The sequence below is a fragment of the Pseudescherichia vulneris NBRC 102420 genome (assembly GCF_000759795.1).
GTDB lineage: Bacteria > Pseudomonadota > Gammaproteobacteria > Enterobacterales > Enterobacteriaceae > Pseudescherichia > Pseudescherichia vulneris.
This window is the reverse complement of the sequence record NZ_BBMZ01000026.1, coordinates 1-56,709: the sequence shown is the minus strand read 5'-3', so window position 1 is coordinate 56,709 and position 56,709 is coordinate 1. Positions and strand designations below refer to the sequence as shown.

Sequence of the window (56,709 nt, the reverse complement as noted above, 5' to 3'; positions counted from 1 at the left end):
AAATTAGCCCTAACGCCGAGCCGCCCGTTTGCCGTATAATGGATTACGGCAAGTTCCTCTATGAAAAGAGCAAATCTTCTAAGGAACAGAAGAAGAAGCAAAAAGTTATCCAGGTTAAGGAAATCAAGTTCCGACCTGGTACAGATGAAGGCGACTATCAGGTAAAACTCCGCAGCCTGATTCGCTTTCTCGAAGAGGGCGACAAGGCCAAGATCACACTGCGTTTCCGCGGTCGTGAGATGGCCCACCAACAGATCGGTATGGAAGTGCTTAACCGCGTGAAAGAAGATCTGGTTGAACTGGCAGTGGTCGAATCCTTCCCTACGAAGATCGAAGGCCGCCAGATGATCATGGTGCTTGCTCCGAAGAAGAAACAGTAAGGCCATCAAGTAATCATACCTGTGGGCCACAAGCTCACGGGTCTGGTTCGCCTTTGTTTCGTTTATTAACAATGCGAAGTGGAAATTATTAAAATGCCAAAGATTAAGACCGTACGCGGTGCTGCTAAGCGCTTTAAAAAAACCGGTAAAGGTGGTTTTAAGCACAAGCACGCTAACCTGCGTCATATTCTGACCAAAAAAGCTACCAAGCGTAAACGTCACCTGCGTCCGAAAGCCATGGTTTCTAAAGGCGATCTGGGCCTGGTCATCGCGTGCCTGCCGTACGCATAAGTCGTTTACCTTTTAACCTTTTTAACGCCCAATAGATTTCGCATTGTCGCCAGGCGGCAACTGAATGAATCCCTGAGCTTACTGAAGTAAGTGACTGGGATGAATGAAGGCAGCCAACACCGCGAGAATGTGAAAGATGAAGGGCATAACAGAATAGATACAGGAGAGCACAATGGCTCGCGTAAAACGTGGTGTAATTGCACGTGCACGTCACAAGAAAATTTTGAAACAAGCTAAAGGCTACTACGGTGCGCGTTCACGCGTATACCGCGTTGCCTTCCAGGCTGTTATCAAAGCTGGTCAGTACGCTTATCGTGACCGTCGTCAGAAAAAGCGTCAGTTCCGTCAACTGTGGATTGCGCGTATCAACGCAGCAGCACGTCAGAACGGTATTTCTTACAGCAAATTCATCAACGGCCTGAAAAAAGCCTCTGTTGAAATCGACCGTAAGATCCTGGCTGACATCGCTGTATTCGACAAAGTGGCATTCGCTGCCCTGGTCGAAAAAGCGAAAGTAGCTCTGGCTTAAGCCAGTTAGAGAGAGGGAGCCTGGCTCCCTCTTTTTATTCCTTTCCACACAAGGTAACGCAAGCATGAATGCTGCTATTTTCCGCTTCTTTTTTTACTTTAGCACCTGATCCCAGGGGGCTTGCGCGTGAAAGAAGAAACGAAAAACAGCGCCAGAAAGCCTCCCCAGGGAGGCTTTTTTTATGCCTGTATGTAAAAAATATGAGATCACCATAACGGTGTCTGCACCGACATAATGAGGAAAACCATGTCACATCTCGCAGAGCTGGTTGCCAACGCCACGGCAGCCATTAACGAGGCTTCAGATATTGCCGCATTAGATAATGTGCGCGTTGAATATCTGGGCAAAAAAGGGCAGCTGACCCTTCAGATGACAACCCTGCGTGAGCTGCCGCCTGAAGAGCGTCCAGCCGCCGGTGCGGTGATTAACGAAGCGAAAGAGCAGGTACAGCAGGCGCTCAACGCCCGCAAAGAGTCCCTTGAGAGCGCCGCGCTGAACGCACGTCTGGCAGCAGAGACGATTGACATCTCTCTGCCGGGCCGCCGCATCGAGAACGGTGGTCTGCATCCGGTTACCCGCACCATTGACCGTATTGAGAACTTCTTTGGTGAGCTGGGCTTTACCGTGGCAACCGGTCCGGAAATCGAGGACGACTACCACAACTTTGACGCCCTGAACATTCCGGGACATCACCCGGCGCGCGCTGACCATGACACCTTCTGGTTTGATGCTACCCGTCTGCTGCGCACCCAGACCTCTGGCGTGCAGATCCGTACCATGGAAAACCAGCAGCCGCCCATCCGTATTATCGCTCCGGGCCGTGTCTATCGTAACGACTACGATCAGACCCACACCCCGATGTTCCACCAGATGGAAGGGCTGATCGTTGATAAAAACATTAGCTTTACCAATCTAAAGGGCACCCTGCACGACTTCCTGAACAACTTCTTTGAGGAAGATCTGCAGGTCCGTTTCCGTCCGTCCTACTTCCCGTTTACCGAGCCTTCCGCTGAGGTGGACGTAATGGGTAAAAATGGCAAATGGCTAGAGGTGCTGGGCTGCGGCATGGTGCACCCGAACGTGCTGCGCAACGTGGGCATCGATCCAGAAGTGTACTCTGGCTTCGCGTTTGGCATGGGCATGGAGCGTCTGACCATGCTGCGCTATGGCGTTACCGACTTACGCGCGTTCTTCGAAAACGATTTGCGTTTCCTTAAACAGTTTAAATAAAGGCAGGAAAAAATAATGAAATTCAGTGAACTGTGGTTACGCGAATGGGTTAACCCGGCGGTCGATAGCGAAGCGCTCTCCGATCAAATTACGATGGCAGGCCTGGAAGTTGACGGCGTTGACGCCGTGGCCGGCAGCTTTAACGGCGTTGTGGTGGGCGAAGTGGTCGAGTGCGGTCAGCACCCGAACGCCGACAAACTGCGCGTGACTAAGGTTAACGTTGGCGGCGAGCGCCTGCTCGATATCGTCTGTGGCGCGCCAAACTGCCGTCAGGGGCTGAAGGTTGCAGTAGCGACCATCGGCGCGGTGCTGCCGGGTGATTTCAAAATCAAAGCCGCCAAGCTGCGCGGCGAGCCGTCTGAAGGGATGCTCTGCTCCTTCTCCGAGCTGGGTATTTCCGACGATCACAGCGGGATCATCGAGCTGCCAGCGGATGCACCGATCGGCACCGATATTCGCGACTACCTGAAGCTTGATGATAATACCATTGAGATCAGCGTAACCCCGAACCGTGCCGACTGCTTAGGGATTATCGGCGTAGCGCGCGACGTGGCCGTGCTGAACGCGCTGCCGCTGACCGAGCCTGAGATTGCTCCGGTGGCCGCAACGATTAACGATACGCTGCCTATCCGCGTTGATGCCGCCGACGCCTGCCCGCGTTACCTGGGCCGCGTGGTGAAAGGTATCGACGTCACCGCGCCAACCCCGCTGTGGATGCGTGAGAAGCTGCGTCGCTGCGGCATCCGCTCTATCGACGCGGTGGTCGACGTCACTAACTTCGTCCTGCTGGAGCTGGGTCAGCCGATGCACGCCTTCGATCTGGGCCGCATTGAGGGTGGGATCGTTGTTCGTATGGCGCAAGAGAACGAGACGCTGGTACTGCTCGACGGTAGCGAAGCCAAGTTGCAGTCCGATACGCTGGTCATTGCTGACCACAACAAAGCCCTGGCCATGGGCGGTATCTTTGGTGGCGAGCACTCTGGCGTGAATGGCGAAACGCAGGACGTACTGCTGGAGTGCGCATTCTTCAGCCCGCTCTCTATTACCGGTCGCGCCCGTCGTCACGGTCTGCATACCGATGCCTCCCACCGCTATGAGCGTGGCGTTGACCCGGCGCTGCAGTACAAAGCGATGGAGCGTGCGACGCGCCTGCTGCTGGATATCTGCGGCGGTCAAGCCGGTCCGGTTATCGATGTGACCAACGAGGCCGCGCTGCCGAAGCGTGCCACCATCACTCTGCGCCGCAGCAAGCTGGATCGCCTGATTGGCCACCACATTGCTGACGAGCAGGTAGGCGACATTCTCCGCCGCCTGGGCTGTGAAGTGACTGAAGGTCAGGATGAGTGGCAGGCCGTGGCCCCAAGCTGGCGTTTCGATATGGAGATCGAAGAGGACCTGGTGGAAGAGGTGGCCCGCATCTACGGCTACAACAACATTCCTGATTCACCGGTGCAGGCAGGTCTGATTATGGGCAGCCACCGCGAAGCGGACCTGTCGATGAAGCGGGTGAAAACCATGCTGATCGACAAAGGCTACCAGGAGGTGATCACCTACAGCTTCGTGGATCCGAAACTGCAGCAGCTGATCCATCCAGGCGAAGAGGCGCTGATCCTGCCAAGCCCTATCTCCAGCGAAATGTCGGCCATGCGCCTGTCGCTGTGGACCGGCCTGCTGGGGACGGTGGTCTATAACCAGAACCGTCAGCAGAGCCGCGTACGTATCTTTGAGACCGGTCTGCGCTTTGTGCCCGATACTCAGGCCAACCTGGGGATCCGTCAGGATGTGATGCTGGCCGGTGTTATCACCGGTAGCCGCTACGAAGAGCATTGGAACCTGGCAAAAGAGAGCGTCGATTTCTATGATTTAAAAGGCGATCTGGAATCCGTTCTCGATCTCACCGGCAAGCTGGCCGACATTCAGTTTAAAGCGGAAGCCAATCCGGCTCTCCATCCGGGCCAGTCCGCCGCGATTTATCTGAAAGGCGAACGTATTGGTTTTATTGGGGTTGTGCATCCTGAGCTGGAACGTAAACTGGATCTGAACGGTCGGACGCTGGTGTTTGAGATCGAGTGGAACGCCATTGCAGACCGCGTTATATCGCAGGCGCGGGAGGTTTCACGCTTCCCGGCAAACCGTCGCGATATTGCGGTTGTGGTCACAGAAAACGTCCCCGCAGCAGATGTTTTGGCTGAGTGTAAGAAAGTTGGCGTAAATCAGGTAGTTGGCGTAAACTTGTTTGATGTGTACCGCGGCAAGGGCGTAGCGGAGGGCTATAAGAGCCTCGCTATCACCCTGATCCTTCAGGATACCGGCCGTACACTCGAAGAAGAGGAGATTGCCGCTACCGTTGCCAGATGTGTAGAGGCATTGAAAGAGCGATTCCAGGCATCATTGAGGGATTGAACCTATGGCGCTTACAAAAGCTGAAATGTCAGAATATCTGTTTGATAAGCTTGGGCTTAGCAAACGGGATGCCAAAGAGCTGGTAGAGCTATTTTTCGAAGAGATCCGTCGCGCTCTGGAAAATGGTGAGCAGGTAAAACTCTCCGGTTTTGGTAACTTTGATCTGCGTGATAAGAACCAACGCCCGGGACGTAACCCGAAAACGGGCGAGGATATTCCCATTACAGCCCGGCGCGTGGTGACCTTCAGACCCGGACAGAAATTGAAAAGCCGTGTCGAAAACGCTTCGCCCAAAGCAGAGTAATCTGAACTAACCAAAAAGGCCGCCCGTGCGGCCTTTTTTCTTTTCTCTGGCCGCGCTGCATCTTAAAATCACGTCCACGACGTTAAGCAGGATGGATCCTATGCTCGCACTTGCCCACCAACAGACCCAACGCCACGCCCGCTGGCTTGGCGGACTTATACTCCTTCTGCTGCTTGCTATCGTGGTAAGCCTCTGCGCAGGCGATCAATGGATTGCGCCTGGCGACTGGCTCAGCCCACGCGGGCAACTTTTTGTCTGGCAGATCCGTCTACCCAGAACCCTTGCGGTGGTGCTGGTCGGTGCGGCGCTGGCGCTGTGCGGCACGCTGATGCAGGCGCTGTTTGAAAATCCGCTGGCGGAGCCGGGGCTGCTCGGCGTCTCCAACGGCGCGGGCGTGGGCCTGATTGCCGCCGTGATGCTGGGGCAGGGGGCGTTACCTACCTGGGCGCTCGGCCTGTGCGCTATTGCCGGAGCGCTAATCATTACGCTGATCCTGCTGCACTTTGCCCGCCGTCACCTCTCCATTAGCCGCCTGCTGCTGGCGGGCGTTGCATTGGGCATCATCTGCAGTGCGCTAATGACGTGGGCCATCTACTTCTCGACCTCGTTCGATCTACGCCAGCTGATGTACTGGATGATGGGCGGATTTGGCGGCGTAGACTGGCAGCAGGGGTGGCTGATGCTGGCGCTGCTGCCAGTCATGGCCTGGGTTTGCCTGCAGTCGCAGCCGCTGAATATGCTGGCGCTGGGGGAAACCTCTGCTCGCCAGCTCGGCCTGCCGCTGTGGTTCTGGCGCAACGTGCTGGTGGTCGCCACCGGTTGGATGGTCGGGGTCAGCGTAGCGCTGGCGGGAGCGATCGGTTTTATCGGCCTGGTGATCCCCCATATCCTGCGTCTCTGCGGCCTGACCGACCATCGCGTGCTGCTGCCCGGCTGCGCGCTGGCAGGGGCAAGCGCGCTGCTGTTTGCGGATATCGTCGCCCGCCAGGCGCTTAATGCGGCAGAACTGCCTATTGGGGTGGTCACCGCCACGCTAGGCGCACCGGTGTTTATCTGGCTGCTGCTGAAGGCGGCGCGGTAATATCTCCACCGCACCGCACTTAACTCCCTATCGCGAAGAAACTTTTACGATAAAATTGCGCATGAGTAGACGTCGTCATATTGTCTATTATTAAAGGCCAGCGACTGAACCGCTGGCGCGTTTGATAACTAAGGGGATGCTATGCAACACGATATTCTGAACACTGATGTGACGACGATTGATGGCGAGAAGACCACGCTTGCAGATTATCAGGGCAAGGTGCTGCTGGTGGTCAACGTGGCGTCTAAATGCGGCCTGACGGCACAGTATGAGCAGCTGGAGAACATTCAAAAGGCCTGGGCGAAAGACGGTTTTGTGGTGCTCGGCTTCCCGTGCAACCAGTTTTTAGGCCAGGAGCCGGGCAGCGAAGAGGAGATCAAAACTTTCTGCAGCACCACCTATGGCGTTACCTTCCCGATGTTCAGCAAAATTGACGTTAACGGTGAGGATCGTCATCCGCTCTATCAGAAGCTGATCGCCGCTGCGCCCACTGCCGTTGCGCCGGAGAGCAGCGGATTTTACGAGCGTCTCGCCAGCAAAGGGCGTGCGCCGCTCTATCCCGACGATATCCTGTGGAACTTTGAAAAATTCCTGATTGGCCGTGATGGGCAGGTTGTCCAGCGCTTTGCGCCGGATATGACGCCGGAAGATCCTATCGTGATGGAAGCCATCAAGCTGGCATTAGCAAAATAGTGAAAGCATTAATGACGCTACAGGATGTAGCGGAATCCGGCAGGCTGGGGCCCGTTACGGCCACGGTCAATGCCGGAGAAATCCTGCATCTGGTGGGGCCAAACGGAGCCGGAAAAAGTACCCTGCTGGCACGGATGGCGGGCCTGGCGAGCGGGCCGGGCAGCATCACGCTTAACGGCACGCCGCTCGATGGCTGGCACGCTACCGCGCTGGCCCGGCGTCGCGCCTACCTTGCTCAGCAGCAAACGCCGCCCTTTGCCATGCCGGTGTGGCACTATCTGACCCTGCACCAGCCCGATCGCGGCCACACTGCGCTACTGCATGACGTCGCCGGTGCGCTGGGGCTCGATGATAAGCTCGGGCGCAAGGCAAACCAGCTGTCGGGAGGCGAGTGGCAGCGGGTGCGTCTGGCCGCAGTAATTTTGCAGATCCATCCGGCGGGTAATCCCGAGGGGCAATTGCTGCTGTTGGATGAGCCGATGAACAGTCTGGACGTGGCCCAGCAGGCGGGGCTCGACCGCCTGTTAAATGCGCTCTACCAGGCGGGAATTACCGTGGTGATGAGCAGCCACGATCTGAATCATACCCTGCGCCATGCTCACCAGGCCTGGCTGCTGCGCAACGGTAAGCTGATTGCCAGCGGCCCGCGCGATAGCGTGCTAACGCCGCCCAGGCTGGCTCAGGCTTACGGTATGCCTTTTCGCCGACTTGACGTTGAGGGGCATAGCGTACTTATTTCTACGCTGTAAACACAGAGCATATTGCGCGGCGCTTTCCCGCCACGCTACATTACTGGAAAAATAATAAAGCAGAGGATCCGCCCCGCATGCGCCTATGGTTTCTTTTCGCCGCCGTGCTTTTTTTAGCAGGATGTAGCCACCACCGGGCCCCACCGCCGAATCCACGGCTGGCAGACTCGATCACCGTTATCGCCAATCTTAACGATCAGCTTAGCCACTGGCGAGGCACACCGTACCGATACGGTGGTATGAGCCGGGGTGGCATTGATTGTTCTGGCTTTGTACTGATGACCTTCCGGGATCGGTTTGATCTGCGCCTGCCCCGGGAGACGCGCCAGCAGGCCAGGATCGGCACCGAGATAGACAAAGATGACCTCTTGCCGGGGGACCTGGTGTTCTTTAAAACTGGGTCAGGGGAGAGCGGCCTGCACGTGGGGATCTACGATACCGATAACCAGTTTATTCATGCCTCTACCAGTCGTGGGGTGATGCGTTCCTCGCTTGATAACGTCTACTGGCGTAAAAAGTTCTGGCAGGCGCGCCGAATTTAACCGGCAATAATCTGTGTTGGGCTAATAAAAAACGGAGCTATCAGGCTCCGTTTTTTATTAAATAATACTAATTAATGAGCCCACTAATAGTTATCAACTATTGTATTAATCCAGTTTTATCTGGTGGCGCTTATTGCCTTCCCAGGATAATCTTGAATGCTGGCTAAGGATAGTCTTATTCATTTCTGGATTAGGTATACGGATAATGATTATATCACTCGATAAAACCTGGCGCTCAGAGCTGCTTTTCAATCCGGCACGTAATGCCGAGGGCGAATTGCAGGGACTGGAGATCGTCGTTAACTTTGTAGGCGTCAACCGTGAGGCTCAGGCGTCCGCAGAGCTGATTTTGCCTCACTTAACACCACAGCAGTCCGAAATGCTATTTATTGAACAACTTCACTTGTTAAGCGTATGTCAGCATTTCTTTATTCAGCATCAGATTGCCGCATGGATTAATATTACACCAGCAGTTGTAGAAAGATTGTTAAGAGATGATGATTTAGCAGCATCTGTTAATCGGTATCCGTTTATTGAGCTTATGGTTAATGAGAATTATCTTAACTTAAATAATGAAAGTGAGAATAGTTCGCTGTCCCAATTAAGCAGTAGATATCCGCTTGTGCTGGCGAATTTCGGCGCAGGAGCGGCCTCTACCCGAGCCGTATTTGATGGTCTTTTTGCTCGCGTTAGGCTGGATAAACATTTTGTTTCCCAGCGCCTCAAATCGCCATCGTTTCAGCCTTTTATGCAGGCTATTATCACCCAGGTTGAACCCTACTGCCGTTCAGTCATGATTGCGGGGATAGATAGCGAGCAGACGCTGAAGAAGGTGATGCCGTTTGCCTTTAGCGCCATGCAGGGAGGCCTGTGGCCGCCGGTGCTCCCGGAGCAGATTACCGAGCTGGTGAGGTGATACCCGCGCACTCTGCCTGTGTTTATTCCTCCTGATACCTTCTACACTACAGTAAAAGGAGGATCCATGACCCTTACGTTTACCACACACTGGCGCGATGAGCTGCCGGGATTTTACACCTCGCTTTCCCCTACGCCGCTGCGCAACGCGCGCGTGCTATGGCATAACGCGGCGCTGGCCCAGGATCTGGGCGTACCCGATGCGCTCTTTACCCCTGCGGAAGGGGCGGGCGTCTGGGGCGGTGAAACGCTGCTGCCGGGTATGTCCCCGCTGGCTCAGGTCTACAGCGGCCATCAGTTTGGCGTCTGGGCGGGACAGCTGGGCGACGGCCGCGGCATTTTGCTTGGGGAGCAACTGTTGGCCGATGGCAAAACCGTCGACTGGCACCTTAAGGGGGCCGGACAGACGCCTTACTCCCGCATGGGTGATGGACGCGCCGTGCTGCGCTCGACCATTCGTGAAAGCCTGGCGTCGGAGGCGATGCACTACTTGGGGATCCCCACCACCCGGGCGCTGGCGATAGCGACCAGCGATACGCCCGTGGCGCGGGAAACCACCGAGCAGGGTGCCATGCTGATGCGCATTGCCGAAAGCCATCTGCGTTTCGGTCATTTCGAGCATTTCTACTACCGCCGCGAGCCGGAGAAGGTTCGCCAGCTGGCAGATTTCGCCATTCGTCACCACTGGCCGCATCTTGCTGATGAGAGCGACAAATATGTGCTCTGGCTGCGGGATGTGGTAGCGCGTACCGCGACGCTGATCGCACAGTGGCAGGCGGTCGGTTTTGCTCATGGCGTCATGAATACCGACAACATGTCGATTCTTGGCCTGACCATCGACTATGGCCCGTTCGGCTTCCTGGATGACTATCAGCCCGGTTTTATCTGTAACCACTCCGACTATCAAGGGCGCTACCGTTTTGATAATCAGCCTGCGGTCGGCCTGTGGAATCTCCAGCGCCTTGCCCAGACGCTATCGCCCTTTATTGATGTTGATACGCTGAACAGCGTGCTGGATGAGTATCAGCAGGTGCTGCTGGAGCAGTACGGGAAGCTCTTGCGCAGCAAGCTAGGGCTGTTCACCGAGCAGCGCGGCGATAACGAGCTGCTAAACACGCTTCTTGCTTTGATGGCGCGGGAGGGCAGCGACTATACCCGCACGTTCCGCATGCTGAGTACCACCGAGCAGCACAGCGCCAGCTCGCCGCTGCGTGACGAGTTTATCGATCGCGGGGGATTTGATGCCTGGTTTAGCACCTACCGTATACGGTTGCAGGGCGAACAGATTGACGATGCCGAGCGCCAGCGGCAGATGAAAAGCGTTAACCCGGCGCTGGTACTGCGTAACTGGCTGGCCCAGCGCGCTATCAGCGATGCCGAGAAGGGCGATACCCAGGAGCTAGAGCGGTTGCACCAGGCACTACGCGATCCCTTTAGCGATCGTAGCGATGACTATGTCAGCCGTCCGCCGGACTGGGGCAAACATCTGGAAGTGAGCTGTTCAAGCTAAAAGAGCGTGCCCGCCGCCGCGGTGGCGGGCAGAATGTCAGAAGCGCGAGGCCACCGCGGCGGAGAGCTTCTCCACCAGCACGGTCGTATCTTCCCAGTGGAGGCACGGGTCGGTAATAGATTGCCCATAGGTCAGCGGCTGGCCGGCAACAATCTTCTGCGTTCCTTCCTGCAGGAAACTTTCTGCCATGATCCCGGCAATGGCCGTCGAGCCGTTACGGATCTGCTGGCAAACGTCGTCACACACCTCTAGCTGGCGGCGATGCTGCTTCTGGCAGTTGCCGTGGCTGAAATCCACCACCAGATGCTCGGGCAGAGAGAACTCGCTCAGCGTATCGCAGGCTTCGGCAATCGCCTCGGCGTGGTAGTTAGGCGTTTTCCCGCCGCGCATAATAATATGTCCGTAGGGATTGCCGCTGGTCTGGTAGATTGTCATCTGGCCATTTTTATCCGGCGACAGGAACATATGGCTCGCCCGCGATGCACGAATAGCGTCAACCGCGATGCGGGTGTTGCCATCCGTACCGTTTTTGAAGCCTACCGGGCAGGAGAGCGCCGACGCCATCTCACGGTGGATCTGGCTCTCCGTGGTGCGCGCCCCGATGGCCCCCCAGCTGATAAGATCGGCAATAAACTGTCCGGTCACCATATCGAGAAACTCGGTGGCGGTGGGAACGCCCAGCTCATTCACTTGCAGCAGCAGCTTCCGCGCCAGCTCCATGCCGTGATTAACCCGGTAGCTGCCGTTGAGATCCGGATCGGAGATCAGACCCTTCCAGCCCACGACGGTGCGCGGTTTCTCAAAATAGGTACGCATGACAATCTCCAGCGTATCCTGATGCTTTTCGCGCAGCGCCTGTAACCGGCGAGCATACTCAAGCGCGGCATCAAGATCGTGGATGGAGCAGGGGCCGACGATCACCAGCAGACGGCGATCTTCACCATTTAAAATTTTCTCAATTCGCCGACGCGAAGCGTTAACATGTTCCGCAATCTGTCGCGAGACAGGATACCGCTCGGCCAGTTCGGCTGGCGTCACCAGGCTATCAATGCGCGCAGTGCGGAGTTCATCAGTTTTGTTCATGACTTATCTCAGAAATAGGCGGCTTCAACGGCAAAAGTGCCGGAAGTAATGGGCATCACGATAAACCAATCCTTGATGTTTTCAAGTATGAGGGTGATGCACATCACAATTCTGCGGGCAATGATAGCGGAAAATGACGCGCTGTACTAGCTGATTAGTACATGCTGCGATTCAGCTTCATGATATCGAGGATCTTGGTGGCAATCTCCTCAACCGAATAGTTGGTGCTATTCAGGTAGGGAATATTGTTTTTACGATACAGGGCCTCTACCTCGGCTAGCTCCAGCCGACACTGACGCATGGAGGCGTAGCGGCTGTTCTCTACGCGCTCCTCACGGATCGCCGCCAGACGTTCGGCGTTAATCGTCAGGCCAAATAGCTTATGCTGCAACGGCTTTAAGGCAGCGGGGAGCACCAGGTTATCCATATCATCGGCAATAAAGGGATAGTTAGCGGCGCGAATGCCAAACTGCATCGCCAGATAGAGGCTGGTAGGCGTTTTACCGCAGCGGGACACCCCCAGCAAGATGACCTGCGCCTGCTCCAGGTTACGCATTGAGATGCCATCATCATGAGCGAGGGTGTAATCAATGGCCGCGATTCGGGCATCGTACCGCGTCAGGTTTCCCGGATTGAGTCCGTGGGTGCGGTGGGTGATCGGAGTAGGATCGAGCTTAAGCTCCTGCTGGAGCGGGGCCACCAGCGCCTGAACGATATCCTGGCAGAAGCCCTGACTCTGGGTAATGATGCTGCGGATCTCCGGGGTCACAATAGAGTAAAAGACCAGCGGGCGCACACCTGTCTGCTGGAAAATGGCGTCAATCTGCTCCTTGACGGCATTGGCACGCTGGACGTTTTCCACGAACGGCAGCGTGATGCTGTGAACGGCGACGGGAAACTGCGACATAACCGCATGCCCGAGAACCTCTGCCGTAATGGCCGTGCCGTCAGAAATATAAAACACCTGGCGATCCACTGAATTTTCCATTTTTATCCCCCCATAGCATGATGGTGTTAGAGCCTGAATTAATTTATGTACCATACTACTGCGCCACTCGCATCTATAAAAAATGAAATGGTGTTTTTATTTTTACTGAAATGTGCATTTCACTTTTCTTTTTCGTATGTAGAACGGCTTTCAATAAGAGTGCAAACAAATCATGAGGTTACAAAATTGCGTGAAACTGTCCGAAAAATAGAAAAATAAATTTGCTTGAACGATTCACCGTTTTTTTAAGCGAGCCAGGTATGCCAGGATAAATAGGTACGTCAGGAGTTATTAACTCAATCATATATCAAAAAAGGATTGTCCGATGTCCAACAATGGCTCGTCACCGCTGGTGCTCTGGTATAACCAACTCGGGATGAATGATGTTGACCGCGTGGGAGGCAAAAATGCTTCCCTGGGTGAGATGATCACCAATCTGTCTGAAACGGGGGTATCGGTCCCTAACGGATTCGCCACCACGGCGGAGGCTTTTAATCAGTTTCTTGACCAAAGCGGCGTCAACCAGCGTATCTATGAGCTGCTGGATCACACGGACATTGATGACGTTGGCGAACTGGCGAAGGCCGGAACGCAGATCCGTCAGTGGATTATTGATACCCCTTTCACGCCAGAGCTGGAACAGGCGATCCATGACGCCTATAACCAGCTCTCGGAAGGCGATGCCGAAGCGTCGTTTGCCGTGCGCTCCTCCGCCACGGCAGAAGATATGCCGGATGCCTCCTTTGCCGGCCAGCAGGAAACCTTCCTCAACGTTCAGGGCTACGATGCGGTGCTGGTGGCGGTGAAACACGTTTTTGCCTCGCTGTTTAACGATCGCGCTATCTCTTATCGCGTGCATCAGGGCTATGACCACCGTGGCGTGGCGCTCTCCGCTGGCGTACAGCGCATGGTGCGCTCTGATTTAGCCTCCTCCGGCGTCATGTTCTCTATCGATACCGAATCCGGCTTCGATCAGGTGGTGTTTATCACCTCTGCCTGGGGCCTTGGCGAAATGGTGGTGCAGGGAGCCGTTAACCCGGACGAGTTTTACGTGCACAAGCCGACGCTGGCAAACGATCGCCCGGCCATCGTGCGTCGTACCATGGGATCGAAAAAGATCCGTATGGTCTATGCGCCAAGCCAGGAGCACGGCAAGCAGGTGCGCATTGAAGACGTGCCTGAGGCCGATCGTGACGTGTTCTCGTTGACCGATGATGAAGTTCAGGCGCTGGCGAAGCAGGCGGTGCTGATTGAGCAACACTATGGTCGCCCGATGGATATCGAGTGGGCCAAAGATGGCCATACCGGCAAACTGTATATTGTGCAGGCCCGCCCGGAAACCGTGCGTTCCCGTGGTCAGGTTATGGAGCGCTATACGCTTCATGACCAGGGTAAAGTGGTTGTTGAAGGCCGGGCTATCGGCCACCGCATTGGCGCAGGACCGGTGAAGGTCATCCACGACATTAGCGAAATGAACCGCATTCAGCCCGGCGACGTGCTGGTAACGGACATGACCGACCCGGACTGGGAACCGATCATGAAAAAAGCGGCGGCCATTGTCACCAACCGCGGCGGACGTACCTGCCATGCGGCGATCATCGCCCGCGAGCTTGGCATTCCGGCCGTCGTGGGCTGTGGTGACGCCACCGACCGCATTCGCGACGGCGAAAAGGTTACCGTCTCCTGTGCTGAAGGCGATACCGGCTATGTCTATGCCGAGATGCTCGACTTCAGTATAAAAAGCTCCAGCGTTGACACCATGCCTGATCTGCCGCTGAAGATCATGATGAACGTCGGCAACCCGGATCGCGCCTTTGACTTCGCCTGCCTGCCAAACGAAGGCGTAGGCCTGGCGCGTCTGGAGTTCATCATCAACCGCATGATCGGCGTCCATCCGCGGGCGCTGCTGGAGTTTGACGATCAGACGCCAGAGCTGCAAAAAGAGATCCGCGAGATGATGAAGGGCTACGACTCGCCGAAGGCGTTCTATGTCGGTCGCCTGAGCGAAGGGATTGCCACCCTTGGCGCGGCGTTCTGGCCGAAGCGTGTCATCGTGCGCCTCTCTGATTTTAAATCCAACGAATATGCCAACCTGGTGGGCGGGGAGCGCTACGAGCCGGAAGAGGAGAACCCGATGCTCGGCTTCCGTGGCGCGGGCCGCTATGTCTCTGACAGCTTCCGCGACTGCTTTGCGCTGGAGTGCGAGGCGGTGAAACACGTGCGTAACGATATGGGCCTGACTAACGTCGAAATTATGATCCCCTTCGTGCGCACCGTTGACCAGGCAAAAGCGGTAGTAGACGAGCTGGCGCGTCAGGGCCTGAAGCGCGGTGAAAACGGGCTGAAGGTGATCATGATGTGCGAGATCCCGTCCAACGCCCTGCTGGCGGAGCAGTTCCTGGAGCACTTTGACGGCTTCTCCATCGGCTCGAACGATATGACGCAGCTGACTCTGGGCCTCGATCGCGACTCCGGCGTGGTCTCAGAACTGTTTGACGAGCGCAACGAGGCGGTAAAAGCGCTGCTGTCGATGGCGATCCGCGCGGCGAAAAAAGAGGGCAAGTACGTAGGTATCTGTGGTCAGGGCCCCTCCGACCACGAGGACTTTGCCGCCTGGCTGATGGAAGAGGGGATCGACAGCCTGTCGTTGAACCCGGATACCGTGGTTCAGACCTGGCTGAGCCTCGCTGAAATCAAGTAAAACGTTATCGCTTTCTTAAAGCCTCCCCACCGGGGAGGCTTTTTTATTCGTTACAGATTTGTATTTGGTCGAAAGAATTTCTGCTGATGTGACGACACCTTGGTTTATTTATCCATCCCGAACTACCCTTACAGAGGCTAAAGCTGAAGCCATTCCAGCTCTATTTTTTTTAACCGTCGAAAATTGCGACATAAGCCGTAAGGTTATAAGGGAGAAGAAAAGATGGCCGATCAACATGTACATGTCCGAAACGATTACGATGACATATATACGCCGGGTAGAGGCGTTCCCCTAAAACGTATTTCATGGAGTGCAGTGTTTGCCGGCGTCATTATTTCAATGGTGCTCTACCTGATCCTTTCTATTCTCGGCACCGCGATTGGTGCCAGCACTATCGATCCTCTGGAAGAGCAAGATCCGCTGGGGGGTATCGGCATGGGCGCGGCCATCTGGACTGGCTTGAGCATGCTGATCGCCATTGCCGCAGGGGCCTATGCCAGCGGCAGGCTGGCACAGCGAGAAGGAGCCTTGCATGGTCTGCTGATGTTTGGCGTCAACACTATTATTAGCGCCTGGTTCGTCGTTATGCTGGCCAATAGCGCGGTCACCGGCGCCATGAATATATTAGGGGCGGGTTTACAGGCGGTAGGCAGTGGCGTCACGGCAGTTGCCCCGTCGGTTAAGGATATGGCGAAAGAGAAGCTCGCAGAGAACAATATTAATCTCGACAGCTTACAGGATGAGCTTGAAACAATGCTACGACAGACCGGGAAACCGGAACTGCAGCCAGAGGCGCTGCAAAATCAGGCGCAGAATGAAGCGAATAATGCCCAGAACCAAGCGGCAGCAACGGCTAACACGCCGCAGACGGCTGATACCGATGTCGCTGGTTTTATTAAAGGCTTAATCGACAGAAATCAGAGCACCTTCCAGGCAGCCGACCGTGAAGCGCTGAAAAATATTATTCAGGCGCGTACCGGTAAATCTGATGCCGAAGCGGAACAGATTGTTGCCCAGACGGAAAAAAGCTATCAGGAAGCGCGGGCGAAATTTGACGAGCTGAAAGCGCAGGCGGAGCAGAAAGCCCGTGAAGCAGGTGAGAAAGCGGCAGCCGCTACGGCTAAAGCGAGCTGGTTCACCTTCTTTATGCTGCTGATTGAAGCGGTACTGGCAGGTGCGATGGGTATGGTAGGACGTCGTACCCAGCCGCGTCAGGTAACGGCGAATGAGCGTCGCAGATAATATCGATGGTTAATTACGCATAAAGCCAGGCTTCGGTCTGGCTTTTTTTATGCTTATTTTCAGTACAGCTTTCGGCACGGGAATTTAGCTTAAAAAAAAGCCCATCGTGGGAGATGGGCAAAGACTACACACAGCAATTCGTTGTTTCACTCAGGGGATTTCCATGCTTATAAATCAAAGCCTTGATTTATAACCGTGCCTTAATAGTAGGCATCCCCTAATTTTGAGTCGATCAGATTCGTCTCAATAGTTAATAATAAGTAACGATTTTGCGACAGGGAAAATGAGAGATATAGCGTATATAACGGGTTGCGCGGTCTGACCAGAAAGGAAATATTAATAATTGATAAGCAGGGCTTAATAGTAAAGCGGGTTTCCCCGCTTTATTGATTATTTATTATGCACTTCGCGCGTGTTCACCTTTTCCAGCAGATTATCGTCAATGTTGCCAGGCGCAGGGACTTCTTGAACCCAGGCATCAAAAAGACGCCATGAGACGGCGAGCAGTACCGGACCGATAAACAGGCCAATCATGCCAAAGGCGATGAGCCCGCCAATGACGCCCGAGAGGATAAGAATCAACGGCAGATCGGCCCCCATGCGAATGAGCACCGGACGGATGACGTTATCCAGCGTACCGACTACGCAGCTCCAGACCAGCAGCACCGTGCCCCAGGTGGTATCTCCGCTCCAGTAAAGCCAGATAATGGCCGGAATCAGCACCGGCAGGGGACCAATCTGTACCAGACAGGAGAGGATCATCACCACCGTAAATAGCGTCGGATAGGGTACGCCGCTGATTGCCAGCCCAATGCCGCCCAGCACCGCCTGCACCAGCGCGGTAACGACCACGCCGAGTGCCACGGCGCGAATGGCCTGGGCTGCCAGCAGCACAGCGGTATCACCCCGCCTGCCCGCCAGACGCGTAGCGAAATGGCGGATACCCTGAGCGACCCGCTCACCGCGCCAGAACAGTAGGGCGCTGAACAGGAGCATCAGCGCACAGTGCATCATAAAGCGTCCAATGTGCGCCGCCTGGCCGACAAACCAGGTCGTGGTGGCACCTAAATAGGGCCGCACCTTGGCCATAATCGCGCTACCCCCCATATCCAGCAGATTATGCCAGCCGAGATAGAGGTTACTGCCTATCAGCGGAATGCTCTTAAGCCAGGCTAAATCCGGCGGCGTCAGGTCGCCGGAGCTAATCGCACGGATCACCGGGCCGCTGCCGTCAACAAGGCTGTTAACCAGCAGGGCAATAGGAATAACAAATACCAGGATTAAGATTAGCGTCATGCACAGCACCGCCAGGGAACGACGGCCCGCCAGCACGCGCTGGAAGCGTAAAAACAGCGGCCACGTGGCAATGACGATAGTACCCGCCCATGCAAAGCTAAGGATGAAGGGTTGCACTATCCATAAACACGCAACAATCATCACGGCTAAAAACAGCACCGAGAGCAGGATCTGAGCCACATCCCCGGACTGACGACTAGTGATCATAAGATCTATCCACCTTTTTTTATTCGCCGAACCGTCGGCGCAGCATTTGATTAATACAAGAATACGGCTGTGAATTTCAGCGCATTTTGCCTGCGCTATTTTGCCCGTAATTCACATGGGCGTAGCGTAAAAAAATGTGATACAACGATAAACCACAACGCAAACGATACACTTACAACATTAACAGTCAGGCAGGGTCAACGGTAATGATCCCACAGATTTCTCAAGCACCCGGCGTCGTTCAGCTGGTGCTCAATTTTTTGCAGGCACTGGAGCAACAGGGTTTTACAGGTGATACCGCCACGGATTACGCCGACCGGCTAACCATGGCCACCGATAACAGCATTTACCAGCTTCTCCCCGATGCGGTGGTGTTCCCCCGTTCTACCGCCGATGTCTCGCTGATCACCCGCCTTGCGGGTGAGGCCCGCTTCCAGTCGCTGGTCTTCACGCCGCGCGGCGGCGGTACGGGCACCAACGGCCAGGCGCTCAACCACGGCATTATTGTCGATCTCTCTCGCTATATGAACCGCATCCTTGAGATCAACCCTGAAGAGGGGTGGGTGCGGGTAGAAGCGGGCGTGATCAAGGATCAGCTGAACCAGTTTTTAAAACCGTACGGCTTCTTCTTTGCCCCGGAGCTTTCCACCAGCAACCGCGCCACGCTGGGCGGCATGATCAATACCGACGCCTCCGGGCAGGGATCGCTGGTCTACGGTAAAACCTCTGACCACGTGCTCGGCGTGCGAGCCGTGCTGCTGGGCGGCGATCTGCTGGATACGCAGCCGGTATCGCTGGAGCTGGCGCGTACGCTTGGGCAGGCGCAAACGGCACAGGGGCGGATCTACAAAACGGTTTATGACAGCTGCTTCGATAATCGTCAGCTTGTTATCGATAAGTTTCCCAAGCTCAACCGCTTCCTGACCGGCTACGATCTGCGCCACGTCTTCAATGATGAGATGACGACCTTCGATCTCACCCGCATTCTAACCGGATCGGAGGGCACGCTGGCTTTCATTACCGAGGCGCGGCTGGATATCACGCCGCTGCCGAAGGTGCGTCGGCTAGTCAACGTCAAGTATGACTCCTTTAACTCGGCGCTACGTAACGCGCCGTTTATGGTTGAGGCTCAAGCGCTGTCGGTTGAGACCGTTGACTCTACGGTGCTTAACCTGGCGCGGGAGGATATTGTCTGGCACTCCGTGCACGATTTAATTACCGATGTGCCGGATAAAACCATGCTGGGGCTGAACATCGTTGAGTTTGCTGGCGATGATGGCGAGCTGATTGACGCTCGGGTCAATGCGCTTTGCCAGCGTCTGGATGAGCTGATCGCTGTTCAGGAGGGCGGAGTGATTGGCTGGCAGGTATGCAGCGATCTGGCGGGAATTGAACGTATCTACGCGATGCGTAAAAAAGCGGTCGGCCTGCTGGGGAATGCCAAAGGCGCGGCGAAGCCGATACCCTTTGCAGAAGATACCTGCGTGCCACCGGAGCACCTGGCGGACTACATCGTTGAGTTTCGTGCCCTGCTCGACAGTCACGGACTCAACTACGGCATGTTTGGCCACGTGGATGCGGGAGTGCTGCACGTGCGTCCGGCGCTGGATATGTGCGACCCGCAGCAGGAGATGCTGATGAAAAGGATCTCCGACGAGGTGGTGGCCCTGACGGCGAAGTATGGCGGCCTGCTCTGGGGTGAGCACGGCAAGGGCTTCCGGGCGGAGTACAGTCCGGCATTCTTTGGCGAGCAGCTCTATGGCGAACTGCGCAAGGTGAAAGCCGCGTTCGATCCGCAGAACCGACTCAATCCGGGTAAAATCTGCCCGCCGGCGGGCCTTGATGCGCCGATGATGCAGGTCGATGCCGTAAAGCGCGGCACCTTTGACCGGCAGATCCCTATTAGCGTGCGCGCCTCATGGCGTGGCGCGATGGAGTGCAACGGCAACGGGCTGTGCTTTAACTTTGACGCCAAAAGCCCGATGTGCCCGTCGATGAAAATCACCAGCAACCGGATCCACTCTCCTAAAGGCCGGGCCACGCTGGTACGCGAATGGCTGCGGCTGCTGGCGGATCGCGGTATCGATCCCATCAAGTTAGAGAAGGAGCTGCCGGGAAAACGCGCCAGTCTGCGAGGGCTGATCGAACGGACCCGCAACAGCTGGCATGCCCGTCACGGCGAGTATGACTTCTCGCACGAGGTGAAAGAGGCGATGTCCGGCTGTCTGGCGTGCAAAGCCTGCTCTACCCAGTGCCCGATTAAAATTGACGTGCCGGAGTTTCGCTCGCGCTTCCTGCAGCTTTATCACACTCGCTATCTGCGTCCGCTCAGCGACCACGTTATCGCCAGCGTCGAGAGCTATGCGCCGCTGATGGCCCGAGCGCCGAAAACCTTTAACTTCTTTATGAGCCAGCCGTGGGTGCGTTCTCTGTCGGCTACCCATATTGGGATGGTGGATCTGCCTCTGCTGTCGGTGCCTTCTCTGCAACAGCAGATGGTGGGGCACCGTTCGGCAAACATGACCCTCGACGAGCTGGAGCAGCTTAGCGAGGAAGAGCGCGCGAAAACGGTGCTGGTGGTGCAGGATCCCTTTACCAGCTACTACGACGCGCAGGTAGTGAGCGATTTTGTCCGTCTCGTTGAGAAGCTGGGCTACCAGCCGGTGGTGTTGCCGTTTTCACCGAACGGTAAGGCGCAGCATATTAAAGGCTTCCTGACGCGCTTTGCCAAAACCGCGCAGAAAACCTCTGACTTCCTGACGCGCGTGGCGCAACTAGGTATGCCGATGGTGGGCGTCGATCCAGCGCTGGTGCTCTGCTATCGCGATGAGTACAAGCAGACGCTAGGGGACAAGCGCGGGGAGTTCAACGTTCAGCTGGTGCACGAGTGGCTGCCCGGTGCGCTGGCCTCTCATGAGGCTCAAGCGCCTGGCGGCGAGGCATGGTATCTGTTTGGCCACTGTACTGAGGTCACCGCGCTGCCGGGGGCGCCTGCACAGTGGGCAACTATTTTTGCTCGCTTTGGCGCTAAGCTTGAAAACGTCAGCGTTGGCTGCTGTGGGATGGCCGGAACCTATGGCCACGAGATGAAGAATCACGCTAACTCGCTGGGCATCTACGAGCTCTCCTGGCATCAGGCCATGCAGCGTCTGCCGCGCAATCGCTGCCTGGCGACGGGCTACTCCTGCCGCAGCCAGGTGAAACGCATCGAGGGTAGCGGCGTGCGCCATCCGCTACAGGCCCTGCTGGAGATAATGGGATGATCTGGAAACGTACGGCTACCCTCGACGCGCTAAACGCGATGGGCGAGGGCAATATGGTAGGACTGCTGGATATCCGTTTCGAGCGCATCGGTGACGATGTGCTTGAGGCCTCAATGCCCGTCGACGCCCGCACGCATCAGCCGTTTGGCCTGCTGCACGGCGGCGCGTCGGTGGTGCTGGCGGAAACCCTCGGTTCGGTGGCAGGTTATCTCTGCACCGAGGGCGAGCATAGGGTGGTAGGGATTGAGATCAACGCTAACCATATTCGCGCCGTACGCAGCGGCCGAGTACGCGGCGTTTGCGCCGCGCTGCATACCGGCGGGCGGCACCAGGTCTGGCAGATTGAGATCTTCGACGAGAAGAATCGGCTGTGCTGCTCATCGCGGCTGACCACCGCCGTGGTTTAAGAAAATGGGTAGATCAATGTTGTTAAGTCCGCAAGGTGATTATTTAAAATCGTGATACACTAGACGATATTGAATCTCCTGATAAAGACGTTGTCCAATCAGGAGATGTATCGCTGAATGACCTAATGAAGGGATTCGTTGTTTCCTTAAGCGCTACTTATTATAAGCTTACAAGGTAACAACGATATGATCGCTTCATTTAAACTCGCTTTTCTTCATCCCCGTCACTGGATGACCTGGTTTGGTCTTGCCATTCTGTGGCTTCTGGTTCAACTGCCTTATCCTCTGCTTCACCGCTTCGGTACCGGCCTTGGCCGAATTGCGCGTCCGTTTTTAAAGCGGCGAGAAAGCATTGCCCAGCGCAACCTTGAGCTCTGTTTCCCTGAGATGACGCCCGCCCTGCGCGAAACGCTTATCAACAGAAACTTTATGTCATTAGGCATGGGCCTGATCGAAACCGGTATGGCCTGGTTCTGGTCGGACAAGCGCGTACGCCGCTGGTTCGACGTAGAAGGCTATCAGAACCTGGTTGAAGCCCAGAAAAAACACCACGGCGTGATGGTCGTCGGCGTGCACTTTATGTCGCTGGAGCTGGGCGGTCGCGTGATGGGGCTGTGTCAGCCGATGATGGCCACCTATCGTCAGCACAACAGTCCGGTGATGGAGTGGGTGCAGACTCGGGGACGGATGCGATCGAATAAATCGATGATTGACCGTCGTAACCTGAAGGGGCTGGTCAGCGCACTGCGGAAAGGTGAAGCGGTGTGGTTTGCACCGGACCAGGACTACGGCCGCAAAGGCAGCACTTTTGCACCGTTCTTCTCTGTTAACGCTGCAACGACCAACGGCACCTACGTGCTGTCACGCCTTTCCGGCTCGGCGATGCTGACGGTCACGATGATTCGTAAACCGGATGGCTCCGGCTATCAGCTGCATATCGGCAAGGCGTTAACCGACTATCCGGTAGAGAATGAGTTTGAAGCCGCCAGCTATATGAACCGGGTGATTGAGCGGGAAATTATGCGCGCCCCGGAGCAGTATCTGTGGATCCACCGCCGCTTCAAAACCCGCCCGATGGGCGAAGCCTCGCTCTATCTTTAATGCTTAACTAAACGTCCATGTTTAACAGGCCTCTGATGAGGCCTGCATCAAGCAACTTTATTCCAGCGCCGCCTTTTCGGAAGGGTATTTTTAGCAGTCAGTCTGATTCCGCAAACGGAACAGACGGCTCCATGGGAGCAGCTTTTGTCGGGGCAAAAAGTCGTGAAGAGGAACTTAGCGCCATTGCAGACGGGGCACTTAAATTTGATGTTGGGGATAACCCCTCCGGCCCGTTGATTCGAACTGTTAAAGTAGCATGATCCGTAATCGATTACAGGCCATACTGCGCTGTGCTGCTTAATAGAAAAGGATCCTTTAAAGCGGCGCAATTTTCACGAAGAAACCGCTGCCTACCACCCGACTCGTTAGCATAATTAACCAATTTGCTCGTGCTTTATCCTAAATCGATCCCTGTAATGCGACTAAATGCTGTAAAAGGTAGTATATCGCTACATTAATCGGTTTTAGCGATCTATTTAATTATTTCGATCGATTATTCCTATCTCTTGTTGTGTTTTTAAACTCTTTCGGATGTTAATCACAAAAATAGGTATTGCCTATACATGTTTCATTTATACAACCCTATAGAGGTTACTGCTAAATTAAATGAAGCGATATCAATAAATTAAGATATAACATCCTTTCCTGTTAACCCTGGCAGCAGGGTCTATGCTTAATAGACGTATACAAAAAGAGCGCTTAACGCGAATAACCCTGCGGATTAGAGGTTGAAGTGATAATCATTATCACTAACATAGCGTTATGTCCTGCTGACGTAATCATGTGAGGTATACCTATGGAATTGCATTCAGGGACTTTTGATCCAAACAACCCGGGCTGGCAGGGTTTAATCCTGACCCCTGCGGCGGCGGAGCACATTCGCGCCCTGACCAGCAAGCAGCCGGAGCTACGCGGCGTTCGTCTCGGTATCAAACAGACGGGCTGTGCAGGCTTTGGCTATGTACTGGATACCGTGACCGAGCCTGCGGAAGACGATCTGCTCTTTGAGCGTGACGGCGCGCATCTGTATGTTCCTCTACAGGCCATGCCGTTCATCGATGGAACGACCGTCGACTATGTGCGCGAAGGATTAAACCAGATATTTAAATTTTATAATCCGAAAGCTCAGCACGAGTGTGGCTGTGGTGAAAGCTTTGGGGTATAGGCGGTACTATGTCTCGTAATGTTGAGTCTCATAAAACTGAAGCAATGGACGATGTCCAAACCTGGTCAGGCCCCCTTAACTATAAAGAGGGCTTCTTTACCCGGTTACAGACTGACGAGATGGCCCACGGCATCAATGAAGATGTGGTGCGGGCTATCTCGGCCAAACGAAATGAACCTGAATGGATGCTTGAGTTCCGCCTGAGCGCATTTCGGGCATGGCTGACCATGGAGGAGCCACACTGGCTCAAGGCTCACTATGACAAGCTCAACTACCAGGATTACAGTTACTACTCCGCGCCTTCCTGCGGCAACTGCGACGATACCTGCGCCTCAGAGCCCGGTGCGGTGCAGCAGACCGGCGCAAACGCCTACCTGACCAATGAGGTCGAAGCGGCGTTTAATCAGCTGGGTGTGCCGGTGCGAGAGGGGCGCGAGGTGGCGGTGGACGCCATCTTTGACTCCGTCTCGGTGGCGACGACCTATCGGGAGAAACTTTCCGAGCAGGGAATTATCTTCTGCTCATTCGGGGAGGCTATCCACGATCACCCCGAGCTGGTGAAGAAATACCTTGGTACGGTCGTACCGAGCAACGATAACTTCTTCGCCGCCCTGAACGCGGCCGTCGCCTCCGATGGCACCTTTATCTATGTGCCGAAAGGCGTGCACTGCCCAATGGAGCTCTCTACCTATTTCCGTATTAACGCGGAGAAAACGGGCCAGTTCGAACGTACCATTCTGGTGGCGGATGAGGGTAGCTACGTCAGCTATATTGAGGGCTGCTCGGCACCGGTGCGCGATAGCTATCAGCTTCATGCCGCGGTAGTCGAGGTGATCATCCATAAAGACGCGGAGGTAAAATACTCCACCGTACAGAACTGGTTCCCGGGGGATAACAACACCGGCGGCATTCTGAACTTCGTGACCAAGCGTGCGCTGTGCGAAGGCGAAAACAGCAAGATGTCATGGACGCAGTCAGAGACCGGCTCGGCGATCACCTGGAAATACCCAAGCGTTATCCTGCGCGGCGATAACTCTATCGGCGAGTTCTACTCCGTGGCGCTCACCAGCGGCCACCAGCAGGCCGATACCGGCACCAAGATGATCCACATCGGTAAGAACACTAAGTCGACGATCATCTCGAAAGGGATCTCGGCGGGGCAAAGCCAGAACAGCTACCGCGGGCTGGTGAAAATCATGCCGACGGCGACCAACGCGCGTAACTTTACCCAGTGTGACTCGATGCTGATTGGACCTGATTGCGGGGCGCACACCTTCCCCTATGTTGAGTGCCGCAACAACAGCGCCCAGCTTGAGCACGAGGCGACGACCTCGCGCATTGGTGAGGATCAGCTTTTCTACTGCCTGCAACGCGGCATTAGCGAAGAGGATGCAATATCTATGATTGTTAACGGCTTCTGTAAAGATGTCTTCTCCGAGCTGCCGCTGGAGTTTGCCGTAGAAGCACAAAAACTGCTGGCAATTAGCCTTGAACACAGCGTCGGTTAAGGAATAAGGGAATCCCTATGTTAAGCATTAAAGATTTACAGGTATCCGTTGAAGATAAAGAGATCCTGCGCGGTCTGAGCCTGGAGGTTCGCCCCGGCGAGGTGCACGCCATTATGGGACCCAACGGTTCCGGTAAAAGTACGCTGTCAGCAACCCTGGCCGGGCGGGAAGACTATGAAGTCACCGGCGGCAGCGTTGAGTTCAAAGGTCAAGATCTGCTGGAGCTGGATCCCGAGGAGCGTGCAGGCGAGGGCGTCTTTATGGCGTTCCAGTACCCGGTGGAGATCCCCGGCGTCAGCAATCAGTTCTTCCTGCAAACCGCGCTTAACGCCGTGCGCAAGCACCGTGGTCAGGAGGAGCTGGACCGCTTCGACTTCCAGGATCTGATGGAAGAGAAGATCAAGCTGCTGAAGATGCCGGAAGATCTGCTCACGCGTTCGGTCAACGTCGGCTTCTCTGGCGGTGAAAAGAAGCGCAATGATATTTTGCAGATGGCGGTGCTTGAGCCTGAGCTGTGCATCCTCGATGAAACAGACTCCGGCCTGGACATTGACGCCCTGAAGATTGTCGCTGACGGTGTGAACTCCCTGCGCGACGACAAGCGCGCCTTTATCATCGTTACGCACTACCAGCGCATTCTTGACTACATCAAGCCCGATTACGTGCATGTCCTTTATCAGGGCCGCATTGTCAAATCAGGCGATTTTACGCTGGTCAAACAGCTGGAGGAGCAGGGCTATGGCTGGCTTACAGAACAGCAGTAACGCGCTGCAGCAGTGGCATCATCTGTTTGAAGCCCAGGGCGGGAACCGCTCCGAGCAGGCCCAGCAGCACCTGCAGCAGATGCTGCGCTTAGGCCTGCCGACGCGCAAACAGGAAGACTGGAAATATACGTCCCTCGACGGGCTGCTGAAGCACCAGTTTGTCGCTAAAAGCAGCCGCATTAGCGCTGAACAGCGTGACGCCCTGGCCCTGCCGATAGATGCGCTGCGGCTGGTATTTATCGACGGGCAGTTTGATGCCGACCTGAGCGACAGCCTCGACGGCAGCGGATATAGCGTGTCCATTAACGACGAGCGCAGCGCATTGCCCGCGCCGGTGCAGTCAGAGGTGTTTCTGCATCTGACCGAAAGCCTTTCGACAAGCGTGACGCATATTCATGTAGCGCGTAATCAACGGCCTGCTAAGCCGTTGCTCTTGATGCACATTACCCAAGGGCTGGATGGGGACGAGATGAACACCGTTCACTATCGGCACCATATCGAGCTGGCAGAGAGTGCTGAGGCAACCCTCTATGAGCACTACGTCAGCCTCAACGACAGCGGACACTTCACTGGCTCACGCCTGACGATGAACGTCGGGGCTAACGCGCAGCTGCACCATGTGAAGCTGGCCTTCGAGAACGCGGGCAGCTACCACTTTGCCCATAACGATCTCTTTATGGCCGCCGATGCCGCTGCCTGGAGCCATAGCTTCCTGCTCGGCGGGGCCGTGCTGCGACACCATACCAGCTCCCAGCTTAACGGTGAAAATACCACGCTGCGCATCAATAGCCTGGCGATGCCGGTGAATAACGAGGTATGCGATACCCGTACCTGGCTTGAGCACAATAAAGGCTTTTGTAACAGCCGCCAGCTGCACAAAACCATCGTTAGCGACAAAGGCCGCGCGGTATTTAACGGCATGATCAACGTGGCTCAGCACGCCATCAAAACCGACGGGCAGATGACCAATAACAATCTGCTGCTGGGCCGGCTGGCGGAAGTCGATACCAAGCCGCAGCTGGAGATCTATGCCGACGACGTAAAATGTAGCCACGGTGCGACCGTTGGCCGTATTGATGATGAACAGATGTTTTACCTGCGCTCGCGCGGCATCGATCGGCAGGCCGCCCAGCAGATGATTATCTATGCCTTTGCCGCTGAACTGACGGAAGCCATCAGTGACGAGGCGCTTAAGCAGCAGGTGTTGAGCCGAATTGGTCAGCGCCTCGCAGGGGGCAACGCATGAGTTATTCCGTGAGCGATGTGCGGGCAGATTTCCCCGTCCTGTCGCGTGAAGTGAACGGCGTGCCGCTGGCGTATCTGGACAGCGCTGCCAGCGCGCAGAAACCCAATCAGGTTATCGACGCCGAGGCCGAGTTCTATCGGCACGGCTATGCGGCGGTGCATCGGGGGATCCATACCCTGAGCGCCGAGGCAACGCAGCGGATGGAGAACGTGCGCGCTCAGGCGGCCAGTTTTCTTAATGCCCGGTCAGCGGAGGAACTCGTCTTTGTCCGCGGTACCACCGAGGCGATTAACCTCGTAGCGCACAGCTGGGGCAACAGTCAGATCCGCGCCGGGGACAACATCATCATTACGATGATGGAGCACCATGCCAATATCGTGCCGTGGCAGATGCTGTGCGAGCGTACCGGCGCTGAGCTGCGAGTGATCCCGCTCAACCCCGACGGGACGCTACAGCTGGACGTCTGGCGCGAGCTGCTTGACGATCGCACCCGCCTGCTGGCAATTACCCAGGTGTCTAACGTGCTGGGCACGGAAAACCCCATCGCCGAGATGACCGCGCTTGCCCACCAGCATGGCGCTAAGGTGCTGGTGGACGGTGCGCAGGCGGTGATCCACCATACCGTTGACGTGCAGGCGCTGGACTGCGACTTCTATGCCTTTTCCGCGCACAAGCTCTACGGGCCTACCGGCATCGGCATTCTCTATGTCAAAGAGGATATTCTCCAGGCTATGCCGCCGTGGGAAGGAGGCGGGTCGATGATCGCTACCGTCAGCCTGACCGACGGTACGACCTATGCCCGCGCGCCGTGGCGCTTTGAGGCCGGAACCCCGAATACCGGCGGGATTATCGCGCTCGGTGCGGCCATAGAGTACGTCAGCATGCTGGGCCTCGATAATATCCAGGCTTACGAGCAGTCCTTAATGACGTATGCGCTGGCTGAGATGGCCACGGTGCCGGATATCACGCTGTATGGTCCCGCGCAGCGTCAGGGCGTCATTGCCTTCAATTTAGGTAAGCATCACGCCTATGACGTCGGGAGCTTCCTCGATAATTACGGCGTGGCGGTGCGTACCGGCCATCACTGTGCGATGCCGCTGATGGCGTTTTATAACGTTCCAGCCATGTGTCGTGCATCGCTGGCTATTTACAACACGCAGGAAGAGGTGGATCGTCTGGTAGCCGGGCTGAAACGTATTCATCAGCTGCTGGGCTAACAAAGGAGCGGTTATGGCTGAATTACCCGATAAAGAGCGGCTGCTGCGTAACTTTACGCGCTGCGCTAACTGGGAAGAGAAGTATCTTTATATTATCGAACTGGGTCAGCGTCTGCCCGCTCTGAGCGAGCAGGCGCACAGCGCTGAGAACACGATTCAGGGTTGTCAGAGCCAGGTATGGATCGTGATGCAGCAAAACGAGAGCGGCATTATTGAGCTGCAGGGCGATAGCGACGCGGCCATTGTAAAAGGGCTGATTGCCGTCGTCTTTATTCTTTATCAGCAGATGACGGCGCAGGATATTGTCGCTTTTGATGTCCGCCCGTGGTTTGAAAAAATGGCCCTTGCCCAGCATTTGACCCCCTCGCGCTCCCAGGGTCTGGAAGCGATGATCCGCGCAATTCGTAACAAAGCCGCCAACATTAGCTAAACTGTTTTTATAGCTTTCATCCTGTTACGCGAGGTGACTTTTCTCCTCGCGTAATTTTCAGCTTTCTGGCGCTGGGCCAGTGAATACGGGAAACTCTGTATGAAACGCGCGTCTCTAATAACAGTGAGCATTATCAGCGCATTTAGCGCTATTCAAGCCGCCCGGGCAGCAGACTATTTACTGCCGCCGCCGGGTAGCCGTCTTATTGGTCAAAACCAGACCTACACCGTGCAGCCTCAGGATCGTAACCTTCAGGCGATCGGTCGTCACTTCGACACGCCTGCGATGTTGCTTATTGAAGCTAATAATACCATCGCGCCGGTACCGAAGCCTGGCACGGTGATGACGATCCCTACGCAGATGCTGCTGCCCGATACGCCTCGGGAGGGAATCGTGGTCAATCTGGCCGAGCTGCGGCTCTATTTCTATCCGCCGGGTGAAAACAGCGTCCAGGTCTATCCTATTGGCATCGGCCAGCAGGGGCTTGAAACACCCGTTACGCTGACCAGAATAAGCCAGAAGATACCGAACCCGACCTGGACGCCGCCTGCGGGTATACGGGCGCGCTCGCTTGCCAAAGGCATCACGCTTCCTGCCGTGGTCCCTGCCGGGCCAAATAACCCGCTAGGGCGCTTTGCGCTGCGTTTGGCGGAGGGAAGGGGTGAGTATCTGATCCATGGTACCAGCGCGCCAGATAGCGTTGGGCTACGCGTCAGCTCCGGCTGTATTCGTATGGCCGCGCCCGATATCCAGGCGCTCTTCTCCCAGGCCTCTACCGGCATGCCGGTGCGTATTATCAATGAGCCCGTGAAGTACTCCGTTGAGCCTGACGGCAAGCAGTATATCGAGGTACATCGCCCGCTCTCGCAGCAGCCTGAGGAGAACACGCAAACCGTACCCATCACCCTGACCGCGACCTTTAGCGACGCTATTCGTCAGGCGGGAGGCGATCAATCGACAATTGATAAAGCCATGCTGCGGCGTGCAGGGTATCCGGTAAACGTGCCGGTGGCAAAGGGCGCATCGGGTCCGGCGGCAGTGCTGTCAGCCCACAATAGTCAGACGTCGTCAGTGGCCGGAGCAGGAAGTGAAGGAGCGGGAGTAACGATGACGCAGTAGTCAGAGAGCTACTGAATGACAGGCAAAAAAAATGGCGCACAATGTGCGCCATTTTATTACAGGAACTCTTACTTACGGTAAGAGTGAGCCTGGTTGTCCAGACGCTGGTTAGCGCGAGCTGCGTCGTCTTTAGCAGCCTGAACGTCAGAACGGATTGCGTTCACGTCGTTGCTCAGCTGGTCAACTTTAGCGTTCAGAGTCTGAACGTCAGAAGACAGCTGGTCGATTTTAGCGTTGCTGGAGCAACCTGCCAGCAGAGTAGAACCCAGGATTACCGCGCCCAGTACCAGTTTAGTACGATTCATTATTAATACCCTCTAGATTGAGTTAATCTCCATGTAGCGTTACAAGTATTACACAAACTTTTTTATGTTGAGAATATTTTTTTGCTGGGAATACACCTAAATTTGATCGTTCGCTCAAAGATGCATCGAATTTAGTGAAAATGGTAAAAAAGCTGTGTGAAAACAGACCATTTTCATCGGATATATCTTATGAAATACGACGTTAAATAGTCTAATCCGATTTGCATTCCTAATGAGAGGGGCTTCTGAGGGAATAAAAAAAGCGCCCGGAGGGCGCTTTTAGTGCAAATTAATAGAGCTGTTAATAATTACAGTACATGCACAGACGCTGTATTAGTTGTACCGCTTGGAACCAGCGCACCGGAAACCATGACAACCACGTCGCCTTTCTGTGCCAGGCCGCTCGCCAGGGCGATCTCTTTACCCTGCAGGTAGAAATCATCCGTAGAGGCAATCTCGTTCACCAGCTGCGCGACAACGCCTTTGCTCAGTACCAGCTGACGGGCGGTCAGTTCGTTGGTGGTCAGGGCCAGAATAGTCGCATCCGGGAAGTATTTACGTACCGCACGGGCAGATTTGCCACCCTGGGTTGCAACAACGATCAGCGGTGCTTCCAGTTTTTCAGCGGTTTCTACTGCACCACGGCAAACGGCTTCGGTGATGCGCAGCTTGCGGCTGTCGTTGTTGAAGTCCAGACGGCTGGTCATCACACGGTCAGTACGCTCACAGATGGTCGCCATGATGGTCACCGCTTCCAGCGGGTATTTACCTTTAGCGGACTCACCGGAGAGCATCACAGCATCGGTACCGTCGAGGATGGCGTTGGCGACGTCGCCCGCTTCAGCGCGAGTCGGACGCGGGTTCTTAATCATAGAATCGAGCATCTGGGTGGCGGTGATGACCACTTTACGTGCGCGGATACATTTTTCGATCATCATCTTCTGGGCGAAGATCACTTCTTCAACCGGGATCTCAACGCCCAGGTCGCCACGGGCAACCATGATGCCGTCAGAGGCTTCGAGGATTTCGTCGAAGTTGTTCAGGCCTTCCTGGTTTTCAATCTTGGAGATGATCTGAATGTTTTCGCCGCCGTGCGCCTTCAGGTGCTCACGGATTTCAACCACGTCGGAACGTTTACGGATAAAGGACGCTGCAACGAAGTCAACGCCTTGCTCGCAACCGAAGATCAGATCCTGTTTGTCTTTTTCAGCAAGGGCAGGCAGGGCGATAGAGACGCCAGGCAGGTTGACGCCTTTATTTTCGCCGAGGTCGCCGTTGTTCAGCACTTTACAAACAACCTTGTTACCTTCGATAGCGGTCACTTCCATACCGATCAGGCCATCGTCAACCAGCACGGTGTTACCCACTGCGAGGTCAGCGGTGAAACCTTCATAGGTCACAGCAACGATGTCGTTGTTACCGACAACGGATTTATCGGTGGTGAAGGTGAAGGTCTGGCCTGCTTTCAGAGAGACGTCGTTACCGCCTTCCAGCTTAATGGTGCGGATTTCTGGCCCTTTGGTATCCAGCAAAATCGCGGCTTTTTTGCCGGTTTTGCTCATCACGTTGCGCAGGTTCTGGATGCGCTGACCGTGTTCTGCATAGTCACCGTGAGAGAAGTTGAGACGCATAACGTTCATACCGGCGTCCAGCATCTTGGTCAACATCTCTTCGGATTCGGTTTTCGGGCCGATGGTGCAAACAATTTTGGTCTTTTTCATGACAGTCTTAGTCTTTAAGTTGTGAAGGATAGGAGAATAGTGCTCCGGGGGCGCACCACCGCGGAGTCAAACCTGTGTTGCGAAAGCTGCGATGCCACAGCGTAAGGATAGGTGACATCAAAAGAGCGTGCAGAGTAATGTGTGCTTGAGTTCCAGCCCAAAACGGGAGTATGCGATGTGATAGTTGAATTTTACAGTTCAATGAGCTGAAACCATTCAATAGCGACCAGGCACCTATTATACGCTGAAAAGAGTGCAAAAGGAAAATGAAAACAGCGTTTCAAAAATCTTATGTGAGTTTCACTACGAAGTGTGATCAATGTGTTAAGTCTTCACAACCTGACAAAATGTGCCAGCCGCCTTGCGTTCGGCGCTAAATAGAGGATTAGGCACTTTTTGCACCATCCCTTTCCTATAAACCATTTTTTATACAGATTTTATCATTACCATATAAGTATGATTTAAGAATGAATATATTAATTATAAACATTAGATTTATCTCAGGAGGGAATGAATGGGCGATATATCAATGCATTTCAATCGTCAGGAATTTGCTTGCCATTGTGGATGTGGGTTTGCTGCCGTTGATAAGCAGCTTAACGATGTACTGGAGGATATTCGATGCTATTTTAATGCACCCGTGATGATAAATTCAGCATGCCGCTGCGTAGCGTATAACCAAAAAGTTGGCGGGGCACAGAAAAGTCAGCACACCAGAGGTATGGCGGCTGACATTAAAGTATCGAATATTTCAGCTAATATCGTAGCGGATTATATTGAGCATAAGCACGATAAGTGCTCAGTTGGGCGCTATGATACATTTACACATATTGATGTCCGGGAGGTTCCAGCGCGCTGGGATCGGCGGACCCGCTAGGATATAGGTAATAAGGCATTATCGAAGCGAGTAAGCTACTCGCTTCTCATTTATGTAAATGCATTGTGCCTTAAATAAAGGTGTTTATAACGTTTTTAAGCTGAGGGATAAACTTATTAACACTTTTTTGATTGCCGTGGTAAAGATGAATAGTTGGCCTTCGGTCTTTTATGGGTAGGTAGGTGATGCCGTCAACTTTAAACATGGTAGCCATTTTTCTGGTGAGAAGTGAACAGCCTTTACCGGCGCGAACGTTGTAGAGTAAACCCGTCAGGTTAAGATTGTGCTCAATAAAATTTATATCAGGAATGAATGGTTTAGTCAGTTGAGAAAAACTGCGTTGAATATAGTCGGTAGTGAGATCTTTCCAGATAAAAATGTCTGTTTTAGTTTGCCTGATATTGTGGTCATTAGGCATACAAATGACTATCTCATCACCCTGCCACTTGTCTATATCGCAGTCTGCATTAGAAGCAATTTCACGTAGTGAGATGATAATGCTATTTTTCCGCGATATCCCTTCAAGGTCAGACAGATTGACAACATAGCGTTCACAATTAAACAAAATGTTTTCACTTTTCATTGCCATGACGATCTGTTGATAGAGGAGTTCTGGCACACTTAAATCAAAAAGAAGCATTAATGGGCTTTCAGTGTTGCCTGAACGACATTCATTTTCAAGTGCCACTAACATTTCATAGATAGGTTTGCATTTTTGATAATATTCAATAGCTAACTCAGTTGGTTCAAGGCTGTTGTAGGTACGGTTAAATAGCTTACCCCCAAGATAATCTTCCAGTTCAAAAATGGCTTTACTCAAGGGAGAACGTGTAATGCAGAGGGCCTCGGCTGCTTTAGCAAAATTGCGCACCTCCATTGTGACCATAAAGTATTTCATTTTCTTAGCGAGTAATACGCCCATTCGGCTATCTCCAATGCTGCTATAAGAGTAGTGTCAAAACGTGGTTTTTACATCCAAAACTATATTGATTAACATTTGTTATGTCATTGACCTGTCCATTCCTATGGAACATTAATCAACAAAATAGAACCTGAATGGGATTGTTTTTAGATTGACTTTACACTTTTTATGAGCACTGTTGAATGGGAATGGCAATATCATCGACTTCATCCTCCTGAGAAAGAGCAGGATTAACAAGATGCTGTTATGGCTCACTTAAACATTATCAATGGCCAAAAGCCATCACAGGTCGCAATAATTATGGCTATTTTAACTATTATCAGCCATGAACCTGATACATTTATCGCCGCATTTGCTGGCAGTATCATATTTGTGGTTTCGGCTATCGACTTTGCCATCTGGGCACGCATATCACTATTTGCGGCCTCAATGATCGTCGGATTAACCTGTTCAGATTTTTGTGCGCAGGTATTATCCCAGTTGAGCGAAAAGCTGTTTGGGTTGGAGCTGGATGTTCCTTCTGGCGTGGGCGCAGTGATAGGGGCAGCTGCAGCGGTGCGGTTGCTTATGTACCTAACCACGCGACCTAAAAAGGCAGGGTCAATTTTCGATCGTAGTTTTACAAAGGGTGAAAAATGAGCATTTTTTATTTTAGCTATATGATTAACATTCTTGTTGCAGGAATGATTATTGCCAAGATTGTTTTTACCTGTGTCGTTCCTTCCGCGCACCATCCCGCTTATTCATGGGTGACATGGGTTCTTGCCGTTGCCTGTAGTGCGCTCATTGTCTGGATCCTTCAAGGACACTTGAGATTGGCGGAGATAGCTCAAGCGATCATTAATGTACTTTTTTGTACGGCTCTCTTCTCTGCTGATGGCGATCTTGCCTTTTTAATCAAAGGTAAACGGCGATAGCCAAGCGTGTCAGGCTAAAGGCTACGCGTTGCCAATGATAACTCTACGCCTTGTTGGTTTCAATGTTGTTAATAGTGTTTATCAAGAATAGTAAAAAGTCACCTTTAGAGCATAAACTCTGGAAATAATACGACAGATCTATTTTCTAACAAAATGAATTCTTGTGCCGGTTTTTGTTAATAAATAATTAATAAGAGGTTAGTGGGTAATGAATATTAGTCATGATCTGTTCTATCGTCAAGGACGTATGCTTAGAGTGCATTATGAACTTTCTGAAGATAATAAGCATACGTTAATCAGCATAATTGAAGATGATAATATACATGCCCTCTATTGCTGTGATTATCCTGTTCAAGACGTCCGCTTTGTGCAGAATCAAACAAACGCTGAGATAATGATAACTTGGCTCGCATGGATCGATAGCCGACGTATGCATTCCAGAACCTATCTACTGAGCTTCGACGAAATATTTACTGTGCAGCGCGTCGACCTTCTGCAGACCACCTATGTTGGTCGCGAAAAAAATATTTTGCCAACAGCGGTACAGTTTGGGGATTTTTTGCTGCTTGCACAGCTCAACATGGTTGAGGGCCGGGTGAGCTTAAGTTTACATGATATCGAAACGCTTGAGGTAAATTTGCCTATAACGCTCCTGGATGAGTGTATAAGCTACGATTATTATCACAGGCCAGAAGAGTGCCTGAATAAATTCCGGGTGACCAAAGTTGATACTAATGAAGCCGCTATTATGTTTCATGATGAATTTGATGAGCGGTGTATCTATACCTGTCGAATCAATAACCTCTAGCATGGCCTACTTAAACTCAGTAATAATAGCGTTATTAACAGGCCCGTCGTGGCGAGCCAATAATAAATTCAGGCTTCAGCAAATTTTAGCAGGGCTTCACCGTCAAGGCGGTAACGAACCCACTCGCTTTGAGGTAGCGCGCCGATGCTGAGATAAAAATCGATGGAGGGCTGATTCCAGTCAAGCACGCTCCATTCCAGACGACCGCACTGGCGAGTAACCGCACACTGGGCGATATATTTTAGCAGCGCTTTGCCCGCGCCCTTGCCGCGATATTCGGGGGAGACGTACAGATCTTCCATATAGATGCCGTTACGTCCAAGCCAGGTTGAGTAACTGGTAAAGAAAACGGCATAGCCTATCGTCTTTCCATCGATTTCGCAGATCAATGCTTCGGTTTTACTCTCAGCGGCAAACAGCGTTTTACTAATCTCTTCCGGCGTGGTTACCACCTCTTCAGGGGCTTTTTCATACACTGCCAGTTCATAAATCATATCATAAATAGCATTCACGTCTGTCGAGCAAGCCTGGCGAATCGTAATACTCATTGCTTTTCCTGTCATGTTTGTGAAAAGTAAACTACAGGTTCCTAGCATAAACGTTATTTCAACAATAATTAAGTACAACGTACCGGTTACCGATGCTTTCAAGATAGGCAGGTTGTTGAGAATGGAAGGATAATGCCGTTCCAGACGTTATATAGACTATAAAAAGCAAAAAACCCGCCGAAGCGGGTTTTTTAGAATTTGGCTCCTCTGACTGGACTCGAACCAGTGACATACGGATTAACAGTCCGCCGTTCTACCGACTGAACTACAGAGGAATCGTGTGAACGCAGCGAATATTAGCGGCTAAAAAAATTTTGTCAAACCTCATTTGAATCAATGGCGTTCGTCTGCTGCTTCTCTCGCCACTCTGTTGTTTTTCGCAACAAAAATAGCGGCAAAATACTTTGCAGGATCGGCATTTCTCCCTCATCATTTGAAATGAGGTTTCAACTTTCTCTCTCGCACTCTCGCTAAGGTCCATTTTGAACGTCACTGCCGCTCTACGACAGGCCGTCGTACGCACGTCCTGGTACAAAAAACGCAATAGTTACCGAGTCCTCTTCTGGCGTGAGATCACGCCGCTGGCGGTACCTATCTTTCTGGAAAACACCTGCGTACTGCTGATGGGGGTGCTGAGCACCTTTCTGGTCAGCTGGTTAGGTAAAGAGGCGATGGCAGGCGTCGGCCTGGCCGATAGCTTTAATATGGTGGTGATGGCCTTTTTCGCCGCGATCGATCTGGGAACTACCGTCGTGGTCGCCTTCAGCCTGGGCAAGCGTGACCGACGGCGGGCGCGAGCGGCGGCGCGGCAATCGCTGGTGATCATGACCCTTTTTGCCGCCGTGCTGGCGGCGGTTATCCACTACTTTGGCGCGCAAATTATTGACGTCGTTGCAGGAGAAGCGACGCCACAGGTCAAAGCGCTGGCGCTGACCTATCTGGAACTGACGGTGCTGAGCTATCCGGCGGCAGCGATTGCGCTCATCGGCAGCGGGGCGCTGCGGGGAGCCGGAAATACCAAAATTCCGCTGATGATTAATGGCGGCATGAACATTCTCAACATCATTATCAGCAGCGCGCTGATCTACGGTGTTTTCTCCTGGCCCGGCATTGGCTTTGCCGGTGCCGGGCTGGGGCTGACCATCTCCCGTTACATTGGCGCAGTAGCGATTATTTGGGTGTTGATGATCGGCTTTAACCCGGCGCTGCGCATTACGCTCAAAAGCTACTTCAAACCGCTTAACTTCGCTATCGTCTGGGAAGTGATGGGGATTGGCGTTCCGGCCAGCATTGAGTCGGTACTTTTTAACAGCGGCAAGCTGCTGACGCAGATCTTCGTGGCCGGGATGGGGACCAACGTCATTGCGGGGAACTTTATTGCCTTCTCCGTGGCGGCGCTGATCAACCTGCCGGGGAACGCGCTGGGATCCGCCTCAACGATCATCACCGGCAGGCGGCTGGGCAAGGGGCAGATTGGCCAGGCCGAGCGCCAGCTGCGTCACGTTTTCTGGCTATCGACCATCGGGCTAACCGCTATTGCCTGGTTCAGCGCGCCGTTTGCCGGTCTGCTGGCCGCGTTCTATACCCCGGAACAGGATGTGCAAGAGGTGGTAAAAGTGCTGCTCTGGCTGAACGCCGCCTTTATGCCTATTTGGGCGGCATCGTGGGTGCTGCCTGCGGGGCAGAAGGGTGCACGTGACGCGCGCTTTGCGATGTGGGTCTCAATGCTTGGCATGTGGGGCTGCCGCGTGGTGGCAGGCTACACGCTTGGCGTGGTGCTGGGCATGGGCGTGGTCGGCGTCTGGCTAGGGATGTTCCTCGACTGGGCGGTGCGCGGCGTGTTCTTTTACTGGCGTATGGTCAGCGGCCGCTGGCTATGGAAATATCCGCGGGTTAAGCGGCAGGATGTACAGTAAACATCCATGCAGAGCGGATTTTTGTGCGACTTGGGGAATAATTGGGCAATCGGTTGATTTTTTTAAATCACCCTTTGACAAGGCCACCCCTCGTCGTTAATATTCGCCCCGTTCACACGATTCCTCTGTAGTTCAGTCGGTAGAACGGCGGACTGTTAATCCGTATGTCACTGGTTCGAGTCCAGTCAGAGGAGCCAAATTAAAGAAGCCCGCTTTTTAGCGGGCTTTTTGCTTTTTACTTACCGGAACGGCGGCTCGTTAAAGGTGCGCAGCTTACGCGAGTGCAGGCGGTCGCCTTCGGCGCGCAACAGATCAATCGCCCGGATCCCTATCTGTAAGTGCTCTGAAATCGCCCCCTCATAAAAACGGTTGGCCTGGCCCGGCAGCTTGATTTCACCGTGCAGCGGTTTGTCAGAGACGCAGAGCAGGGTGCCGTAAGGGACGCGGAAGCGATAGCCCTGGGCAGCAATGGTGGCGCTCTCCATATCGATTGCCACCGCGCGGCTCAGGTTAAAGCGCAGAGCCGAGGCGCTGTAGCGCAGCTCCCAGTTGCGGTCGTCGGTGGTGACCACGGTTCCGGTACGCAGCCGCTGCTTGACCTCTTCACCGGGCATACCGCTTACCGCTTTGGTGGCGTCGTACAGCGCACGCTGAACTTCGGCGATGCTCGGGATAGGAATATCCGGCGGCAGTACCGCATCCAGAACATGATCGTCGCGCAGATAGGCGTGCGCCAGCACGTAGTCACCGATGGACTGGCTTTCACGCAGGCCGCCGCAGTGGCCTATCATCAACCACAGGGCAGGGCGCAGCACGGCGAGGTGATCGCAGATGGTTTTGGCATTTGACGGCCCCACGCCGATGTTAACCAGCGTAATCCCTTCGCCATCGGCGGTGATCAGGTGCCAGGCGGGCATCTGGTGCTTTTTCCATGCCAGATCGGAAATGGCTTCTTCCGGCGCTTCGGTCTCGGCGGTGATCCAGACGCCGCCCGCGCAGGAGAGCGCAATATAGGGGCTGTCGGGATCGAGGATCTGGCTACAGCCCCAGCGCACAAACTCGTCCACGTAGCGGGTGTAGTTGGTAAACAGCACGAAGGGCTGGAAATGCTCTACAGGCGTGCCGGTGTAGTGACGCAGGCGAGCCAGTGAGAAATCGACTCGGCGGGCGTCAAAGTGCGACAGCGGATAGAGCTCGGTGGGATGAAACAGCCCATCGGCGGTCTCGTCGCCAATCTGTGCCAGCTCGGTTGTCGGGAAGTGGCGGGTCAGCCCGGCGCTCATGGAGCGATCCAGCGTCAGCGCAGAGCCGTCAATCACGTACGGATAGGGGATCTCATGCTGGGAGGGGCCCACTTCGATTAGTGCGCCATAGTCATTGTACAGCAGCGTTAACTGTTCCAGCAGGTAGGTGCGAAACAGGCCCGGACGGGTGATCGTGGTGGTATAGCGGCCCGAGTGCGTAAAGCGACCGTAGGCGCGGGTTTTCGGCGGATTGGTGGTATTGCCATCCCAGGAGACAGACAGCTCCGGATAGACAAACTTGCCCTGGGCACGCGTCAGGGTATCGGGTAGCGAGCCATCCTCTATATACAGGCCAATAGCGTCGCGTAGCGCATTGACCGACTGCTCATACAGCGCGTCAAGCTTTTCCAGCGCCTGTTCAGGCGTTAAACCTTCACCCATGTTATGCATCGTTATCTCCTTGTTCGCAGGTGTGCTGACATAAACGATAGTATGTCACAGGAATATGAAACAAAAGGGTGGGATAATTTCATACTTTAGCGACGTTCTGCCTGCCTATACTCCTGTGATCGATCGCTGCCGGATCTCCTTTGATGTCGATTATAGAACGTCTCTTTACTATTCAGCATGGAAGCCAGAAGAGCGTGGCGCTATTCCTGTTGGTTACGCTCTCCCTTCAAGCTCATTATGCCTACGGTCATTACCCGCCGGATCCCCCTGCGGAGTGTAGCAGTAGCCTGGATGAGGCAGGGCGCGGGCGCTGCCTGCTGGATCGCGTTTACCAGTCTGGCGATGTGGCCGCCGAGGCCGGCTTAGACGGAGCGGTATACCGTCAGCAGGCGGGTGCCGCGCTAACGCAAATAGAAGAGATGGCTGCGCCACCGGCCTTGCTGCTGGCGGAAGCGCGTTTCGCCTGGGCCTGGGCCAACGATGCGGATAACGCCGTCTTTATGTATCCGCCGACCGAAGAGACGAGCAGGCTCACCGTTTTGCACTACCAGCGGGTCTGCTTTCCACCTCATCCAGAGACGGCCAGCGCTGATCTCAATATCGCCCAGCTGCTGTGTACCGTTGCGAGGCAGCGTATCCATCTGTTGGAAAATGGCCTCGATCACGCTCTGCCGGAGGGAGCCGGTATGAAGGCGATACTGGGGTTTATTGCGCGCTACCCGCTAATGAAAAGCGAGGCGGGGCTGGATGAGGCTAACCTGCGCCTGGCGCGACGGTTAGTGGTGCTGGGGCTGGGATTCGCTTCAGCCGAGCGGGCAGGAACACAGTCCAAACAGGCGGCGGGGCTTGCTTTTCTGATGCTGTCGGTGGCTGAGGCCCAGCGAGATCCGCCGGATCGCGAGGCGGTTGCCTTCGCGGCCGGTATCGTTCAGCTTGTTGATCTGGCCCGGCCTGCGGATCGTCCCCGGCAGAATTACAACATTAAGCTGGTCGCCTTAAGCCACCGTCTGGTGAATGAAGCATTCCCGCCGGAAAGCCGCGTCGTCGTCAATAGCGACCAGCTGCAAACGGATATGGATATCGATATTGCGCTAAATCCTGTCTATCCACCGGCTATGCGCAGCGCGGCGGCAGAAGAGGCGAAAGCGCTAGTAGAGAGTCTGACCCAGAATGCCGTGCAGCAGCGGGAGTATGCCACGCAGCGGGAGCAGTTAGAGGTGGTGCAAACGCTTTTCGAGCGGCTGGAGCACTATAATCCAGAGCCAGAGCCAGAGCCAGAACCAGAGCCAGAGCAGCCCTCGCAGTTTGCCGCCGTCTGCGCTATTGAGATATAAAAAAACCGGCCAGAGCGGCCGGTTTAGGTATCAGATTTTGCAGGCGTCGCCGCAGTCATCATCGGCGATAATCGCCTGCGCTTTTTTATCAGCGTCATCCAGACGTTCCGCATTGCGCTCCTGCGCTTCTTCAAGCCCGGCAAACTCCAGGTTGTCGAGATCAATTTCCATTAGCTACCCCTTTTTAAAGCCGATTGAATGCACACTGTAGCATTATATGCCATCCGCCTGGGATGGCGAGAAATGCTCACCCCCAGTTGAATCAGGCCTCCTTGGGCCAGCGCTGCATCGCAACGGGGAATGGCGTTGCCTCTGGCTGGGCTGGCGTTCTTACCACCAGGCTAGGCAGGGCCAGCTCAATCTCATTTTCATTCAGCTTTTCAATAATGCGGATATTGATCTCCTGTTGGATATCCATGTACTTGTTGTAATCCGCCGTATTGACGATATGCACGACCTCAAAGGTCAGGCGATCCGCATTAAACGCCAGCAGGTGGGCGCGGTCGAACTTCGTCTCGCCGACCTCGTTAATGATGGTTTTAACCATATCACCTATGATGCGCAGCTTTTCCGGTGGGGTACCGAGCGCCACACCAAAGGTGAAAACGATACGGCGGGTCTGCATACGCTTGTAGTTATGAATGGTCTGTTGCAGCAGCTGGGCATTAGCGCAGACGATCTGCTCTCCGCTGAGGCTGCGTATACGGGTCGTTTTGAGCCCGATGTGCTCAATGGTACCGGCCACGTCGTTGAACACCACAAAGTCGCCAATCTCAAAGGGCTTATCGAAGCCGATCGACAGGGAAGCGAAAACATCGCTCAGCACGGTCTGTACTGCCAGCGCGATGGCAATACCGCCGACGCCAAGGCTGGCAACCAGTGCGGTAATATCGACGCCAATGTTCGCCAGAATCGACAGCAGCATCATCGACCAGACAATCACGCGCAGGATCATGCCCAGAATGACCATCGTCACCGGGTTTTTATTCGATCCTGGCGCATAGAGCAGATGGCGCATCCAGGACTGCACGCCCTGATCGAGCCAGATAGCAATCTGGATAGCGATAACAAAGAACCAGATGTGGGACACCGTCGAGAACAGGCGATCGGGGAGGTCAACGAAGCGTAGGCTGAACAAAAAAGCGGCAATAAAGAGAAGGAGCTTGTTGGTTCGCTTCAATATATCGAACGCGATAAAGCGGGAGTGGGTGCTGTTTCCCTCTTTTTTACTGGCCTGCTGAATGGTTTTATACACAAAGCTCAGCAGCCGATTTGTCAGCCAATAGGTAATCAACGTGACAAAGAAGACGATAGCCAGATTGATCCAAAACGCGGGTGACATCAACACCGTAACTATATTGAGTCGTGCCAAATACTCCATTTTACCTCCAGTCTATAGCGCAAGAACACTAGAGTATAGACGCCATGAATCAGAGGTCAGCATTGAAATAGTAAACGGGTAAGATGAGATACGGGAAGCAAAACTGAAGAAAAAGCACCAAATCACAGGAGATGATTTGGTGCGTCCGAGTGGACTCGAACCACCGACCCCCACCATGTCAAGGTGGTGCTCTAACCAACTGAGCTACGGACGCACTAAGGAGATGGTGCGTTCAATTGGACTCGAACCAACGACCCCCACCATGTCAAGGTGGTGCTCTAACCAACTGAGCTATGAACGCAACGTTGTGTGTGACAACGGGGACGAATATTAGCGGCAGGTGGCGGTCGTGGCAAGCAGAAAAAAGCAGTTTTATCACTGCTTTCACGCGATTGCAGAACTTTTATACATAAAGCTCACATTGCATTGAAGCATAAGGATGATTTTTAATCATAAATCCTTTTGCACTGCCTTTAGACGGCGATAAAACCGCCATCGACAAACAGCTCTTCGCCACCCACGAAGCTGCTCTCTTCGGAGGCCAAAAACAGCACCGCTTTAGAAACTTCTTCGGGCTGGGCCAGCCTGCCGAATGGCGTCGTCTGCTGCATCCACTCCTCAGCGCCAGTATTGCTATCCAGATAGGCCTGCATGGCAGGGGTCATCACCATGCCCGGCGACACCGCATTAACGCGAATACCCCGGCTTTTCAAATCAGTTGTCCAGGTTCGGGCGAATGAGCGGATTGCGGCTTTTGTGGCGCTATACACAGAGAGGCCAGCAATGCCTGTACTCCCCGCAACCGAGCCAGCGAGCACAACGGCACCGCCAGCAGACATCAGGGGTAAGGCTTTTTGTACGGTCAAGACCGTGCCCTTAACGTTAATAGCAAATACGCGGTCTAAGTGATCCTCATCAATACTGCCGATGGGCGCAGATTCGGACACCCCAGCATTGGCGAAGACCACGTCAATACGTCCATGATCCTCCGCTATTTTTGCATAGAGCCTGTCAAGGTCCGCACCCAGGCTGACGTCCCCCTGAATGCCTACGGCACCGTTACCGATCTCGTTGAGCGCTTCATCAAGGCGCTCCTGACGACGACCGGTGATATAGACGTGCGCGCCTTCTGCCGCAAACATCTTCGCTGTCGTCAAACCGATACCGTCGCTACCACCGGTGATCGCCACGACCTTTTTTTCGAATCGCATAGCCATAGAGAGTCTCGCTCTTGATTAAGTGGAGGGTTGCTCCATTTATTATGTGGAGTTACCCTCCATTTAGCAAGCATCACAGGAGAAAAAAGAGTTGTCTCACGAACCCCCATTGCGCGCCGATGCGCAGCGAAACAAAACGCGGATCCTCGCTGCGGCCGAGGAGATTTTTTATGAAAGGGGCGCAGGCGTCTCGTTAGAAGATGTCGCGAAGCGTGCTGGCGTCGGCATTGGCACGCTCTATCGACGCTTCCCGACCCGTGAAGCGCTGCTGGCGGCGGCGTATAGCGATCGGTTTTTGGCTTTATCAGAGGCCAGCCGGGTAAGAGCCCCTTCGCTTGATCCGCTGGATGCGTTGCGGTTGTATCTCGAAGAGCTCGTCCAGTATACCAATGTCTACCGTGGCATTGCGGCGTCGCTCGGCACCGTTCTTCAGATCGGAACGCCAGGATGTGTTGCAACCCGCGAGGAGGGGACGCGCCTTTTGCAGAATGGACAAGCGGCAGGCGCAGTTCGGAGTGATATCAGCTTTGATGACCTGGTGTGTATCGCAACGGCCATTTCACTGGCCACTGAGCAAGACAGCGCCCCGCAACCGCATATTGCGCATCTGGTCGGTCTCTTTCTGCATGGCATTGCCTTGCGCTAGCGGCGCGTTTAAACCGCAGATAAAAAAGCCGCCCGTAGGCGGCTAGTGGTGAATTAACGCGCGGCGCGCTGGAGGATCACGCTGGAAGGCTGACGCTGCAGGAAGCGCATCCGCAGCATCATCAGGATCGCCGCCGAGGTCAGGCCGATAATAAAGCCCATCCAGAAGCCCGCCGGACCCATGCGATCGACTACCAGATCGGTCAGCGCCAGGACGTAGCCGCTCGGTAGGCCCAGTACCCAGTAGGCGGTGAAGGTGATAAAAAAGATCGAGCGAGTATCTTTATAGCCACGCAGAATGCCGCTGCCCACCACCTGAATAGAGTCAGAGATCTGATAGATTGCCGCCAGCAGCATCAGCTGTGCCGCCAGGTGCACTACCTCGGGGTTATCGTTGTAGAGCAGGGCGATATGCTCACGCAGCGATACGGTAAAGATAGCGGTAAGCACCGCCATGCACACGCCAACGCCCAAACCCGTTCGCGCGGCAGTCTGCGCCTCCAGGGTTGAGCCCTGCCCAAGGCGGAAACCGACGCGGATGGTCACCGCCGCCGCCAGCGACATCGGCAGGACAAACATCAGCGAGCTAAAGTTAAGGGCGATCTGGTGCCCTGCCACGTCAACGATGCCCAGCGGGGAGACCAGCAGCGCGACCACGGCAAACAGCGTCACTTCAAAGAAGAGCGCCAGCGCGATCGGCAGGCCAAGCTGCACCAGACGTTTAAGGACGCTGAAGTCGGGCCCGGCAACGTGCTGGTCCTGGCGAATATCGCGCATGGAGCGGGCGCGTTTGATGTAGGAGAGCATACAGATAAACATCACCCAGTAGACCGCCGCGGTGGCGACGCCACAGCCGACGCCGCCCAGCTCCGGCATGCCGAAGTGACCGTAGATAAAGATATAGTTAACCGGAATATTCACCAGCAGGCCAATAAAGCCAAACACCATGCCGGGCTTGGTCTTCGCCAGCCCCTCGCACTGGTTACGCGCCACCTGGAAGAAAAGGTAGCCCGGTGCGCCGCACAGCAGGGCGCGGAGGTAGAGTACGGCTTTATCCGCCAGCTCGGGATCAATGTTATGCATGGCACGAATAATATGACCGGCATTCCAGAGGACGATCATAATGAATACCGAGACAAAGCCGGCCAGCCAGAATCCCTGGCGCACCTGTTGCGCAATGCGGTCCCGACGGCCTGAACCGTTAAGCTGAGCGATAACCGGCGTCAGGGCCAGCAGCAGGCCGTGACCAAAGAGAATGGCCGGAAGCCAGATAGAGGTTCCGATCGCGACGGCCGCCATATCGGTGGCGCTGTAGCCGCCCGCCATGACCGTATCCACAAATCCCATCGCGGTTTGCGCTACTTGCGCAAGGATCACTGGGATAGCCAGCGCCAGCAGCTGGCGTGCTTCGATATAATACTTCTGCACGGAAACACCTGTATATTGTTGTTATAGGAATGCATGAAAAAGCCGCCGTAACAGGCAGCAAGAAGAAATTGCAGGATAAATAGCCAGACCATTGTAACGGGGAACAGCGAATATGCCAGAGAAAAAACAGCCTGAATGGGTGCAGCGCTGGCAACCTCTTTTTCCACCTGTTATTGTGCAATTATCAAAACGGCTTGCGCCGAATTAATGGTTACAGGAGTTGTAGGCATGTTTACTGGTATTGTACAGGGCACGGCAAAAATCGTGTCCATTGATGAAAAACCCAACTTCCGCACCCACGTCGTCGAGCTGCCGGAGGCGATGCTGCCGGGGCTGGAGACCGGTGCGTCTGTGGCGCATAACGGCTGCTGCCTGACCGTCACCAGCATCAACGGCCCGCTGGTGAGCTTTGACCTGATGAAAGAGACGCTGCGTATTACCAACCTTGGCGAGCTGAGCGTTGGCAGCGAGGTGAACGTTGAGCGAGCGGCGAAGTTCAGCGATGAAATTGGCGGCCATCTGATGTCGGGGCATATTATTACCACCGCCGAGGTGGTGAAAATTCTGGCCTCTGAAAATAACCGTCAAATCTGGTTTAAAGTTCAGGACGCCAACCTGATGAAATATATTCTTTATAAAGGCTATGTTGGCGTAGATGGTATTAGCCTGACGGTGGGTGAGGTTACGCCGACGCGTTTCTGTGTGCATCTGATCCCCGAAACGCTGGAGCGCACCACGCTGGGCAATAAAAAGCTGGGCCATAGGGTAAATATTGAGATCGACCCGCAGACCCAGGCGATTGTGGATACGGTAGAGCGCGTGCTGGCCAGCCGTGAAGCAGCGATGATTGCCGCCTCGGTCAGCGGCAGCGAAGAGTAATCAACAAAAAACCCCGGCGCGCCGGGGTTTTTCATCAGGATGTATTAGCGCGCCACGCGCAGGCCGTTTTCGACGCCGCGGCTAAACACCACCTGCCAAAGTTGAATATCCCGCGCACGAAACGCACCGGCACAGGCGTTCAGATAGTAGCTAAACATGCGCTTAAAGCGTTCAGAGTAGTTATCGGCAATTTCCGGCCATGTCGCCATGAAACGCTCGTGCCAGGCCATCAGAGTGGTATCGTAATCGGCGCCGAAGTTATGCCAGTCCTCCATGATAAAATGGGGCTCGCTGGCATTAGCAATCTGGCGCACCGACGGCAGGCAGCCGTTGGGGAAGATATACTTATCGATCCACGGGTCGACGTGATGGTCGGTTTTTTTCGAGCCAATGGTATGGAGCAGGAACAGGCCGTCGGGCTTGAGGTTGCGATCGACCACCTCAAAATAGGTGGCATAGTTTTTGGGACCCACGTGCTCAAACATGCCGACCGAAACCACGCGGTCAAACTGATCTTTAAGATCGCGGTAATCCTGAAGCAGGATGGTCACATCCAGCCCTTCGCAGCGCGCCTGGGCCATCTTTTGCTGCTCTGCTGAAATGGTCACGCCGGTCACGCTGACGCCGTAGTTTTTAGCCATAAACCAGGCCAGACCACCCCAGCCACAGCCGATATCCAACACGCGCATGCCCGGTTGCAGCTGCAGTTTTTCACAGATGAGACGCAGCTTGGCCTCCTGCGCCTCTTCCAGCGTCTGGGCCTCTTTCCAGTAGGCGCACGAGTACTGCATATAGGGATCGAGCATGCGGCTGAAGAGATCGTTACCGAGATCGTAGTGCTCTTTACCCACAATCCAGGCACGCTTCTGGGTTTGCAGGTTAAGCACCCGCGCCGCGGCGATACGCAGCGTATCTTTAATGTGGCGCGGCATCTGGTCTTCCAGCCCGGCACGGAGCACTTTACTGAAGAACATATCTAGCCGATCACACTCCCACCAGCCGTCCATGTAGCTCTCGCCCAGCCCAAGCGAGCCCTCTTTTAACACGCGCTTAAAAAAACGGGGATTTTTCACCCGGATATCCGACGGGGCGGTACCGTTGACGTTGATCCCCGCACGGCTTAACAGTTCGTTTGCGATACGGAACCAGTTATCGCTCTGTATGTTGACTTCTTCTATACACGATGAACTCATAGCTTCTCCATCACCCTATGTGATCAGAACCTTCAAACAGCGTAGACGCTTTTAATGGTTTGTGAGAAATCCCACGGAACGGGCCGTGAGCTTGATATCCGACGTAGAACAGAGGAAGGGAGATAGCCCTTGCCGAAAATGCCGTCCATGGAAGAACAGGCGTACTCCGACGCCTGTTAATGCATAGTTTTTTTTACTATTAAGAATTATCGAATTGAGTATAGGCCGCAAAAACGGGTCGTTCAACCCATTATGATTAGTTAACTAATTATTTTACGGCCTGTTTTTGTACCCAATAGCCCAGCCCGGCAAGCAGCACGGTCAACAGCATCACGCTGGTCGTGGTGAGCAGTGGCGTTGCGATAAGCGTTGAGACCAGCAGGCTGGCGAAAAAGCAGAGGCCCAGTTGGAGGGTATTTTGCAGCGCCGCCGCACGTCCTGCGCCCTGTGGAAACGGGCTCAGCGCCTGGGCCACAACAATGGGATAGATCGCACCGTTAGCCATCGCCATGACGCAGAACGGAGCCAGCAGCAGGGTTAATGAAACCTGCGGAATAAATGAGACTAGCCAGACGGCAACCACGCTCAGCGCATAGAGCGCCAGCAGCCAGGGCAGCATGCGTGGCCCCTGCCAGCGTTGCAGCGCGGCGCGACAGCCGTAGCCACCCAGCAGAAAGGCAATGGTCTGCGGGACGTAGCTCAACCCAATCGCCGTAGGACCATAGCCCAGCGCGCTGAGGATAAACGGCGAGCCGGTAAGCCAGGCGAAAAAGCTAGCCGAGCAGGCGGCGTAGATGGTGACGTTTCCGCAGTAAAAGCGAGAGCGTAACAGCAGCCCAAAGGTAACGGGCGTCGTCTGCGAATGGTGCTTTTTCACCGGTGTTTTAAGGCGCAGGGCAGGCAGCATCAGCAGCAGCGTGATGACAAACAGCACCATGAAGATGGTCTGCCAGTGGGAGTGGGCAAGGATCCAGCTTCCCAGCAGCGGCGCGAGGGCGGGTGACAATCCTACCAGCGGCATGATGGTGGCAAAAATGCGGTTGACCCGCTGAGCCGGATAATAGTCCGTTACCAGCGTCTGCCAGCTGACCGCTGCGGCACAGACTCCCACGGCCTGAACAAAACGCAGCACCAGCAGCGTGGTGCCGTCGCGCACCCACAGCATGCCGAGGCAGCCGAAAGCAAACAGCCCCAGCCCGCAGAGCAGGATCGGCCTGCGGCCAAAGCGATCGGAGAGCGGGCCCCATACCAGCTGGGCAAGGGCGAAACCGGCCAGAAACAGGCTCAGGCTGGCGCTTACGGCCGATGCAGGCGTATTGAGATCCTGCTGAATAGCGGTAAACGCTGGCAGATACATATCCGTTGCCAGAAAGCCCAGCACGCTTAATCCCGCCAGCCAGACTAAAAATCCTTTACCAGGTATCATCATTACTCCTTCTTATTATCTTTTACACGACAGGTGAACAGCACAGATCACAAAGCGGCAAAGTGTAGGCAGTGCATTACCGCTTGTGAAACGGTAATATTTGCGCGGTGCATTCAAATTTTTTGCAGGCAGAATATGTGGTCTGATTACTCCCTTGAAGTGGTAGATACCGTCGCCCGTACCGGCAGCTTTAGCGCCGCCGCCCAGGAGCTGCACCGCGTTCCCTCCGCTATCAGCTACACGGTTCGTCAGCTGGAAGAGTGGCTTGCCGTGCCGTTGTTCGAACGACGTCATCGGGATGTCGTATTGACCCCCGCCGGCAGCTGGTTTTTGCAGGAGGGGCGGTCTGTCATCAAAAAAATGCAGGTCACCCGCCAGCAGTGCCAGCAGATAGCTAACGGCTGGCGCGGCCAGCTCGCTATTGCCGTAGATAATATTGTACGTCCCGAGCGCACCCGGCAGATGATCGTCGACTTCTATCGCCACTTTTCAGACGTGGAGCTGCTGGTGTCGAAAGAGGTATTTAATGGCGTCTGGGATGCGCTGGCCGATGGGCGCGTGGAGCTGGCCATCGGGGCAACCCAGGCCATACCGGTGGGCGGGCGCTTTGCCTTTCGCGATATGGGGATGCTCAACTGGCGCTGCGTGGTGGCCGCTCATCATCCGCTGGCGGGCAAGGGTGGCCCGCTGAGTGACGATCTCCTGCGCGGCTGGCCATCGCTGGTGTGGGAAGATACCTCCCGTCTGCTGCCCAAAAGGATCACCTGGCTGCTGGACAACCAGCGGCGAATGGTGGTGCCGGACTGGACCTCTTCAGCAGAATGCCTGAGCGCCGGACTGTGTATCGGTATGGTGCCGGGGCATTTTGCGCGACCGTGGCTCGATCGCGGTGAGTGGGTGGAGCTCCAGCTGGAAGAGTCGTTTCCGGATGCTGCCTGCTGCCTGACCTGGCAGCAAAACGATAACTCGCCCGCGCTGGGCTGGCTGCTGGACTATTTAGGTGATAGCGAAACGCTTAATCGAGAGTGGCTGCGGGAGCCGGAGTAACCGGCTCCCGAGGTTTTTAGCGGTGCGATCTTAACGGCGATAGTCGCGGAAGGGACCGTCAGCGACCGAGCGGCGCTCGATCAGTCGAGGATGAACCTCAATCGACTGGGACTCTTCACGCTTATTCACGATGCGATCCATCAGCATATTAAAGGCGGTTTCCCCCAGCGAGTCTTTGGGCTGGTGGATGGTGGTCAGCGCAGGGGTGAAGAACCGGGCGTTACGCACGTTATCATAGCCGATCAGCGAGACATCCTGCGGCACGCGCAGGCCCATCTCATCAACGGCGCAGAGCGCGCCCATCGCCATCACATCGCCGCCGCAGAACACGGCAGTAGGGCGGTGGGACTGGGAGAGGATCTGCTGCATCGCGCGGTAGCCGGATTCAGGTTCAAAGTCGCCCTGTACAATCCAGTTCTCCGGCACGCTGATCAGCGCCTCTTCCATGGCTTTCATAAAGCCAGCCAGACGACCCGCACCGGTATTGCGCTCAAGCGGGCCCGGGATCACGCCAATCTCACGATGGCCGCGCTCGACCAAATAGCGACCCGCCATATACCCGCCTTCAAAGGCGTTATCGATCACCGAGTCGGTAAAGTCTGCTTTTGCCTCACCCCAGTCCATCACGACCATGGGGATATGGCGGTACTCCTCTAGCATGCTCAGCAGCGGGGCGGGGTACTCGGAACACATCACCAGCAGGCCATCGACGCGCTTCTGCGCCATCATCGACAGATAGGCACCCTGCTTCTCCAGGTTGTTCCAGGCATTACCCAGGATAAGGGTGTAGCCTTTCTGGAAACAGTTTTTTTCTACCGCCTCGATAATCTCGGCAAAGTAGGGCGCTTCGCTGCTGGTCGCCAGCAGGCCGATCGATTTGGTATGGTTAACCTTCAGGCTACGGGCCACGGCGCTGGGTGAATAGTGCAGCTCTTTAATGGCTGCCCATACCGCGTTACGCGTCTCTTCTGCCACAAAGCGGGTTTTGTTAATAACATGTGATACGGTTGTGGTGGAAACGTTTGCTCGTTTCGCTACGTCTTTTATAGTTGCCATTCAATGTCACTCCAAACCACGACGTAAGCTCCTGAAAATAGTGTAGGTAAACGTTTGCCTCTACTCAGCCTGCACGCAACTTTTGGGGATGCGATTCGCCGGGAAAACGACACGGAACGTCAGGAGGGGTCTATGGCCGGTACGCGAATAAATTTAGCGTGGAATTTTGTCTTATCTTGATGAAAAGGGGAAGCGTTAAAACGCATATCACCCCAAATCAAAGAAGATTTTTGCCCATAAATGTGTAAAAATGCGCAAGCTCACTTTTTGTGGGGTAATAAGAATGGAGAGAAATTGATGAGTGCAGATCTGAAGTTTTCCCTGATGACCACCGTTGTTGTGCTGGGCCTGATTGTTGCCGGTGCGCTGACCGCTGCGTTAAATTGATTTAGTATGAGGGAGAGTCCTCTCCCTCTGCTTGTTGCCCCCCGCTATTCCCCGGCTAATTGTTAGCAAAATGGCAATAAACTTTTGTTAGTTTGATAACTTCTGTTTTTTTGTGATAAATGTCATGCTTTTGGCTTCTGTGACGGTGTCGCCTGTCGACACGGCAATTCTGGAGTCAAAATATGAAAATCAACTTTCCCCTGCTGGCCCTGGCGATTGGGGCATTTGGCATCGGTACCACCGAGTTCTCCCCGATGGGCCTGCTGCCGACAATCGCGCGTGGGGTAGATGTCTCTATACCGGCAGCGGGAATGCTCATTAGCGCCTATGCCATTGGCGTGATGGTGGGGGCCCCGCTGATGACGCTGCTGCTCTCCCATCGCGCCCGCCGTAGCGCGCTGATCTTCCTGATGGCTATCTTTACCCTGGGCAACGTGCTGTCCGCACTCTCTCCTGACTACACCACCCTGATGCTGTCGCGCATTATCACCAGCCTTAACCACGGCGCTTTCTTTGGCCTGGGATCGGTGGTGGCGGCCAGCGTCGTGCCTAAAGAGAAGCAGGCCAGCGCGGTAGCAACCATGTTTATGGGGCTGACCATCGCCAACATCGGTGGCGTACCGGCGGCGACCTGGCTGGGTGAAACCATCGGCTGGCGAATGTCGTTTCTTGCCACGGCGGGCCTCGGCGTGATCTCCATGCTGAGCCTGTTCTTCTCCCTGCCAAAAGGCAGCGCCGGGCAGCGTCCGGATGTGCGTAAAGAGCTGGCCGTGCTGGTGCGTCCGCAGGTGCTGTCGGCTTTACTGACCACCGTGCTGGGCGCGGGGGCGATGTTTACGCTCTATACCTACATCGCACCGGTACTGCATGAGATCGCTCATGCCACGCCGCTGTTTGTTACTGCAATGCTGGTGCTGATCGGGGTTGGCTTCTCCATCGGCAATTACCTGGGCGGCAAGCTGGCGGATCGCTCAGTAAGCGGCACCCTTAAAGGCTTTTTCCTGCTGCTGATCGTTATCATGCTGGCCATTCCGCTTCTGGCGCGTAGCGAGCTGGGCGCGGCGGTGAGCATGATCATCTGGGGTGCAGCGACCTTTGCCGTGGTGCCACCGCTGCAAATGCGCGTGATGCGCGTGGCTCATGAAGCGCCAGGCCTGTCGTCATCCGTTAATATCGGAGCCTTTAACCTGGGCAATGCGCTGGGTGCGGCGGCAGGTGGGGCGGTGATCTCCGGCGGGCTGGGGTATAGCGTGGTACCCGTTACCGGGGCGCTGATTGCAGTGCTGGCGCTGCTGCTGGTGCTGGTCTCTGGACGTGGCAAAACCGAACGCGAATACGCGGTGGAGTAACCCTAAAGAAAGTGTCCTGCCGCAGACCGGCAGGACGCTGAATTAACGAAGCGTTTTAGAGGTCATCACCCGGCGCGCACCCACGTAGTGGCGCTGCCAGTAATCTTCGCTCAGGGAGGTGATCTGAATATCCTGGCCGCTGCGCGGGGACTGGATGAATTTACCGTTTCCGACGTAGACGCCGACGTGATCGGCGGTGCCTCGGCCCTGGGTGCGGAAGAAGACCAGATCGCCGCTCTGCAACTCACCGGTGTCGACCGGGGAAGCATCGCGCAGGTGATACATCTCATTGGCCGTGCGTGGGATGCGGAACTTGACCAGATCTTTATAGGCGTAATAGACCAGACCGCTGCAGTCAAAGCCGGTACGCGGGGAGGAGCCACCCCAGCGATAGGGCTTGCCGATCTGATCCATCAGTTTATTCATGGCGGTTTTCTGTGCTTTTTGCATCCGCGCCTTATGCAGATCTGCCAGCGTCTCTGGCTTATCGCCTTTGACCTTCACGCAGCGAGCCTTGTGGCCTTTACGCGCGGTGCACTTTTCCGCTAAAGCGACGGAGGCAATCTTGTCTGGGCTGGTTTTCGTGCGGCGAGAGGCGACTTTGCTGGCTTTCGCGCTGGTTGATGCGCGCTTGGTGCTGGAGGAGGCGGTTTTAGCGGTGCTTGCCTTTGTACTGGTTTTTTTCGTTGTGTTTTTTGCAGTGCCACTGCTTTTCTTTGAAGTCTTTTGGTTAGTGCTTTTACTCTTTCGCTCTGATGCTTTTGCCAAATGCGTTTTTTGCACGGCAGAGGGCCGCGCCTGTTCTGATGCCCCGGCTAGCGGCGAGAACGTCAGCGAGGCAAACACTAAAGCACAGAGCGTGATCGAGATTTTATTTATCCGCGCCACTGAGCAATCCCCTGAGTCAGTCAAGTAACGAATACGACATGCGTGTGATTTACAAAACTCGTCGATTCTAAAGCATAAAATGGCAAAAAGTTAATAAACTTTTTGCATCACGGCTCTGTTTCGTTAGCAAGCGCAAAAAAAAGCATCAGTTATCCCGCTTTAACGCTCACGAGATGACCAGTTGTGAAGGCTCTGGCGCTAAGCAGCACAATTTTTACGGCAACTTTACCCTTCAGGCGATAAACTAACGGTTGGTGAACAAAATGTTATTTTACCTGCTGGTGTGAAAAGCTAGAATGTCACACCACGCCGTAAGACGTTAAGGAAGTAAGACAATGAGCACAACCGTAGAGAAAATTCAGCAGCAGATCGCTGAAAACCCGATCCTTCTGTATATGAAAGGCTCCCCTAAGCTGCCGAGCTGCGGCTTCTCCGCCCAGGCCGTGCAGGCGCTCTCCGCGTGCGGCGAGCGTTTTGCCTATGTTGATATCCTGCAGAACCCGGACATCCGCGCTGAGCTGCCAAAATATGCTAACTGGCCGACCTTCCCACAGCTGTGGGTTGACGGTGAACTGGTTGGCGGCTGCGATATCATCATCGAGATGTACCAGCGCGGCGAGCTGCAGACGCTGATCAAAGAGACGGCGGCGAAGTACAAAACTGAAGAGCCTGACGCAGAGTAAGCGTTACCGCCTGCATAAAAGCCTTTCAAACAGATGAAGCCAGACAGTTAAATAACTGCCTGGCTTTTTTTACATCCTCTGATGCATTTATATAAGCAGTAAAATAAATACCGCATAATATTTCCGCTTGTTTCAATTTTAAATATTTTTACTTATGTCACTGTCAAATTCCTAATTTTCAAAAAAGGCCGCTTTGTTTGCTTTACCCTGCGCTAAATTAGGCGTAAATATTAATGCGTCCGTTTACCCTGGCGGCAATATACCTGGCAGGGGCGTTAATTAATTCAGGAGATAAATATATATGTCTGAATCATTTCAGAACGAGATACCTCGTGCGCGTGTAAATATAAAACTGGATCTTGTTACGGGGGGCGCGCAGAAAAAAGTTGAGCTGCCGCTAAAGCTCTTGAGCGTGGGCGACTTCAGCAATGGCAAAGCCGAGGGCCCGCTTTCCGAGCGAGAGAAGATAAACATCAACAAAAATAATTTTAACAGCGTGCTGGCAGAGCTTAATCCCGCCATTAATCTCACCGTCAGAAACACCCTTGCGGACGACGGTTCGGAAGAAAACGTGCATCTCTCCTTTCAAAATATGAAAGATTTTGAGCCCGAGGCGGTGGCACGCCAGATACCTCAGCTTCGGGCTATGCTCTCCATGCGTAACCTGTTACGCGATTTGAAATCCAATCTGCTCGATAACGTCACTTTCCGAAAAGAACTTGAAGTCATTTTAAAAGACCCGGCGCTTTCTGATGAGTTGCGCAGTGAACTGAACGCGCTCGCGCCAACCCGGGGCTAATTATCAATACGCCTTTAAGCCGAATAAAAACGAGTAAATGATAATGTCAGTGAATAATGAATCTCATAATCTGGCGAATAGCGCCACTGCTGTAAAAACAGTGTCTCACGGTGGGGTATATGCCTCGTTGTTTGAAAAAATCAATTTAACGCCGGTAGCCGAACTCGGTGATCTAAACGGGTTTGATGATAATAGCGTGATGGCCGAAACCTCTGCGGATGCGCGCGTCACTGCGGCAGTAAAAGTATTTATGCAGTGTCTGCAAAAATCCGGGCAGACGGTGGAGAAGCTGGATAAAACCATCCTCGACCACCATATTGCAGAGCTGGATTTCCAGATCGGCCGGCAGCTTGATGAGGTCATGCACCATGAAGATTTTCAGCGCACGGAAGGCATCTGGCGGGGCCTGAAATCGCTGGTGGATAAAACCGACTTTCGCCAGAACGTGAAGCTGGAACTGCTTGATTTGTCGAAAGAGGAGCTGCGTCAGGACTTCGAGGACGCGCCGGAAATCATTCAGAGCGGGCTGTATAAGCAGACCTATATCGCGGAATACGACACCCCCGGCGGAGAGCCCATTGCCGCAGTTATCTCGGCATACGAGTTTGATGCCTCCGCTCAGGACGTGGCGCTGATGCGTAACATTTCGAAGGTGTCCGCCGCGGCGCACATGCCGTTTATTGGCTCCGCCGGGCCAACATTCTTCTTAAAAGAGAATATGGAGCAGGTGGCGGCCATCAAGGATATCGGCAACTACTTCGACCGGGCCGAGTACATCAAATGGAAATCCTTCCGCGAAACCGACGACTCGCGTTACCTCGGTCTGGTGATGCCGCGCGTGCTGGGGCGTCTGCCGTACGGCCCGGATACCGTGCCGGTGCGCAGCTTCAACTACGTTGAGCAGGTCAAAGGCCCGGATCACGAC

56 protein-coding genes, 4 tRNA genes, 1 other RNA gene and 1 other annotated feature (1 of these 62 only partly in view) are annotated in these 56,709 nt (G+C 54.4%); of the genes, 40 read left to right on the top strand and 21 right to left on the bottom strand.

What is annotated here, in order from left to right:
* The 13 genes from infC to selO form a co-directional block, all read left to right on the top strand.
* Positions 1-380: the 3' portion of a translation initiation factor IF-3 gene (gene infC, locus EV102420_RS18220; protein ID WP_072015308.1), read on the top strand. It extends 163 nt beyond the left edge of the window; only the last 380 of its 543 coding nucleotides appear in the window; its start codon lies off the left edge, out of view; it ends in the stop codon at positions 378-380.
* Positions 381-473: 93 nt separating this feature from the next.
* Positions 474-671, top strand: a complete 198-nt coding sequence (gene rpmI / locus EV102420_RS18215) for a 50S ribosomal protein L35 (RefSeq protein ID WP_001124225.1) — start codon at positions 474-476, stop codon at positions 669-671.
* Positions 672-843: 172 nt separating this feature from the next.
* The gene (gene rplT / locus EV102420_RS18210; protein WP_042394821.1) at positions 844-1,200 is read left to right on the top strand and encodes a 50S ribosomal protein L20; all 357 of its coding nucleotides are present in this window, start codon (positions 844-846) and stop codon (positions 1,198-1,200) included.
* Positions 1,201-1,259: 59 nt separating this feature from the next.
* Positions 1,260-1,383 (top strand) — a sequence feature (Phe leader region).
* Positions 1,265-1,309: a pheST operon leader peptide PheM gene (gene pheM / locus EV102420_RS22565; RefSeq protein ID WP_001386830.1), complete on the top strand. Its 45-nt coding sequence runs from the start codon at positions 1,265-1,267 to the stop codon at positions 1,307-1,309. Its footprint overlaps the feature before it by 45 nt.
* Positions 1,384-1,446: 63 nt before the next feature.
* The gene (gene pheS, locus EV102420_RS18205; protein ID WP_042394818.1) at positions 1,447-2,430 is read left to right on the top strand and encodes a phenylalanine--tRNA ligase subunit alpha; all 984 of its coding nucleotides are present in this window, start codon (positions 1,447-1,449) and stop codon (positions 2,428-2,430) included.
* Positions 2,431-2,445: 15 nt separating this feature from the next.
* Positions 2,446-4,833 carry a phenylalanine--tRNA ligase subunit beta gene (gene pheT / locus EV102420_RS18200; protein WP_042394815.1) on the top strand — a complete coding sequence of 796 codons (2,388 nt, stop codon included), beginning with the start codon at positions 2,446-2,448 and terminating at the stop codon, positions 4,831-4,833.
* A gap of 4 nt (positions 4,834-4,837) precedes the next feature.
* Positions 4,838-5,137: an integration host factor subunit alpha gene (gene ihfA, locus EV102420_RS18195; RefSeq protein WP_006820203.1), complete on the top strand. Its 300-nt coding sequence runs from the start codon at positions 4,838-4,840 to the stop codon at positions 5,135-5,137.
* 100 nt (positions 5,138-5,237) lie between these two features.
* Positions 5,238-6,218 carry a vitamin B12 ABC transporter permease BtuC gene (gene btuC, locus EV102420_RS18190; protein ID WP_042394811.1) on the top strand — a complete coding sequence of 327 codons (981 nt, stop codon included), beginning with the start codon at positions 5,238-5,240 and terminating at the stop codon, positions 6,216-6,218.
* Between the two features lie 141 nt (positions 6,219-6,359).
* Positions 6,360-6,911: a glutathione peroxidase gene (locus EV102420_RS18185; protein WP_042394808.1), complete on the top strand. Its 552-nt coding sequence runs from the start codon at positions 6,360-6,362 to the stop codon at positions 6,909-6,911.
* Positions 6,912-6,922: 11 nt separating this feature from the next.
* Positions 6,923-7,660 (top strand): vitamin B12 ABC transporter ATP-binding protein BtuD, encoded by a 738-nt coding sequence (btuD, locus tag EV102420_RS18180; protein WP_042394805.1) that lies wholly within the window; start codon positions 6,923-6,925, stop codon positions 7,658-7,660.
* A 77-nt stretch (positions 7,661-7,737) separates the two neighbouring features.
* Positions 7,738-8,202, top strand: coding sequence for a C40 family peptidase (locus tag EV102420_RS18175; protein ID WP_042394802.1), 465 nt, complete (start codon positions 7,738-7,740; stop codon positions 8,200-8,202).
* Positions 8,203-8,407: 205 nt separating this feature from the next.
* Positions 8,408-9,118 (top strand): EAL domain-containing protein, encoded by a 711-nt coding sequence (locus EV102420_RS18170; protein ID WP_042394800.1) that lies wholly within the window; start codon positions 8,408-8,410, stop codon positions 9,116-9,118.
* Positions 9,119-9,184: 66 nt separating this feature from the next.
* Complete coding sequence (gene selO, locus EV102420_RS18165; protein ID WP_042394796.1) at positions 9,185-10,627, top strand: protein adenylyltransferase SelO; 1,443 nt, start codon at positions 9,185-9,187, stop codon at positions 10,625-10,627.
* 36 nt (positions 10,628-10,663) lie between these two features.
* On the opposite strand, the gene aroH is transcribed toward selO, so the two are convergent.
* Entirely contained in the window at positions 10,664-11,710 is a 1,047-nt protein-coding gene (gene aroH, locus EV102420_RS18160; RefSeq protein ID WP_042394793.1) for a 3-deoxy-7-phosphoheptulonate synthase AroH, read from the bottom strand.
* A gap of 154 nt (positions 11,711-11,864) precedes the next feature.
* Positions 11,865-12,698, bottom strand: coding sequence for a posphoenolpyruvate synthetase regulatory kinase/phosphorylase PpsR (ppsR, locus tag EV102420_RS18155; RefSeq protein ID WP_042394791.1), 834 nt, complete (start codon positions 12,696-12,698; stop codon positions 11,865-11,867).
* Between the two features lie 325 nt (positions 12,699-13,023).
* On the opposite strand from ppsR, the gene ppsA reads away from it, so the two are divergent.
* Together ppsA and EV102420_RS18145 are read left to right on the top strand one after the other, a co-directional pair.
* Positions 13,024-15,399, top strand: coding sequence for a phosphoenolpyruvate synthase (gene ppsA / locus EV102420_RS18150; RefSeq protein ID WP_042394788.1), 2,376 nt, complete (start codon positions 13,024-13,026; stop codon positions 15,397-15,399).
* A gap of 222 nt (positions 15,400-15,621) precedes the next feature.
* The gene (locus EV102420_RS18145) at positions 15,622-16,641 is read left to right on the top strand and encodes an MFS transporter (protein ID WP_042394786.1); all 1,020 of its coding nucleotides are present in this window, start codon (positions 15,622-15,624) and stop codon (positions 16,639-16,641) included.
* An 89-nt stretch (positions 16,642-16,730) separates the two neighbouring features.
* On the opposite strand, the gene rprA is transcribed toward EV102420_RS18145, so the two are convergent.
* Positions 16,731-16,838: antisense sRNA RprA (gene rprA, locus EV102420_RS21645), an RNA gene on the bottom strand.
* A gap of 193 nt (positions 16,839-17,031) precedes the next feature.
* Positions 17,032-18,144, bottom strand: a complete 1,113-nt coding sequence (gene ydiK / locus EV102420_RS18140) for an AI-2E family transporter YdiK (protein ID WP_042394783.1) — start codon at positions 18,142-18,144, stop codon at positions 17,032-17,034.
* Between the two features lie 206 nt (positions 18,145-18,350).
* Here ydiK and ydiJ point away from each other — a divergent pair, with 206 nt between their 5' ends.
* From ydiJ to ldtE, 10 genes are all read left to right on the top strand, one after another.
* The gene (gene ydiJ / locus EV102420_RS18135; protein ID WP_042394780.1) at positions 18,351-21,407 is read left to right on the top strand and encodes a D-2-hydroxyglutarate dehydrogenase YdiJ; all 3,057 of its coding nucleotides are present in this window, start codon (positions 18,351-18,353) and stop codon (positions 21,405-21,407) included.
* Positions 21,404-21,814, top strand: a complete 411-nt coding sequence (menI, locus tag EV102420_RS18130) for a 1,4-dihydroxy-2-naphthoyl-CoA hydrolase (protein WP_042394777.1) — start codon at positions 21,404-21,406, stop codon at positions 21,812-21,814. Before ydiJ ends, menI begins: the two co-directional genes overlap by 4 nt.
* 186 nt (positions 21,815-22,000) lie before the next feature.
* Complete coding sequence (lpxP, locus tag EV102420_RS18125; protein ID WP_042394776.1) at positions 22,001-22,915, top strand: kdo(2)-lipid IV(A) palmitoleoyltransferase; 915 nt, start codon at positions 22,001-22,003, stop codon at positions 22,913-22,915.
* Positions 22,916-23,711: 796 nt separating this feature from the next.
* Complete coding sequence (gene sufA / locus EV102420_RS18120) at positions 23,712-24,080, top strand: Fe-S cluster assembly scaffold SufA (protein WP_042394773.1); 369 nt, start codon at positions 23,712-23,714, stop codon at positions 24,078-24,080.
* A gap of 8 nt (positions 24,081-24,088) precedes the next feature.
* Complete coding sequence (gene sufB / locus EV102420_RS18115; protein ID WP_042394769.1) at positions 24,089-25,588, top strand: Fe-S cluster assembly protein SufB; 1,500 nt, start codon at positions 24,089-24,091, stop codon at positions 25,586-25,588.
* A gap of 17 nt (positions 25,589-25,605) precedes the next feature.
* The gene (sufC, locus tag EV102420_RS18110) at positions 25,606-26,352 is read left to right on the top strand and encodes a Fe-S cluster assembly ATPase SufC (protein ID WP_042394768.1); all 747 of its coding nucleotides are present in this window, start codon (positions 25,606-25,608) and stop codon (positions 26,350-26,352) included.
* Positions 26,327-27,598, top strand: a complete 1,272-nt coding sequence (gene sufD, locus EV102420_RS18105; RefSeq protein WP_042394766.1) for a Fe-S cluster assembly protein SufD — start codon at positions 26,327-26,329, stop codon at positions 27,596-27,598. The genes sufC and sufD overlap by 26 nt, the downstream gene beginning before the upstream one ends.
* Positions 27,595-28,815, top strand: coding sequence for a cysteine desulfurase SufS (gene sufS / locus EV102420_RS18100; RefSeq protein WP_042394764.1), 1,221 nt, complete (start codon positions 27,595-27,597; stop codon positions 28,813-28,815). The genes sufD and sufS overlap by 4 nt, the downstream gene beginning before the upstream one ends.
* A 13-nt stretch (positions 28,816-28,828) precedes the next feature.
* Positions 28,829-29,245 carry a cysteine desulfuration protein SufE gene (sufE, locus tag EV102420_RS18095; protein ID WP_042394762.1) on the top strand — a complete coding sequence of 139 codons (417 nt, stop codon included), beginning with the start codon at positions 28,829-28,831 and terminating at the stop codon, positions 29,243-29,245.
* 99 nt (positions 29,246-29,344) lie between these two features.
* Complete coding sequence (ldtE, locus tag EV102420_RS18090; RefSeq protein ID WP_042394761.1) at positions 29,345-30,364, top strand: L,D-transpeptidase LdtE; 1,020 nt, start codon at positions 29,345-29,347, stop codon at positions 30,362-30,364.
* A gap of 68 nt (positions 30,365-30,432) precedes the next feature.
* Here the strand turns inward: ldtE and EV102420_RS18085 are convergent, their stop codons facing one another.
* The 3 genes from EV102420_RS18085 to ynhH form a co-directional block, all read right to left on the bottom strand.
* On the bottom strand, positions 30,433-30,669 hold the full coding sequence (locus EV102420_RS18085; RefSeq protein ID WP_007374746.1) for a major outer membrane lipoprotein: 237 nt from the start codon (positions 30,667-30,669) through the stop codon (positions 30,433-30,435).
* 308 nt (positions 30,670-30,977) lie between these two features.
* A complete protein-coding gene (gene pykF, locus EV102420_RS18080; protein WP_042394757.1) occupies positions 30,978-32,390 on the bottom strand; it encodes a pyruvate kinase PykF in 1,413 nt (470 codons plus the stop codon).
* 7 nt (positions 32,391-32,397) lie between these two features.
* Positions 32,398-32,592, bottom strand: coding sequence for a protein YnhH (gene ynhH, locus EV102420_RS22990; protein ID WP_419721321.1), 195 nt, complete (start codon positions 32,590-32,592; stop codon positions 32,398-32,400).
* A 312-nt stretch (positions 32,593-32,904) separates the two neighbouring features.
* Here ynhH and EV102420_RS18075 point away from each other — a divergent pair, with 312 nt between their 5' ends.
* On the top strand, positions 32,905-33,267 hold the full coding sequence (locus tag EV102420_RS18075) for a D-Ala-D-Ala carboxypeptidase family metallohydrolase (protein ID WP_042394754.1): 363 nt from the start codon (positions 32,905-32,907) through the stop codon (positions 33,265-33,267).
* Positions 33,268-33,337: 70 nt separating this feature from the next.
* On the opposite strand, the gene EV102420_RS20930 is transcribed toward EV102420_RS18075, so the two are convergent.
* On the bottom strand, positions 33,338-34,189 hold the full coding sequence (locus EV102420_RS20930; RefSeq protein WP_052512385.1) for a LysR family transcriptional regulator: 852 nt from the start codon (positions 34,187-34,189) through the stop codon (positions 33,338-33,340).
* A 246-nt stretch (positions 34,190-34,435) separates the two neighbouring features.
* Between EV102420_RS20930 and EV102420_RS18065 the strand changes: the two genes are divergently transcribed.
* From EV102420_RS18065 to EV102420_RS18055, 3 genes are all read left to right on the top strand, one after another.
* Entirely contained in the window at positions 34,436-34,828 is a 393-nt protein-coding gene (locus EV102420_RS18065; protein WP_042394752.1) for a putative holin, read from the top strand.
* Entirely contained in the window at positions 34,825-35,106 is a 282-nt protein-coding gene (locus tag EV102420_RS18060) for a phage holin family protein (RefSeq protein ID WP_042394750.1), read from the top strand. Before EV102420_RS18065 ends, EV102420_RS18060 begins: the two co-directional genes overlap by 4 nt.
* A gap of 208 nt (positions 35,107-35,314) precedes the next feature.
* Entirely contained in the window at positions 35,315-35,914 is a 600-nt protein-coding gene (locus EV102420_RS18055) for a hypothetical protein (protein WP_131406029.1), read from the top strand.
* A gap of 68 nt (positions 35,915-35,982) precedes the next feature.
* On the opposite strand, the gene EV102420_RS18050 is transcribed toward EV102420_RS18055, so the two are convergent.
* Both EV102420_RS18050 and EV102420_RS18045 read right to left on the bottom strand, forming a co-directional pair.
* Positions 35,983-36,462: a GNAT family N-acetyltransferase gene (locus tag EV102420_RS18050; protein ID WP_042394744.1), complete on the bottom strand. Its 480-nt coding sequence runs from the start codon at positions 36,460-36,462 to the stop codon at positions 35,983-35,985.
* Positions 36,463-36,661: 199 nt separating this feature from the next.
* Positions 36,662-36,737 (bottom strand) — tRNA-Asn (locus EV102420_RS18045).
* A 204-nt stretch (positions 36,738-36,941) separates the two neighbouring features.
* Here EV102420_RS18045 and EV102420_RS18040 point away from each other — a divergent pair.
* On the top strand, positions 36,942-38,378 hold the full coding sequence (locus EV102420_RS18040; RefSeq protein WP_106403959.1) for an EmmdR/YeeO family multidrug/toxin efflux MATE transporter: 1,437 nt from the start codon (positions 36,942-36,944) through the stop codon (positions 38,376-38,378).
* 121 nt (positions 38,379-38,499) lie between these two features.
* Positions 38,500-38,575 (top strand) — tRNA-Asn (locus tag EV102420_RS18035).
* 42 nt (positions 38,576-38,617) lie between these two features.
* Here the strand turns inward: EV102420_RS18035 and EV102420_RS18030 are convergent.
* Positions 38,618-40,072 (bottom strand): AMP nucleosidase, encoded by a 1,455-nt coding sequence (locus tag EV102420_RS18030; protein ID WP_042394738.1) that lies wholly within the window; start codon positions 40,070-40,072, stop codon positions 38,618-38,620.
* Positions 40,073-40,215: 143 nt separating this feature from the next.
* Here EV102420_RS18030 and EV102420_RS18025 point away from each other — a divergent pair, with 143 nt between their 5' ends.
* Complete coding sequence (locus tag EV102420_RS18025; protein ID WP_042394734.1) at positions 40,216-41,406, top strand: hypothetical protein; 1,191 nt, start codon at positions 40,216-40,218, stop codon at positions 41,404-41,406.
* A gap of 30 nt (positions 41,407-41,436) precedes the next feature.
* On the opposite strand, the gene EV102420_RS22195 is transcribed toward EV102420_RS18025, so the two are convergent.
* From EV102420_RS22195 to EV102420_RS18005, 5 genes are all read right to left on the bottom strand, one after another.
* Positions 41,437-41,577 (bottom strand): hypothetical protein, encoded by a 141-nt coding sequence (locus tag EV102420_RS22195; protein WP_106403958.1) that lies wholly within the window; start codon positions 41,575-41,577, stop codon positions 41,437-41,439.
* Positions 41,578-41,668: 91 nt separating this feature from the next.
* Positions 41,669-42,787: a mechanosensitive ion channel family protein gene (locus EV102420_RS18020; RefSeq protein WP_042394731.1), complete on the bottom strand. Its 1,119-nt coding sequence runs from the start codon at positions 42,785-42,787 to the stop codon at positions 41,669-41,671.
* A 137-nt stretch (positions 42,788-42,924) separates the two neighbouring features.
* Positions 42,925-43,001, bottom strand: a tRNA-Val gene (locus tag EV102420_RS18015).
* 10 nt (positions 43,002-43,011) lie between these two features.
* Positions 43,012-43,088 (bottom strand) — tRNA-Val (locus EV102420_RS18010).
* Positions 43,089-43,260: 172 nt separating this feature from the next.
* Complete coding sequence (locus EV102420_RS18005) at positions 43,261-44,004, bottom strand: SDR family NAD(P)-dependent oxidoreductase (RefSeq protein ID WP_042394728.1); 744 nt, start codon at positions 44,002-44,004, stop codon at positions 43,261-43,263.
* Positions 44,005-44,095: 91 nt separating this feature from the next.
* On the opposite strand from EV102420_RS18005, the gene EV102420_RS18000 reads away from it, so the two are divergent.
* The gene (locus EV102420_RS18000) at positions 44,096-44,650 is read left to right on the top strand and encodes a TetR/AcrR family transcriptional regulator (RefSeq protein ID WP_042394725.1); all 555 of its coding nucleotides are present in this window, start codon (positions 44,096-44,098) and stop codon (positions 44,648-44,650) included.
* Between the two features lie 53 nt (positions 44,651-44,703).
* Here the strand turns inward: EV102420_RS18000 and mdtK are convergent, their stop codons facing one another.
* The gene (mdtK, locus tag EV102420_RS17995) at positions 44,704-46,077 is read right to left on the bottom strand and encodes an MdtK family multidrug efflux MATE transporter (protein ID WP_042394722.1); all 1,374 of its coding nucleotides are present in this window, start codon (positions 46,075-46,077) and stop codon (positions 44,704-44,706) included.
* A gap of 228 nt (positions 46,078-46,305) precedes the next feature.
* Between mdtK and EV102420_RS17990 the strand changes: the two genes are divergently transcribed.
* Positions 46,306-46,956 carry a riboflavin synthase gene (locus EV102420_RS17990; RefSeq protein ID WP_042394719.1) on the top strand — a complete coding sequence of 217 codons (651 nt, stop codon included), beginning with the start codon at positions 46,306-46,308 and terminating at the stop codon, positions 46,954-46,956.
* A gap of 44 nt (positions 46,957-47,000) precedes the next feature.
* On the opposite strand, the gene cfa is transcribed toward EV102420_RS17990, so the two are convergent.
* On the bottom strand, positions 47,001-48,149 hold the full coding sequence (gene cfa, locus EV102420_RS17985; RefSeq protein WP_042394716.1) for a cyclopropane fatty acyl phospholipid synthase: 1,149 nt from the start codon (positions 48,147-48,149) through the stop codon (positions 47,001-47,003).
* A 268-nt stretch (positions 48,150-48,417) separates the two neighbouring features.
* Entirely contained in the window at positions 48,418-49,575 is a 1,158-nt protein-coding gene (punC, locus tag EV102420_RS17980; RefSeq protein WP_042394713.1) for a purine nucleoside transporter PunC, read from the bottom strand.
* Positions 49,576-49,710: 135 nt separating this feature from the next.
* On the opposite strand from punC, the gene punR reads away from it, so the two are divergent.
* Positions 49,711-50,622, top strand: coding sequence for a DNA-binding transcriptional activator PunR (punR, locus tag EV102420_RS17975; RefSeq protein ID WP_042394708.1), 912 nt, complete (start codon positions 49,711-49,713; stop codon positions 50,620-50,622).
* 30 nt (positions 50,623-50,652) lie between these two features.
* Here punR and purR read toward each other — a convergent pair whose 3' ends face one another.
* On the bottom strand, positions 50,653-51,678 hold the full coding sequence (gene purR, locus EV102420_RS17970; RefSeq protein ID WP_042394706.1) for an HTH-type transcriptional repressor PurR: 1,026 nt from the start codon (positions 51,676-51,678) through the stop codon (positions 50,653-50,655).
* Positions 51,679-51,975: 297 nt separating this feature from the next.
* Here purR and cydH point away from each other — a divergent pair, with 297 nt between their 5' ends.
* Together cydH and EV102420_RS17965 are read left to right on the top strand one after the other, a co-directional pair.
* Positions 51,976-52,065 (top strand): cytochrome bd-I oxidase subunit CydH, encoded by a 90-nt coding sequence (cydH, locus tag EV102420_RS22180; RefSeq protein WP_103820868.1) that lies wholly within the window; start codon positions 51,976-51,978, stop codon positions 52,063-52,065.
* Positions 52,066-52,247: 182 nt separating this feature from the next.
* A complete protein-coding gene (locus EV102420_RS17965) occupies positions 52,248-53,414 on the top strand; it encodes an MFS transporter (RefSeq protein WP_042394703.1) in 1,167 nt (388 codons plus the stop codon).
* Between the two features lie 42 nt (positions 53,415-53,456).
* On the opposite strand, the gene EV102420_RS17960 is transcribed toward EV102420_RS17965, so the two are convergent.
* A complete protein-coding gene (locus EV102420_RS17960; RefSeq protein ID WP_042394700.1) occupies positions 53,457-54,302 on the bottom strand; it encodes a C40 family peptidase in 846 nt (281 codons plus the stop codon).
* 335 nt (positions 54,303-54,637) lie between these two features.
* Between EV102420_RS17960 and grxD the strand changes: the two genes are divergently transcribed.
* The 3 genes from grxD to tssC all read left to right on the top strand — a co-directional run.
* Positions 54,638-54,985, top strand: coding sequence for a monothiol glutaredoxin 4 (gene grxD, locus EV102420_RS17955; RefSeq protein ID WP_042394696.1), 348 nt, complete (start codon positions 54,638-54,640; stop codon positions 54,983-54,985).
* 301 nt (positions 54,986-55,286) lie between these two features.
* On the top strand, positions 55,287-55,784 hold the full coding sequence (gene tssB / locus EV102420_RS17950) for a type VI secretion system contractile sheath small subunit (protein WP_042394694.1): 498 nt from the start codon (positions 55,287-55,289) through the stop codon (positions 55,782-55,784).
* Positions 55,785-55,821: 37 nt separating this feature from the next.
* Positions 55,822-56,709, top strand: an 888-nt coding sequence (gene tssC, locus EV102420_RS17945; protein WP_042394868.1) for a type VI secretion system contractile sheath large subunit, incomplete at its 3' end; no start/stop codon positions are given.

Excerpts from the sequence above, each read along its gene's own strand:
- tssB (WP_042394694.1), top strand. The coding sequence starts at position 55,287 with ATGTCTGAATCATTTCAGAACGAGATACCTCGTGCGCGTGTAAATATA.
- sufC (WP_042394768.1), top strand. The coding sequence starts at position 25,606 with ATGTTAAGCATTAAAGATTTACAGGTATCCGTTGAAGATAAAGAGATC.
- btuD (WP_042394805.1), top strand. The coding sequence starts at position 6,923 with ATGACGCTACAGGATGTAGCGGAATCCGGCAGGCTGGGGCCCGTTACG.
- pheS (WP_042394818.1), top strand. The coding sequence starts at position 1,447 with ATGTCACATCTCGCAGAGCTGGTTGCCAACGCCACGGCAGCCATTAAC.
- EV102420_RS18060 (WP_042394750.1), top strand. The coding sequence starts at position 34,825 with ATGAGCATTTTTTATTTTAGCTATATGATTAACATTCTTGTTGCAGGA.
- EV102420_RS18055 (WP_131406029.1), top strand. The coding sequence starts at position 35,315 with ATGAATATTAGTCATGATCTGTTCTATCGTCAAGGACGTATGCTTAGA.
- EV102420_RS18065 (WP_042394752.1), top strand. The coding sequence starts at position 34,436 with ATGGCTCACTTAAACATTATCAATGGCCAAAAGCCATCACAGGTCGCA.
- ydiJ (WP_042394780.1), top strand. The coding sequence starts at position 18,351 with ATGATCCCACAGATTTCTCAAGCACCCGGCGTCGTTCAGCTGGTGCTC.
- lpxP (WP_042394776.1), top strand. The coding sequence starts at position 22,001 with ATGATCGCTTCATTTAAACTCGCTTTTCTTCATCCCCGTCACTGGATG.
- menI (WP_042394777.1), top strand. The coding sequence starts at position 21,404 with ATGATCTGGAAACGTACGGCTACCCTCGACGCGCTAAACGCGATGGGC.
- aroH (WP_042394793.1), bottom strand. The coding sequence starts at position 11,710 with ATGAACAAAACTGATGAACTCCGCACTGCGCGCATTGATAGCCTGGTG.
- pykF (WP_042394757.1), bottom strand. The coding sequence starts at position 32,390 with ATGAAAAAGACCAAAATTGTTTGCACCATCGGCCCGAAAACCGAATCC.
- EV102420_RS18170 (WP_042394800.1), top strand. The coding sequence starts at position 8,408 with ATGATTATATCACTCGATAAAACCTGGCGCTCAGAGCTGCTTTTCAAT.
- ppsR (WP_042394791.1), bottom strand. The coding sequence starts at position 12,698 with ATGGAAAATTCAGTGGATCGCCAGGTGTTTTATATTTCTGACGGCACG.
- EV102420_RS18075 (WP_042394754.1), top strand. The coding sequence starts at position 32,905 with ATGGGCGATATATCAATGCATTTCAATCGTCAGGAATTTGCTTGCCAT.
- EV102420_RS17990 (WP_042394719.1), top strand. The coding sequence starts at position 46,306 with ATGTTTACTGGTATTGTACAGGGCACGGCAAAAATCGTGTCCATTGAT.
- cydH (WP_103820868.1), top strand. The coding sequence starts at position 51,976 with ATGAGTGCAGATCTGAAGTTTTCCCTGATGACCACCGTTGTTGTGCTG.
- punR (WP_042394708.1), top strand. The coding sequence starts at position 49,711 with ATGTGGTCTGATTACTCCCTTGAAGTGGTAGATACCGTCGCCCGTACC.
- EV102420_RS18175 (WP_042394802.1), top strand. The coding sequence starts at position 7,738 with ATGCGCCTATGGTTTCTTTTCGCCGCCGTGCTTTTTTTAGCAGGATGT.
- selO (WP_042394796.1), top strand. The coding sequence starts at position 9,185 with ATGACCCTTACGTTTACCACACACTGGCGCGATGAGCTGCCGGGATTT.
- purR (WP_042394706.1), bottom strand. The coding sequence starts at position 51,678 with ATGGCAACTATAAAAGACGTAGCGAAACGAGCAAACGTTTCCACCACA.
- ydiK (WP_042394783.1), bottom strand. The coding sequence starts at position 18,144 with ATGATCACTAGTCGTCAGTCCGGGGATGTGGCTCAGATCCTGCTCTCG.
- EV102420_RS18050 (WP_042394744.1), bottom strand. The coding sequence starts at position 36,462 with ATGAGTATTACGATTCGCCAGGCTTGCTCGACAGACGTGAATGCTATT.
- cfa (WP_042394716.1), bottom strand. The coding sequence starts at position 48,149 with ATGAGTTCATCGTGTATAGAAGAAGTCAACATACAGAGCGATAACTGG.
- pheT (WP_042394815.1), top strand. The coding sequence starts at position 2,446 with ATGAAATTCAGTGAACTGTGGTTACGCGAATGGGTTAACCCGGCGGTC.
- EV102420_RS22195 (WP_106403958.1), bottom strand. The coding sequence starts at position 41,577 with ATGGAAATTGATCTCGACAACCTGGAGTTTGCCGGGCTTGAAGAAGCG.
- ldtE (WP_042394761.1), top strand. The coding sequence starts at position 29,345 with ATGAAACGCGCGTCTCTAATAACAGTGAGCATTATCAGCGCATTTAGC.
- sufD (WP_042394766.1), top strand. The coding sequence starts at position 26,327 with ATGGCTGGCTTACAGAACAGCAGTAACGCGCTGCAGCAGTGGCATCAT.
- ihfA (WP_006820203.1), top strand. The coding sequence starts at position 4,838 with ATGGCGCTTACAAAAGCTGAAATGTCAGAATATCTGTTTGATAAGCTT.
- btuC (WP_042394811.1), top strand. The coding sequence starts at position 5,238 with ATGCTCGCACTTGCCCACCAACAGACCCAACGCCACGCCCGCTGGCTT.
- ppsA (WP_042394788.1), top strand. The coding sequence starts at position 13,024 with ATGTCCAACAATGGCTCGTCACCGCTGGTGCTCTGGTATAACCAACTC.
- EV102420_RS18145 (WP_042394786.1), top strand. The coding sequence starts at position 15,622 with ATGGCCGATCAACATGTACATGTCCGAAACGATTACGATGACATATAT.
- EV102420_RS20930 (WP_052512385.1), bottom strand. The coding sequence starts at position 34,189 with ATGGGCGTATTACTCGCTAAGAAAATGAAATACTTTATGGTCACAATG.
- rpmI (WP_001124225.1), top strand. The coding sequence starts at position 474 with ATGCCAAAGATTAAGACCGTACGCGGTGCTGCTAAGCGCTTTAAAAAA.
- EV102420_RS17965 (WP_042394703.1), top strand. The coding sequence starts at position 52,248 with ATGAAAATCAACTTTCCCCTGCTGGCCCTGGCGATTGGGGCATTTGGC.
- sufE (WP_042394762.1), top strand. The coding sequence starts at position 28,829 with ATGGCTGAATTACCCGATAAAGAGCGGCTGCTGCGTAACTTTACGCGC.
- sufS (WP_042394764.1), top strand. The coding sequence starts at position 27,595 with ATGAGTTATTCCGTGAGCGATGTGCGGGCAGATTTCCCCGTCCTGTCG.
- grxD (WP_042394696.1), top strand. The coding sequence starts at position 54,638 with ATGAGCACAACCGTAGAGAAAATTCAGCAGCAGATCGCTGAAAACCCG.
- rplT (WP_042394821.1), top strand. The coding sequence starts at position 844 with ATGGCTCGCGTAAAACGTGGTGTAATTGCACGTGCACGTCACAAGAAA.
- EV102420_RS18085 (WP_007374746.1), bottom strand. The coding sequence starts at position 30,669 with ATGAATCGTACTAAACTGGTACTGGGCGCGGTAATCCTGGGTTCTACT.
- EV102420_RS18185 (WP_042394808.1), top strand. The coding sequence starts at position 6,360 with ATGCAACACGATATTCTGAACACTGATGTGACGACGATTGATGGCGAG.
- EV102420_RS18025 (WP_042394734.1), top strand. The coding sequence starts at position 40,216 with ATGTCGATTATAGAACGTCTCTTTACTATTCAGCATGGAAGCCAGAAG.
- sufB (WP_042394769.1), top strand. The coding sequence starts at position 24,089 with ATGTCTCGTAATGTTGAGTCTCATAAAACTGAAGCAATGGACGATGTC.
- EV102420_RS18030 (WP_042394738.1), bottom strand. The coding sequence starts at position 40,072 with ATGCATAACATGGGTGAAGGTTTAACGCCTGAACAGGCGCTGGAAAAG.
- sufA (WP_042394773.1), top strand. The coding sequence starts at position 23,712 with ATGGAATTGCATTCAGGGACTTTTGATCCAAACAACCCGGGCTGGCAG.
- EV102420_RS18005 (WP_042394728.1), bottom strand. The coding sequence starts at position 44,004 with ATGGCTATGCGATTCGAAAAAAAGGTCGTGGCGATCACCGGTGGTAGC.
- EV102420_RS18020 (WP_042394731.1), bottom strand. The coding sequence starts at position 42,787 with ATGGAGTATTTGGCACGACTCAATATAGTTACGGTGTTGATGTCACCC.
- punC (WP_042394713.1), bottom strand. The coding sequence starts at position 49,575 with ATGATACCTGGTAAAGGATTTTTAGTCTGGCTGGCGGGATTAAGCGTG.